The following is a 47,126-nucleotide window of genomic DNA, read 5'->3' as shown; positions in this document are numbered from 1 at the left end:
GGGCCCCGGGCCGCGGGCCCCCCCGTACACCGGCCGGGGCGGCCCGGGCCCCCCCCTTGGGGGCCCCCCCGCCGGTGGGCGGGGGGCGGGGGGGGGGCCCGTGGAACCACACGGGCCGCGCCCCTTCACTCCCAGTACACGGCGTACGAGATGCGCGGATCAGTCTTCGAAGCGGTCGCCGTGGACCTCACGGGCCTTGTGGGACTGGTCCTTCACGCCCTGCCGGTGCTGCGGGGGACGCTCGGAGACCTGGTCCTCGGTACCTGCCGCCTTGGCCTTGGCCTGCTCCGCGAGCTGCTTCGCCTTGTCCTGGAACTGGTCCTTGATACCCATGCTCTTCACTCCATGAGGGGTGTTGGTGGTGGGGCCTCGACCAGACTTGCACGAGGGGACAGAGCACGCATTTCGATCAGTCACTCCCCGCTACCGGGGGGAGGTGCCCCCGGTGCGCGCCTGTTCGTCCGCGGCCCCGCCCGCCCCCACAAGTCCCTTGGAAACACCGGCCAGTCGCGGCTCGAACCGCTTCATCTCGCGCTGTCCGACGGCTCCGATGATCCCCGGCAGGTAGCCGCGCACGCCCTGCATCCCGCGCAGCCACCACTGCGCGTACACGTGCGCGGAGCGCCGCTCGATGCCCGCGACGATCCGGTCGACGGCCGGGCCCAGCGGGTACGTGCGGTTCGACGGCCAGGGCAGCCGCTGGCGCAGCTCGCGCATGACCTCGTCCCGGTCGGCGCCGCGCACCATGTCGGTGTCGGTCCAGGAGAGGTAGCCGACGCCGACCTTGACGCCCTTGTGGCCGACCTCGGCGCGCAGGCAGTGGGCGAAGGCCTCGACGCCGGACTTGGAGGCGCAGTAGGCGGTCATCATCGGTGCCGGGGTGATCGCGGCGAGCGAGGCGATCTGCAGGAAGTAGCCGCGGCTCTCCGTCAAGGCGGGCAGGAAGGCCCGGGCGGTGACGGCCCCGCCGATGAGGTTGACCTCGATCACCCGGCGCCAGGCGTCGGGGTCGGAGTCGGCGAACGGCCCGCCGGAGGCCACGCCCGCGTTGGCGACGACGATGTCGACCTTGCCGAATCGCTGCTTGACCTCCTGCGCGACCCGGGCCATGGCCTCGTGGTCGGTGACGTCGGCGTACCAGTGTTCGCTGTCGGTGTGCAGCCGTTCGGAGACCTCCTTGAGGGCCTCCGGCTCCAGGCCGACGAGGGCGATCTTCGCGCCGCGCGCGGAGAGCTTGCGGGCGAGCAGTTCACCGACCCCGCGGGCGGCGCCGGTGACGACGGCGACCTGGCCTTCCAGACTGCTGCGAGCGCTCACGGCGTCTTCTCCTTCTCGGTGGGGTTCGGCGCGGGCAGGTACAGGGCGGCCAGCTCGCGCACGGCGTCGGTGACGGTCTCCGGGGCCTCGACCGGCGTCATGTGCCCCGCGCCGGTGATTTCGGTGAGCCCCACGCAGTGCGGGAGCGCGGCCGCGAGCCCGCGGGCGTGCACGACGGGTGTGAGCCGGTCGTCCTTGCCGCCGATGACGGCGGTGGGCACGCCGAGCCGGGCCACGTCGGCGTCCAGGTCCAGTCCGGCCAGTACCCGGGACCACGCGCGGCGGACCGCGGTCGGGCAGGCGTGCACGATGCGGGCACACGCCTCGACCTCGTCCGGCGCGGAACCGGCTCCCATGGTCACGTACTTGAGGACCTTCTTCGCGACGGGCGTGACGGGCCCGAGCGGAGCGCGGGAGCTGAGGACCGCGCCGGTGATGCGCGTCCGCACGCGCCCCGGGCGCAGGGGTACGACGCGCGCCTCCGCGACCAGCCGGGCGCTGCCGGTGCTGCACAGCAGCGCGGCCGCGACGTGTTCGGCGAACTCCGGGCGGGCGGCGGCCGCCATGATCGTCATGCCGCCCATGGAGTGCCCCGCGACGACGGCCCGCTCCCCCGGGGCGAGGGCCGCTTCGAGTACGGCGACCAGGTCGTCGGCGAGGGCGGTGGTGCTGTGCTCCCGGGCAGCGGGGCTGCGCCCGTGGCCGCGCTGGTCGTAGGCGATGACCCGGTGGTCCTTCGCCAGTTCCCGTATCTGGGCGGCCCAGAACGCGGTGGAGCAGGTCCAGCCGTGCGCCAGCACCACGGCCGGCGCGCCCTCGTCCCCGTGGACCTCGACGTGCAGGCGGGCGCCGTCGGCGGAGACGGCGGCGAACGCGCGGCGCGCGACCGGGGGCGCGTACCGGCCCGTGGTGACGTGCGGCGGGCGGCTCACGCGGCGCTCTCCTCGGCAGCGGCCTCGACGGCCGTCCCGGCGGCCGTCTCGGCGGTCGTACCGGCGGTCGTACCGGCCGCTGTCCCGGCCGCCGTCCCGGCCGTCGTCGTCACCGCAGTCTCGGCCGCCGTCTCGGACACCGCCTTCGCCGTGCCCTTGGCGCCCGCCGTCGCGGGGGCCGCCGCGGCGGCCGGAGCGGGCTCACGGTCCCGGACGCGCAGGACCTCGTACTCCGACAGGTCGACGGTCCGCGTCTCCTTGCGGAACTCGCCGGTCGTGCCGGGCCAGACGGTGGTGTTGCGGCCCTGGGCGTCCAGGTACCAGCTGGTGCAGCCGCCGGTGTTCCACACGGTGCGCTCCATCCGGGCCTGCACGTGCCGGTTCCATTGGTTCACGGCGGAGGGTCTGGCCGCGAGCGCGACCCGCCCGCCGGGGCCGCCTCCGTCGAGAAGGGCGAGCTGCCGCAGGTAGTCGGCCATGTAGTTGAGCTGCGACTCGATCATCAGGATCATCGAGCTGTTCCCGAGCCCGGTGTTCGGGCCGATGATCGTCATCCAGTTGGGGAAGCCCGCCGCGGTGGCCCCTCGCAGCGCCTGCATCCCGTCCTTCCACGCGTCCGCGAGGGTCCTGCCCTCCGCGCCCACCACCCGATCGGCGATCGGCATGTCCGTGACGTGGAAGCCGGTGCCGAAGACGATCGCGTCGGCCTCGGTCTCCGTCCCGTCGGCGGCGACCAGGACCGAGCCGCGGACCTCCTTCAGCCCGGAGGCGACCAGGTCCACATCGGGCCGGGCCAGGGCCGGGTAGTACTCGCTGGAGAGCAGGATCCGCTTGCAGCCGATCCGGTACGAGGGGGTCAGCTTGGCGCGCAGTGCCGGGTCCTTGATCGAGCGCGCCATGTTGGCCTTGGCGAGCGATTCGATGAGCCCGAGCTGGTTCGGCCGCTTGGTGAAGGCACTGACCTGGAGTTCCCGGATGCCCCACAGCAGCCCGCGCCGCGCCGCCCGGGTGAAGGGCAGCTGGCGGTGCAGCCAGCGCTCGACGGCGGTGATGGCCCGGTCGGTGCGGGGCATCACCCACGGCGGGGTCCGCTGGAAGAGCGTCAGGCGCTCCGTCTCGGGGGCGATGGCCGGCACGATCTGGATGGCGGAGGCACCCGTACCGATCATGGCGACGCGCTTGCCGCGGAGGTCGTAGTCGTGGTCCCAGCGTGCGGAGTGGAAGACCTTGCCGGGGAACTCGGCGAGCCCCGGGATCTCCGGCACCTTCGGGTCGGACAACGGCCCGGTCGCCGACACCACCACGTCGGCGGTGAGCCGACCGGCGGAGGTCTCGATCTCCCAGCGCAGCTCGTCCGCGTCCCAGCGCATCATCCGGACCTCGGAGCCGAGCCGGATGTGCGGGCGCAGGCCGAAGGTGTCGGCGACGTGCTCCAGGTAGGCGCGGATGGCGGGCTGCCCCGAGAAGGTCCGGGGCCAGTCCGGATTGGGCGCGAAGGAGAAGGAGTACAGGTGGGAGGGGACGTCGCACGCGCACCCGGGGTAGCTGTTGTCGCGCCAGGTCCCGCCGACCGAGTCGGCCCGCTCCAGTACGACGAAGTCGGTGATCCCCTCGCGCCGCAGCCGCACGGCCGCGCCGAGCCCGCCGAATCCGGACCCGATCACCGCCACGCGTACGTGCTCACGTTGTGCGATGTCCGTGCCGTTCATGCCACCCATGCCCCGCCGCCTTCCGCATCCGCGCCCGTAACACTGCCAGCAATCACTGGCACAATCGGGAGAGTAGAGCAGCCCCGTACTCATGGGTAGGGGTCGAGCCCGGAAAGTTACCGCCGGTACGCCATAGGCTGCGGCTGTGGCGAAGGAAGAGACGGAAGCGAAGACAGTGCGCGAGTACCGCACGGAGGAACTGGCCGAGGCGGCCGGCATCCCCGTCCGCACCCTGCGCTTCTACCGCGAGCGCAAGCTGCTCCCGCCACCGCGCCGGGAGGGCCGCATCGCCTGGTACGACGACCACCACCTGGCCCGGCTGCGCACCATCGCCGCCCTGCTGGAGCGCGGCCACACCCTCGGCGGCATCGCGGAGCTGACCGCAGCCTTCGAAAGCGGCCGCGACGTCAGCCAGCTCGGCGAGCTGCTCGGCATCGGCTGGTCGGAGGAGACCCCGGTCCGGCTGACCCCGGAGGCGCTGGCCGACTACTTCGAGGGCGAGGTCACCCCGGAGAACCTGGCGGCCTCGCTCGACCTCGGCTACCTCGCCACCGACGGCGACGAGATCGTGCACGTCAGCCGGCGCCTGCTGGACGTCTCGTCGGCCCTGGTCCGCGAGGGCGTACCGCTCTCGGCCGTCCTGGAGACGGGCCGCCGCGTCCGCGAGCACGCGGACGCGATGGCGGCCCTGTTCACCGAGCTGATCACGGTGCACATCTCGCCGGACGCCCTCCCGCGCCTGCGCCCGCTGGCCAAGAGCGTGGTCGAGGCCGAACTGGCGATGGCGATGGACCGCCTCCTGGCGTCCGGATCCGGTCACGCACCCAGCTCGTAGACGACGGTCACCGGCGCGTGGTCGGACCAGCGCTCGGGGTGCGTCTCGGCGCGCTCGACGAACGCCTTCACCGCCTTCGCCGCCAGCCCGGGCGTCGCGACCTGGAGGTCGATGCGCCAGCCGGCGTCGTTGTCGAAGGCCCGCCCGCGGTAGGACCACCAGGAGTACGGGCCCTCGGTGTCGGGGTGCAGCGCGCGCACCACGTCGACGTAGCCGGCGTCGCTGTACACCTTCCCCAGCCACTCCCGCTCCTCGGGGAGGAAGCCCGCGTTCTTCCGGTTGGTCTTCCAGTTCTTCAGGTCGGCTTCCCGGTGGCAGATGTTCCAGTCACCGCAGACCACGACCTCGCGCCCGTCCGCGGCGGACCGCGCCTTCAGCGCCTGGAGGTAGACGTGGAACTCCGCCATGAACCGGTACTTCTCGTCCTGCTTCCCGGTCCCGGCCTCACCGGAGGGCAGGTAGAGGCTGGCGACCGTGACACCGGGCAGATCGATCTCCAGGTACCGCCCGCCGGTGTCGAACTCCTCACTCCCGAATCCGACCTGCACCCGCTCGGGCGCGCGGCGCGTGTACAGCGCGACCCCGGCCCGTCCCTTGGCGGCGGCCGGCGCGAACACGGTGTGCCAGCCCGCGGGGGTCCGGACCTCCTCCGGAATCTGGCCCTCCTCGGCCCGTACCTCCTGAAGGCAGACCACGTCGGCGTCGGATCCCTGGAGCCACGCCCCGAAGCCCTTCTTGGCGGCGGCGCGGATCCCATTCACATTCACGGAGGTCACGGTGAGCATCCCTGCACCTTAGCGGGATGGTTCCGTACGCTATTCGAATGTCTCACGGTATAAACCTCCGCACGGTGCCGTACGACCACCCGGACGCGGTCAAGCTCGATGGCCAGGTCCAGCTGGAGTACCAGGCGCGCTACAACGACGGTGAGGGCGACGCCACCTTCCTCGACCCCGCCATGTTCGCCCCGCCGCAGGGCCTCTACCTGCTGGCGTACGACGTCGCGGGCACGCCGGTCGCCAGCGGCGGGTGGCGCAGCCAGGAGCGCAACGACGAGGGCTACTCGGACGGCGACGCCGAACTGAAGCGCATGTACGTCGTACCGGAGGCCCGCGGCCTGGGTCTGGCCCGCCGGATCCTGGCGATCCTGGAGGACGACGCCCGGGCGGCGGGTCGTACCCGGATGGTCCTGGAGACGGGCGACCAGCAGCCGGAGGCGATCGCCCTCTACCTGTCCAGCGGCTACTCCCTGTCCGCCAAGTTCGGCCACTACCGCTTCCACGACTCCAGCCGCTGCATGACCAAGCCGCTCCACGGCCAGAGCTAGTTCCCGTCGCCGAAGCGGCGCCCGCCCAGGCGCCACGGTGACACCAGGGCCCTGGCTGTACTGCCCCGGGAGCCAGGCGGCGCGGTCCGTGCCCCAGCGGGACGGACCCGTCGCCGGGAGGATCCCCCCGAAGGGCAGGTCCCTGATCCGGATGCAGTTCGACGATCCGTCAGAGGCCACCTCGGGCGACACCCTCGACAAGCTCTCCATCGGCATCGACGCCGAGCGGGCCTTCGGCCCGCGCGCCCATCCCCGGAACTCCGTTGCGGTGCAACGTATCCGGCGTCACCGGCATCGGGTCTCCGCAGCAAACCCCACAAACGCCGAGATCCCGCCCAGCCTTTCGGCTGAACGGGATCTCGTGACGATCCTTGAGAGCTACTCAAGAACTGTCGTCTGTGGACCTGTGGGGATTTGAACCCCAGACCCCCTCGATGCGAACGAGGTGCGCTACCAGACTGCGCCACAGGCCCTTGCGACGTGTGAAACATTAGCATCCCCGCGCGGGTGCTCCAAAACCGGTATCGGAGAGCGTCCGCGCAGGTCACCGATCACTCGTTCGCGGCCCGCGGCCGGCCGTCGCTCTCGTACTGGTCGAACAGCGGGGTACGGCCGCCCTCGCGGCCGCGCGGGCGCGGGGTGCTCGGGGTCTTCTGCTCCGGCTTGGGGCCCGCGGGCTGGGCGCGCAGGCGCGGCTCCGTCGGCTCGGCCGTGCTGGAACGGGTCGAGCTCCACGCGTCCGGCGCCGCCGGTCCCGTTGCGCGCGGGGCGACCGGGGCCGTCACGTACGTGGGCAGGGGGACCGGAACCGGTTCCCAGCTGTCACCGCGGGCGGGGCCGCGTTCGCGCTCGCGCTGCTGGTCCACCCACTCGGCGTGGTCGGTCTGCTCGACCAGCGCGCGCCGTCCGGCTTCCTGCGGGGAGACCGGTGGAGCGGGATCCGGTTCGGTGCCCGCGGCGGAGGTGTCCTCGGGGTGGCGGCGCTGGCGGTTCTCCCGCAGGTGCCGCGCGGCCGCCTCGGCGCGCCGCCGGTCCATCGTGAACTCGTAGCGCCGCCGCTCCTGCACCCGCAGGTGGACGATGTACGTGCTCAGCAGCAGGGCGGGCACGGCGGGGGCCCACAGGAAGCGCAGCCCGCCCACCGCGGCGACGACCGCCCCGAGGGTGAAGACGAGGAAGAGGAGCGCGGTCGTGCGCCGACGGCGCGCGAGGACCTGGAGGCGCTGTTCGCGCCGGGCCCGCTCCGCGCGCTGCTCCCGCTCGACGGCGGCCGGTCGCGGCTCCGCCCTGGTCGGGGGCACGCCGACGGCCCGGACGTCGGCGTCCACGGAATTCACCGTTTCCGTCGCGGCATCCGGGTCCGCGTGGGGCTGGGGCTGCGCCTGCTCGTCACCGCGCTCACGCAGCCCCTTGGCGTAACGGCGCTCCATTCCCGCCCGGCCGGAAAGCAGCCGAATGGCAGTGGAGAAGCGTTCCGTCGGACGGGCTTCGTTCAGCTCGTCCTGCCTCCGGAGCCACATGGGCACCAAGTAGGCGGCCCAGGCCCCGACAATGACTGCGTAGATGAGGCCGCTGCTGCTCACACCTCACACCGTAGAGGGACGCGGGCGAGGGGATCGGCCAATTGGGCCGGTGTGTCGCACGATCTCGCTGATATCACGGACTTTTTTTGTGATTCTTCGGATCAGGTTATGGGCGAATCGGTTCCGTGTGCGCACGAATTCGAACACATATTCGCCATGCCCGCGGTTTCGCGGGCACCGTCATTTCTGCGACTGCCGGGTCCGGTGCCAGCGGCGCAGCAGACCGTCCGGCACCTCCTCCACCGTGACCGCGTAGACGAGGTGGTCGCGCCAGGCCCCGTCGATGTGCAGGTAGCGGGGGCGCAGGCCCTCCTCGCGCAGGCCGAGCTTTTCCACGACCCGTCGGCTCGGTGTGTTCTCCGGGCGGATGCAGACCTCGATCCGGTGCAGCCCGACCTTCCCGAAGCAGTGGTCGATCGCGAGCGCGACCGCCGTCGGCATCACGCCGCGGCCCGCCACGTCGCGGTCCACCCAGTAGCCGATGTGGCCCGCACACATCGAGCCCCAGGTGATCCCGGCGACCGTCAGCTGTCCGACGAGGCGGCCGCGGTACTCGATGACGAAGGGCAGCATCCGGCCCGCGTTCGCCTCCGCCCGCAGGTGGCGGACCATCTGGCGGTACGTCGGCCGCTGGATCACCGGCCCCCACGGGGCGGGCGGCGGAATCGTCGCCTCCCACGGCCGGAGCCAGTCGCGGTTGCGCCGGTTGGCCTCACGCCAGGCCTTTTGGTCCCGCAGCTTTATCGGCCGGAGCGTGACGTCGCCGTCCGTCAGGACGGCCGGCCAGGAGGGGCCGTTCAGCTCGCGCTCCCGGAGGCGTCCGCCGGTCTGGGGTGGTCGCCCCCGCGGATCTGGTCCACGGCGTGCGGCAGGAGGCGGGACAGGACGGCCAGGCCGTCGCGCACCCCGCCCGTCGAACCCGGCAGGTTGACGATCAGCGTGCGTCCGGCCACGCCCGCCAGCCCCCGGGACAGGGCCGCGGTCGGCACCTTCGCGAGGCCCTCGGCGCGAATGGCCTGCGGGATGCCCGGGATCTCGTAGTCCAGCACCCGCGCGGTGGCCTCCGGGGTCCGGTCGGTCGGTGAGATGCCGGTCCCGCCCGTGGTCAGGATGACGTCGTACCCGGCGGCCACGCCCTCGCGCAGCGCCTGGCCGACGGGATCCCCGTCGGGGACGACCCGGGGGCCGTCCACGGCGAACCCGAGCTTCTCCAGCGCCTCGGCCAGCAGCGGGCCGCCCTTGTCCGCGTACACGCCCTGCGAGGCCCGGTTCGAGGCCGTCACCACCAGGCCGCGCGGCGCGGGGGCCGGGGAGGCCGGGGAACTCGCGGAGGCCGGGGAGCCCGGGGTCTCCGGAGGGACGTGGCTGTGCACCTCGCCGCCGCGCGGGGCGTTCACGAGCGCGTCCAGTCGCCGGACTTGCCGCCGGTCTTCTCCTCCACCCGGACGTCCGTGATGACCGCGCCCTTGTCGACGGCCTTCACCATGTCGATCACGGTGAGCCCGGCGACCGCGACGGCGGTCAGCGCCTCCATCTCGACGCCCGTCCGGTCGGTCGTCCTGACCGTGGCGAGGATCTCGACGGCGTCGTCGGCGACCGACAGGTCGACCTTCACGCCCGACACCGCCAGCGGGTGGCAGAGCGGGATCAGATCGGGGGTCTTCTTCGCGCCCATGATCCCGGCGATCCGCGCGGTGGCGAGGGCATCGCCCTTGGGAACGCCCTCGCCGCGCAGCAGCTCGATCACCCGGGGGGAGACGAGTACGCGGCCGCTGGCGCGGGCCGTCCGGGTGGTGACGTCCTTCTCCGAGACGTCGACCATCCGGGCCGCGCCGGCCTCGTCGATGTGGGTCAGCCTGCTCTGCGTACTCATACTCTGCGCGTCGCTTCCGTCCGGGCCCCCGAGGGGCCTGTGTGGTGCAACACGCTACCCGCACCCGCCGGTCCTCAGCCGAGCAGGACCACTTCCAGCTCGCTCCCGGGCTCCACCGAGGTGACGTCCTCCGGTACGACCATCAGCGAGTCCGCGTGGGCCAGCGCGGCGATCAGATGGGAGCCCGATCCGCCCACCGGGCTGACCGTGCCGCTCTCCGCGTCGTACGCGCCGCGCAGGAACTGGCGGCGGCCGGCCGGGGAGCCGAGCGCCTTGTCCGCCTTGAGCACCGCCCGTACGGTCGGCCGGCCCACCTCGGACTCCGGCAGGCCCATGAGGGCGCGGATCGCGGGCCGCACGAACAGCTCGAAGGAGACGTACGAGGACACCGGGTTGCCGGGCAGTGCCAGCAGCGGGGTGTGGTCCGGGCCGATGGTGCCGAAGCCCTGGGGCTTGCCGGGCTGCATGGCGAGCTTGCGGAAGTCGATCCCGCCGCCGTCGATGTCACCGGAGGCCGCGTCGCCCGCGGACACCGAGGTCAGCGCCTCCTTGACCACGTCGTACGCGCCGACGCTGACGCCGCCGGTGGTGACCAGCAGATCGGCGCGGATCAGCTGGTCCTCGATCGTGGCACGCAGGGTGTCGGCGTCGTCCGCGACGGCGCCGACCCGGTAGGCGATGGCCCCGGCGTCCCGGGCGGCCGCGGCCAGCGCGAAGCTGTTGGAGTCGTAGATCGTCCCGCCGGTCAGCGGTTCGCCCGGCTGGACCAGCTCGCTGCCGGTGGACAGCACGACCACGCGCGGGCGCGGCCGCACCCGTACGGCGGCGCGTCCGATGGCGGCCAGCAGGGCGATCTGCGGCGGCCCGAGGACCGTCCCGGCGGCCAGGGCCAGGTCCCCGGCCTGTACGTCGCTGCCCCGCGAGCGGACGTGCGCCCGCGCCTGGGCGGCACGGTGCACCCGCACCTCGCCGCCCGCGCCCTCGGGGGCGGAGCTGGCCGGGGTCATCCCCGAGGCCGCGCCGCCGCCCGTGCCGCCGTCGGTCCACTCGACCGGTACGACGGCTTCGGCGCCCGGCGGCAGCGGGGCGCCGGTCATGATGCGGGCGGCCTCGCCGGGGCCCACGGTGGGCAGCTCTCCGCTGCCCGCCGCGACGTCCCCGATGACCGTCAGCACCGCGGGGAACTCCTCGCTCGCACCCTGGACGTCGGCCGTACGGACGGCGTAGCCGTCCATGGAGCTGTTGTCGAAGGGCGGGAGGGCGACGGGCACGGTGACGTCCTCGACCAGGACACAACCCTGGGCGTCCAGCAGCTGGAGCTCGATGGGCTCCAGCGGCCGGACGGTGGCGAGGACGTCCGCGAGGTGCTCGTCCACGGACCACAGACGGTGGCCGGTGTCCTGCGGTGCGGAACTGGTCAAGGTGCTACATCTCCTCCGTGACGTAACGGTGAAGCCAGGTGCGGAACTCCGGGCCCAGGTCCTCGCGCTCACACGCGAGGCGGACGATGGCCCGCAGGTAGTCGCCGCGGTCGCCGGTGTCGTAGCGGCGGCCCCGGAAGACCACGCCGTGCACCGGACCGCCGACGGTCTCGTCGGCGGCCAGCTTCTGCAGGGCGTCGGTGAGCTGGATCTCCCCACCGCGGCCCGGCTCGGTCTCCCGCAGTATGTCGAAGATCGCGGGGTTGAGGACGTAACGTCCGATGACCGCGTAGTTGCTGGGGGCGTCCTCGGGCTCCGGCTTCTCGACGAGGCCGGTGATCCGGACCACGTCCTCCTCGTCCGTGGCCTCGACGGCGGCGCAGCCGTAGAGGTGGACGCTGGCCGGGTCCACCTCCATGAGGGCGATGACGGTGCCGCCGGTGCGGGCGTAGATGTCCGACATCTGACGCAGCAGCGGGTCGCGCGGGTCGATCAGGTCGTCGCCGAGCAGGACGGCGAAGGGCTCGCGGCCGACGTGCGGCTCGGCGCACAGCACGGCGTGGCCGAGGCCGCGCGGGTCGCCCTGGCGGACGTAGTGCATGGTGGCCAGGTCGCTGGATTCCTGGACCTTCTTCAGCCGGTCGTCGTCGCCCTTGGCGATGAGGGCCGACTCCAGCTCGTAGTTCCGGTCGAAGTGGTCTTCCAGCGCACGCTTGTTACGCCCAGTGATCATCAGTATGTCGTCGAGCCCGGCCGCCACGGCCTCCTCGACCACGTACTGGATGGCCGGCTTGTCCACAACGGGGAGCATTTCCTTCGGGGTCGCCTTGGTCGCCGGAAGGAAGCGAGTGCCGAGGCCCGCAGCCGGAATCACGGCCTTCTTGATCACGGGGTGCAACATAGTCATGCCCCGAACGATAGTGGGTCCCACCGAACGCAAGCCCAGATCCCAGCAGGTAGGTCCACTTATGTGCCGATTTCATGACGAGATTTGAATCCCCTGTGACAGAGAACCCGCACCCCACCTCAGCCAAGGCGGAGCTGCGCCGAGAACTCCTCGCCGCCCGCCGCGCCTTGTCCCCCGAAACCTGCCGTACGGCGGCCACCGCACTCGCCGCCACGGCACTGGAACTGCCCGAACTGCTCCACGCCCGCACGGTCGCGGCGTACGTCTCCGTCGGCACGGAGCCCGGCACCCGCGCCCTGCTCGACGCCCTGCGCGCGGCCGGCAAGCGGGTGCTGCTCCCCCTGCTGCTGCCCGACAACGACCTCGACTGGGCGGCGTACGAGGGTCCGGGCAGCCTCGCCGAGACCGCGCACCCGGGGAAGATGCGGCTGCTGGAGCCGACCGGACCGGCGCTCGGGCCGGACGCGGTGACGGCGGCCGGGGCCGTACTGCTGCCCGGTCTCGCGGTGGACGCGCGCGGGATGCGCCTGGGCCGCGGCGGGGGCTCGTACGACCGGGTCCTGGAGCGGCTGGAGCGCGCCGGGGCGGATCCCGCGCTGGTCGTGCTCCTCTACGACGACGAGGTGGTCGCGCGGGTCCCGGAGGAACCGCACGACCACCCCGTTCAGGCGGTGGCCACCCCGTCGGGGGTGGTCCGTTTCACGGCTTCAGCGTGAGGGTGTCGACCGTGGCCTTGTCGACCGCGTCCTTGCCGAAGGGCCAGTCGAGCAGTTCGCCCTTGGCCCACATCGTCGTCTGGTCCGTGTAGGTGCCGTTGTACGCGTGACCCGAGGCGCCCGTCAGGTTGATCCAGCGGGACTTGTCGAGGTCGTTGAGGTTGACGACCATCCGCATCGACGGCACCCAGGTGACCCCGTAGCCGCTGGAGGCGTTCCAGCCGGTCGCGTTGACGGTGGCCTCGCCGCCGCCCAGGTTCCACGGGCCGCGGTTGAGGAGCCACTGCATGAAGCCGGGGCCCTCGGTGCCGATGGTCTGGTTCTTCAGGGTCAGCTGGTGCAGCCGGCCCCAGCTCCAGGTGGACTGGTCCTTGCCGAGCTTGGCGGTCAGCTCCCACCGGGCGTCGTGCATGGCCCGGGCGAACAGCTCGTCACGGGTGGCGGTGGCCGGCTGGGTGAAGCCCTTCTTGGGCGAGGACCACCACGGCGACTTCTCGTCCTTGACCAGCCGGCGGACCACCTCGAACCAGCGGTCGCCGCCGTCCGGCTGCGCCGAGTCGGGGCCGCGGGTGCCGCATTCGCGGACCACCTCGGCGAGCTCGTCGGCCGGTCCCCTGCTGTCGGCGCGGACGTTCATGCAGCTGCCCTCGATCCGCAGCTCCTTGGGCATCTTGTCGCCGAAGGCCAGCTTGAGGATGTTGCGCCAGACCGCGTTGAAGTAGGCGGCGGCCGCCGAGTCGTTCTCCTGGGTGTAGTTCCAGCCCTCCAGGAGCTTCTGCGCGGAGCGCACGTCCGGGTCGGAGACCTCGATCTTGGACAGCATCGGGGTCAGCAGCGCGGCGATCTCGCTGCTGTTGTCCATCTGCATGGCGCGCATGTCGTCGGTCGAGATCTTGCCGCTGTCCTTGATCTTCGCCTCGATGAGGTCGTTGATCCGCTGGCTGCGGGCGCCGTAGCCCCAGTCGGTGGTCAGCATGTACGGGTACTTGCCCGCCCCGGTTCCGGACTCCACGACCGCCTGGTTGGCGGTGACGATGTAGCCGCGGGACGGGTTGAAGTCCCAGGGCATCTCGTTCTGCGGGATGTAGCCGGCGTTGCCGTCCTTGCCGCCCTTCCAGGCGTACTTGGAGTCCCAGCCGGGGGCCGGCATGCGGCCGTCGCCCTGGCTCCGGACCGGGATCCGGCCGGGGGCCTGGTAGCCGATGTTGCCCTTGCCGTCGGCGTAGATCAGGTTCTGGGAGGGGACCTCGAAGTCCGCGGCCGCCTCCCGGAAGGACTTGAAGTCCTTGGCCTTGTTCAGCTTGAAGACCGCGTCCATCGACTTGCCCGGGTCCAGGGCGGTCCAGCGCAGGGCGACGGCGTAGCCGTTGCCGCGGTCGGGGGCCGAGCTGGTGACCGGGGCGCGGGCGCCGACCGTGGCGAGGTCGTCGCTGCGGTCGGAGACGAGCGGGCCGTTGTTCGTGGTGCGGACGGTCATCTTCTTGCTGGCGCCGCCCGCGACCTTGATGACCTCTTCGCGGGTCTCGAAGGGGACGACCCTGTTGTCGTAGACGTAGCCCTCGGGCTTGACCTGCTCCAGGTAGAGGTCGGTGACGTCCGCGCCGAGATTCGTCATGCCCCAGGCGATCTCGGCGTTGTGGCCTATGACCACGCCGGGCATGCCGGAGAAGGTGTAGCCGGCCACGTCGTACTGGCACTGGGGCGAGGCCGTGCGGCAGTGCAGGCCCATCTGGTACCAGACCGAGGGCAGCTGCGGGGACAGGTGCGGGTCGTTCGCGAGCAGCGGCTTGCCGGTCGTCGTGTAGCGGCCGGAGATCACCCAGGAGTTCGATCCGATGCCGCTGCCGTTGGGGCCGAGGATCGCGGGGATCTCGTCCAGGGTCTTGGCGAGGGAGGTCAGCTGGGTGCGCAGGCCCACGGTCGCGCCCTGGGCGGTGGCGTTGTCGGTGAGGCCGGACGCGGTGCCGGTGCCGGTTCCCGTGGAGGTCCGGGAGCCCATGGCGGTGGCGCCGCCGCCCGTCGAACCGGAGCCGCCGGAGCCGCCGGCACCGCCGGAGCCCTGGGGTGCGTACTTGCCGCCCTCGACCTTGCCGCCCTCGACGATCGGCTTGTTCCGGTCGAAGGGGTACGGCGGGTAGAGCTCGTCGATCTGCGCCTGCGAGAGCTTGCTCGACATCAGCGCGCGGTCGATCTCGTCCTGCATGTTGCCGCGCAGGTCCCACGCCATCGCCTTGAGCCAGGCCACCGAGTCCACCGGCGACCACTGCTCGGGCCGGTAGTCGTCGCTGAGCGCCAGGGCGGCGTGCTCGACGGAGAGGTCCTTGCCGGACTTCCCCTTCAGGTACGCGTTGACCCCGTCGGCGTAGGCCTGGAGGTTCTTCTTGGTGTCGTCCGAGAGCTTCTTGTCGTACTCGGTCTGGGCGACCTGGCGCCAGCCCAGCGTGCGCAGGAAGGCGTCGGTCTCGACCTGGCCGGAGCCGAACATCTCCGAGAGTCGCCCCGACGTCATGTGACGGCGTACGTCCATCTCCCAGAACCGGTCCTGCGCGTGCACGAAGCCCTGCGCGCGGAAGAGGTCGTCGTCGTTGTCGGCGTAGAGCTGGGGAATTCCGTGGGCGTCGCGTTTGACCTCGACGGTCCCGGTGAGGCCCGGCACCTTGAGGGAGCCGGTGGTCTGGGGGAACGAGGCGCGCACGCTGTCGACGCCCCAGTACGCCCCGTAGCCGAGGCCCGCGAAGAGAGCCAGGACCAGGACGAGCACGATCAGACGGGCGCGTCGTCCCTTCTTCTTGACGGGAGGAGCGGTTTCGTTGGCGGGCATCGCTGTCCTTAGAGGGGCAGGGTGGTCCTGGGAGTGCTGGGAGCAACCATAGGCGCAGGACCGTACTCGTTGATCCGCCAGGGTGGAGAGCGGGATTCGGCGGGACGTGGACCGGCATCCGAGGACAGGGGCGAACACACGTTTCACAATGTGGTTATCACGTAAAGACTCCGTCAAATATTAGGTAAGGTAACGAAGTACTTGCCGCATATGCCGCCCGGTGGACGCCCCGCCCGCGCGCTTGAGGAAAGGACCGCCCGCTGACTGTCCACACGCTCAATGAGCTTCTGCTGGTCTGCTCGCTCGTGCTGCTCGTCGCGGTCGCGGCGGTACGCATCTCTTCACGCAGCGGCCTGCCCAGCCTGCTCATCTACCTCGGCATAGGCATCGCGATAGGCCAGGACGGCATCGGCAACGTCGTATTCGACAACGCGGAGCTGACACAGGTCATCGGTTATGCCGCACTCGTCGTGATCCTCGCCGAGGGTGGTCTGGGCACCAAGTGGAAAGAGATCAAACCGGCCCTGCCGGCCGCGATCGTACTGTCGCTGGTGGGCGTCGCGGTCAGTGTCGGCGTCACGGCCGCGGGGGCGCACTACCTCGTCGGCCTGGAATGGCGGCAGGCCCTGCTGATCGGCGCGGTCGTCTCCTCGACCGACGCGGCGGCCGTCTTCTCCGTCCTGCGCAAGGTCCCGCTCCCCTCCCGGATCACGGGTGTGCTGGAAGCGGAGTCCGGCTTCAACGACGCACCCGTCGTCATCCTCGTCGTGGCCTTCGCGTCCGTCGGACCGGCGGACGAGTGGTACGTCCTCCTCGGCAAGATCGCCCTTGAGCTGGCGATCGGCGTCGCGATCGGCCTGACCGTCGGCTTCCTCGGCGCGTACGGCCTGCGGCACGTGGCACTGCCCGCCTCCGGCCTCTACCCCATCGCCGTGATGGCGATCGCCGTGACCGCGTACGCGGCCGGTGCGCTGGCGCACGGCTCCGGCTTCCTCGCCGTGTACCTGGCGGCGATGGTGCTCGGGAACGCGAAACTCCCGCACTGGCCGGCCACCCGGGGGTTCGCGGACGGCCTCGGCTGGATCGCCCAGATCGGCATGTTCGTCCTGCTCGGCCTGCTGGTCACCCCGCACGAGCTGGTGCACGACTTCTGGCCCGCGGTGGTCATCGGGCTGGTCCTCACGATGCTGGCGCGGCCGCTGGAGGTCTTCGTCAGTCTGCTGCCCTTCCGCATTCCGTGGCGGGAGCAGGTCCTGATGTCGTGGGCGGGCCTGCGCGGCGCCGTGCCCATCATCCTGGCGACCATCCCGATGGTGTCCGGGATCGAGGGCAGCGACCGCGTCTTCAACATCGTCTTCGTGCTCGTCGTCGTCTACACCCTGGTACAGGGGCCGACGCTGCCCTGGCTGGCGCGCAAACTCAGGCTCGGGGAGTCGGAGGAGACCGCCTCCGACCTCGGCATCGAGTCGGCGCCGCTGGAGAAGCTGCGCGGGCACCTCCTCTCCTTCGCGATCCCCCCGGCCTCGCGCATGCACGGCGTCGAGGTCAGCGAGCTGCGACTGCCGCCAGGCGCCTCGGTCACGCTGGTGGTCCGGGACTCGAAGAGCTTCGTACCGATGCCGTCGACGGTGCTGCGGCGCGGCGACGAGCTGCTGGTGGTGGCCACGGATCCGGTACGGGACGCGGCCGAGGCGCGGCTGCGGGCGGTGGCCCGGGGCGGAAAGCTGGCCGGGTGGCTGGGGACCGGCGGGAACGGGTCTCCGCGGTCCCGGACCTGACGGGGTCCGGCGGAGAAAACGATTTAGAGCGGCGTTCTAATTCGGCCGCTTACGGTGGGCTTCGACCGGGTTTGCCCCTCATTCATGACGCCTCGCCTGTGAAGCTTCCATTAATCGCAGGTGAAGACACACGTTGTCACCGTAATCACAGGGCGTGGTACCACGCCCCCCTGTACGATGAAGGCACAACAGATCGAACCAACTCTGCCTGACGCAGAGCTGGCGCGACCGCAAAGCGGCCGTGGCACCCTCCCGCAGTGGGCGCCCAGGTATCACTCGGTTCTGCGCAAGAGGACAGCTCTCGGGGCTCCCACATGTACGGGTGCGGCCGCTCACAAGGCGAAGCACCGTCCGCAGACGGGGAGCTCTACCAGGCAGCGGAAAGGCAAGGCCGTGACATCCGCGGTCACGACCGACACGTCCGCCCGCCCCGGCTACGGGCAGCTCCTGCGCACACCCGGCGCCCTCGGCTTCGTACTCCCCGGCTTCGCCGCCCGGCTCCCCTTCGGCATGCTGACCATCGGCATCCTGCTGCTCATCCAGCACACCACCGGCTCCTACGGCAGCGCCGGCATCGTCGCGGCCGTCACCGGCATCTCGATGGCGCTGTCCGCCCCGCTGATGGGCATCTTCACCGACCGCTTCGGCCAGAGCGCCGTCCTGATCCCGGTCGTCCTCACGCACGCCGCCTCCGTCAGCGGCCTGGCGGCGCTCGCCCTGCTGGGCGCGCCGGTCTGGGCCCTGGCGCTCGCCGCCGTACCCGCCGGTGCCTCGGTGCCGCAGGTCGGACCGATGGTCCGGGCCCGCTGGGCCGCCAAGCTCGGTGGGGATGCCTCCCAGGCCGAAGGCTCTGGGGGAGGCTCGCCCCTGCTGCCGACGGCCGCCGCCTTCGAGTCCGTCACCGACGAGTTCACCTTCGTCGTCGGCCCCGTCCTCGCGACCGCGCTGTGCACCGGCGTCCACCCGGCCGCCGGCCTGGTCACCGAGGCCACGCTGACGCTCTTCGGCGGTCTGCTCTTCGCGGCCCGGCGGGCCACCCAGCCCAAGCCGCACGCCCCGTCGGTCACCGGTGAGAAGCGCGCCTTCGCGCTGTCCTTCCCGGGCCTGCGCGTCCTGATCTTCGCCTTCCTCGGGATCGGCGCCGTCTTCGGCGGCATGCAGGTCTCGCTGGCCGCCTTCTCCAACGAGATCGGCAACCCGGGCGCCAACGGCCTGCTCTACGGCGTCTTCGCGGCCGGCAACATGACCGCCGGCATCGCCATGGGCGCCGTCGCCTGGAAGATCGGCCCGCGCCGCCGTCTGATCCTCGGCTACATCGGCCTCACCGCCGCCGCGTCCGTGCTGTGGGCCGCCCACTCGATGATCCTGCTGGGCGCGCTCGGCCTGGTCGTCGGCCTGTTCATCGCCCCCGCCCTGATCACCGGCTACACGATGGTCGAGCAGCTGGTCCCGGCCAACGCCCGGACCGAGGCGTTCACCTGGCTGACCGGTTCCATCGCCTTCGGGCAGGCCATCGCGGTCACCCTGGCCGGCCGCCTGACGGACGCGCACGGTTCCTCGTACGGCTTCCTGGTGCCCATGGGTGCCACCGCGCTCGCCCTGGCCACCCTGCTGGCGCTGCGCGCGAAGCTGGCGCCGAAGGCTCCGAGCCGGGTCGTGAACGCCTCCGCACCGGCCGCTGACGCCGACGCTGCCGCTACGGCAGCCGCCGCCCCCGCAGCCGCCGCCCCCGCAGCCGCCGCCCCCGCATCCGCCGCCCCCGCCGAGGCGCCGGGCACCGCCGCGCGGACCGCCTCGCCGGCCGCCCGGAACCGGGTGAACGAGCGTGGGATGGGTCACCGCGTGCCGGTGACGGTGGACTGATCGACCGGAATACGTCACCATGGAGCGTCGTTAGCACTCATTGAGTCAGAGTGCCAGGAGGAAATTCGTGCCGACCTACCAGTACCAGTGCACCGAGTGCGGTGAGGGCCTTGAGGCCGTGCAGAAGTTCACCGATGACGCGCTGACCGTGTGCCCGAGCTGTGACGGACGCCTGAAGAAGGTGTTCTCCGCGGTCGGCATCGTCTTCAAGGGCTCCGGTTTCTACCGGAACGACAGCCGTGGCGCCTCGTCGAGCAGCACGCCCGCCTCGAAGCCCGCCTCGTCGTCCACGACGACGGCTGCCGCCGCCCCCGCCGCCGCGTCCTCCTCGACGTCGTCGAGCACGGGCAGCAGCTCCACCTCGGCCGCCTGACCGCTTCTTCCCGAGGCCCCGCCCGCCCTGACCGGCAGCGGGGCCTTCGGCGTGCCCGGTTAGGGTGGGCCGCATGGTGAACGCAGAGATCGGTGTCATTGGCGGCTCGGGCTTCTACTCCTTCCTGGAGGACGTCTCCGAAATCCAGGTGGAGACCCCGTACGGCCCGCCGAGCGACTCCCTGTACGTGGGTGAGCTGGCCGGCCGCCAGGTGGCCTTCCTGCCGCGGCACGGGCGCACCCACACCGTCCCGCCGCACAAGATCAACTATCGGGCCAACCTGTGGGCCCTGCGTTCCGTCGGCGTCCGCCAGATACTCGGCCCGTGCGCGGTCGGCGGCCTGCGCGCCGAGTACGGACCGGGCACCCTGCTCGTGCCCGACCAGCTGGTCGACCGTACGAAGTCCCGGGCGCAGACCTTCTTCGACGGGGAGCCGCTGCCCGACGGCAGCGTCCCCAACGTCGTGCACACCACCTTCGCGGACCCGTACTGCCCGGTGGGCCGCGAGGTGGCGCTGGCGGCGGCCCGGGGGCGGAACTGGGAGCCGGTGGACGGCGGCACCATGGTCGTCGTCGAGGGGCCGCGCTTCTCCACGCGCGCCGAGTCGCGCTGGCACGCGGCGGCGGGCTGGTCGGTGGTCGGCATGACGGGGCACCCCGAGGCGGTCCTCGCGCGCGAGCTGGGGCTCTGCTACACCTCGATGGCGCTGGTCACGGACCTGGACGCGGGCGCCGAAACCGGCGAAGGCGTGTCGCACACCGAGGTCCTGAAGGTCTTCGGCGAGAACGTCGGCCGCCTGCGCGAGGTGCTCTTCGACGCGGTGGCGGCCCTGCCGGCGACCGAGTCCCGCGCCTGCCTGTGCACCCACGCACACGACGGCTGGGACCTGGGCATCGAGCTGCCTTAGCCGGAGGGCTGTGTCAGTACCTGCGCCTAGCCTGCGCGCATGGGGAATTCAGGGGGGACGGCCGTGGCCCGTGCCACGGTGGAGGAGCTCAGGGAGTTCGCGGCCGGGGCCGGGTTCGGGAGGGCCCGGGGCGGTGATGCCGGGGGCGGTGGGGAGGCCGCGGAACTGGGCGACGGCTGGGCGGTGTTGCACTTCGCCGATCAGCCGGCCGGCGGGGCCGCGGCACTGTCGCGACGGACCGGGGCGCCGGTGATCACGGTCGCCTACCTCGACAGCGACGTCGGTCTCATCGAGGCCGCCACCTTCGCCGGCGGCCACTGGAAGGCCCTGCTGAACCGGGACACGGCACAGGAGTACGGGATACCGCTGGACCGGTTCCCCGTCCAGTCCGCCCTGGAGGGCGCGCTCGACTGGACGGCGGCCGCCGGGCTGACCGCCGATCCGGCGGGAATCCGGGCCGCCCTCACCGGCTCCGAGGCCTTCGCGGAGGACGTCGCCGACCGGCTGCTCACGGCCCTCGGCCTGGACCTCGCCTGAACGGAACCCCCGGGGCCGCGTGCTCGGGGCGGCGGGAGCGGTGGCCGCGCCGGAGCGGATCCGGGCGGGCGTCTGAACCCTCGCGGGTGACGCCGTTGTCCACAACGTGGGGATCGTCCACAGGGCGGAGCGGGATCCGGCGGGAAGCCGGATCGTGAGGTGTGTCCGGGCGAAGGGTCCGGGCGCAGCGACTCACTCCGTCTGGTGGTGGCCCTCATGTCCCGTACGTCCACGCCGTCTTCGGCATCTCCTTCGGCATCTCCTTCGGCGGCCTCTTCGGTCTTCCCTTCCGTGCGCTCGTCCGCGTGTCCGTCCGCGCGACCCGTCCCCCCGTTTCCGCCGCTGCGGGTCGGGCGGGGCGGGGACCGGCTGCGCAGGGCCCTGCGGCGCCGGCGCCGGGCCGTCTCGGCCGGGCTGGCGGTCGCGGCGGCGGCGCTGGCCGTGGGCGGGACGGAGGCTCAGGCCTTCCGTGGCCCTGCGCCCGCGGCGGTCCGGGCCTCCCCGGGAGCGGTGCAGCAGCCCGCGGCGGCGCGGATGGTGTCGGCCCCCGTGCGCATCGCGGACGCCGCGACGGTGCGGCTGCTGCGGCCCGGGGTCCGCGTCGACGTGGTGGCTGCGGAGCGCGCCGGACCGCCCAGGGTGGTGGCCGAAGGGGCCCGGGTTGCCGAAGTTCCCGATCCCGACCAGGGTGTCGGGGACGGTGGGGCGCTGGTGGTCCTGTCCGTGCCCCGGGACACCGCACGCGCTCTCGTGGGAGCGGGCACGTCGGCCCGACTGGCGGTGACGTTGTGCTGATTCGCACACACGGGCAGTCAAGTCACCTCGAGGTGGGGGCCGGTTGGGCACACCGTGCCCAAACTGCCGTAGCTTTCGGAACCGTTGGCTCCGTGTTCGGCACATGCGAAGAAAGGCTCAGTGGTGAGCGAGAAGAAGAAGGAGAGCGTCCTGGCGGGCTTCAAGGCCTTCCTGATGCGCGGCAACGTGGTCGACCTGGCGGTGGCCGTGGTCATCGGTGCCGCGTTCACGAACATCGTGAACTCGGTGGTCAAGGGGATCATCAGCCCCGTGGTGGGCGCGATCGGCACGCAGAGCCTGGACGGCTACAAGACGTGCATCAAGAACCCTTGCGTGATCGGCGCGGACGGCCAGCCGACGGGGGTCGAGATCCTCTGGGGCTCCGTGCTCAACGCCACGCTGACCTTCGTGATCACCGCCGCGGTCGTCTACTTCCTGATGGTGCTGCCGATGGCGAAGTACCTCGCCAAGCAGGAGGCGCGCCGCAGGGCCCGGGAGGGCGTCCAGGAGACCATGGAGATCACCGAGCTGGAGGTCCTCAAGGAGATCCGGGACACGCTCGTCGCGCAGCGCGCCAACGGTGGCGGGGCCGGTCCCGCCGGTTCGCGCGACGTGTTCTAGCCGCTCCCGCCGCCTCGGCCGGTCAGATGTGGTGCGGGGGCTTCTCGTCGAGGAAGCGGGCCAGGTCGGCCGCGCTTCCGCCGGCGGGCGGCCGCTCGCCCCAGCCCCGGTCGGTGTCGTCCGACGACTGCCGGTCCAGCGGGTCGTCGAAGACCAGCCTGGGCTTCGGCCGGGGCTTGTCGGCCTCGGGCACGGGCTGCGAGGGCTGCGGGTCGGAGGCGGGGGCGGTGCTCATGCCTCCAGGGTACGGCCGCCCCCGCGCGGGTTCCCGCCTCCGGCCCCGCTCAGCCGGGAGCCTCGGCGCCCTTGCGGGCGTGGAGCCACCAGCACGCCGCCGGGCGGGGCGAGGAGGCGGGGTTCGCGCCTCCGATGCCGCAGACCGCGGCGATCAGCGGCGGTTCCCCGCACGGGGTGCCGGTGTCCTGGAGCGCGAAGCCCGGCCACGGCACCGGCACCGGCACCGGCACCGGCACGGCGAGGACGAGCGTGCCGGCGGCGGTGAACCTCCGCTCGCCGAAGACCGGCCCGATGAAGGTGTACAGGATCCGGCCGGTGCCGCCGGTGATCCCGGGAATGGCCGTCAGCCAGAACAGCCGGGACTTGGGGAAGCCGAAACCGTCGTCCTCGGGCCGCCGGTCGCCGATGGCGGCCTCGGGCCCGTAGGTCTCCGCCCGGTGCGAACGCACCGGGGAAGCGCTGCTCGCGCGTATGGACGCGGTCACCGGTCCTTCGGGTCGAGGAGCCACAGCCCGATCACGACGAGGAAGGACAGGATCAGGAATCCCGCCCCCCACCAGGCTGTGCCGGTGTTGCCCTTCATCCACTCGTTGACGGTCACGGTCAGCGCCCAGAGCTGCCCGATGACGACCGTGAGGGCCAGGAGCAGACGGGCGTTGAGCTTCGAGGACCGCTCCGGCTCCTGTTCGGTGCCGGCTCCCGGTCCGGGGCCCGTGTGCCGGATCCGCGGGTCGCCGTAGCCGCTGGTGGAGCGGATCTGCGGATACCGCTCGCGCACCGGCCGGTTCAGCCGGGGCTGGACGCTCCCGGGGTGGTAGTCGGGGCGCGGTGGCAGTTGCGCGTCGCTCACGTCCGCCCGCTCTCGTTCGACCTGGCGCGATCGGCTCCCGGGCAGCCCAGTCGGCCGGCCGGCTCGGGGTGCGAATCGCCGAACTGCCGGCACAGGGCTTCCTTGGCCGACTCTCCCGACCGGGCGGTGGCGATGGCCCAGACACTGCCGTCGGCCTGCTCGGTCAGGAAGACCACGGGGAGGGGGCGAGGTGGTGGGCCCGCGGTCACTTCGCCGGTGCGGACGTCGAAGACGCCCTCGTGGCAAGGGCAGTACAACTCCCCGTCGACGCCCCGGTCCTCGCGCCAGAGCACGGCGCAGGCCAGGTGGGTGCAGACGGCCGAGTAGCCGACGAGGGTGCCGTCGGACAGCCGTACGGCGAGGGCCTGGTCCTCGTCGCCGGGGTAGCGGAAGGCCACGGACTGTCCCGGCGCCAGTCGGCCGGTGACCTTCTTGGGCGGGGGCAGGGTGTCACTGTCGCCGTGCCGGTGCAGGATGCCGGCGGCGACGCCGACGCCGCCGACGGCCAGGCCGCCGGAGACGGTGGCGACGATCCGCAGGTAGTCGCGGCGGGTGGTGAGGGAGTCGGCACTGATCCGGTCGCGGAGCTGCTCGGCGGCGGCGTCGCCGTCGGGGCCCGTGGCCGGGGGCGGAGGGGGCTGTTCGGTGACGCTCATCGGACGTCGACTCCGTTCACTTCGACGATGGGCAGTCCGCCCGGGACGGGCCACTGGACCTTGTCGGCGGGGACGACCATCGCCACGCCGGTGCCGACCATCACGTCGCCGAAGGCGAAGGAGTCGGCGACCTGGACTCCGGGGCGCTCGGCCTGGAGCTCTTCGAGGGTTCCGTAGAAGAGGGCGCCCGTCGGGCAGACGGTGGCGCACATGGGGGCCAGTCCGTAGGCGGTGCGGTCGTAGCAGAGGTTGCACTTCATCTGCAGCTTCGCCTCGAGGTCGATCTTCGGGACGCCGAAGGGGCAGGCGTTGACGCAGTTGGCGCAGCCGATGCAGCGGGTGGTGTCGGCCTGCTGGACCACACCGTCGGCGGTCACCAGGATCGCGTCGGCGGGGCAGACCTCGGCGCAGGGCGCGACCGGGTCCTCGCAGTGCATGCAGACGGTCGGAAGGGAGGCGACGGACATGCCGGGTTCGGTGTAGTCCAGGTGGATCATCGACTTGCCGCGATGGGAGTCGCATTCGCGGCAGGCGGAGACGCAGGCCTGACAGCCGATGCAGCGACCGGGGTCGATGAAGATCGTGCGGCCCATCATGGCGGGTCAGCTCCTCTCCGCCGTCCCGCGGCCCTGCGGGGCCGTGGGCGGCAGGGGGTCCGTGCGCGAGACCTGGGTCTCCGGATAGGCCTCGTGGCCGGGGGCGGTGGGCGGCGCGGGAACCTCGTCGATCCGCTCGGCGGCCTCGATCCGGGCGGCGCAGACCTTGTACTCGGGGATCTTCGAGCGGGGGTCGAGGGCATCGATGGTGAGGACGTTCGCGGCCGCCGGGACGGGCCAGTGGTACGGGACGAAGACGGTGTCGGGGCGGATGGCCTCGGTGACCAGGGCCGGGAAGACCGCGGTGCCGCGGCGGGTGACCACCCGGACCGGATCGCCGTTGCGGAAGCCGTGCGAGGGGTGGACCTCGACCCAGGGACGCGGGGTCTGTTCGACGAGGGCCCCCAGCCGGCGGGTCTGGTTGCCGGAGAGGAAGTGCGCGACGGTGCGGCCGGTGGTGAGGGAGAGGGGGAACTCCTCGGTGTAGGCGTCCATGGGCGGATGCCATTCGACGACCTGCATGTGGATCTTGCCGTCGGGGTGGTAGGTCCGGCCGTTCTCGAACAGCCGGGGGGTGCCCGGGTGCTCGGTGGAGGGGCAGGGCCAGGCGATCCCGCCGGTCTCCTCCAGCCGCTCGTAGGTGATGCCGTAGTAGTCGTTGACCGTGCCGGCCGAGGCGACGCGCAGTTCCTCGAAGACCTCGCGGGAGCCGGGGAAGTCGAAGTGGTGCCCGGCGCCGAGGCGCCTGGCGAGCTCGCAGATGACCCAGGTGTCGGTGCGCACTCCGGCGGGGGGTTCCTGGGCCTTGTTGTGCTTGACCACCCGGGCCTCGGCGTTGGCCATGACGCCTTCGTCCTCGGCCCAGGTGGTGACGGGGAAGACGACGTGGGCGTTGGCCGCGGTCTCGGAGAGGAAGAAGTCGAACTGGGCGTGGAACTCGGCGGTGTCGTAGCCGTCCTTGACCACCGCGTAATGGGGCAGCGAGACGAAGGGGTTGTTGCAGATGCCGATGAGGCCGCGGATCTCCTTCCGCTGCATCTGCCAGACCATCTCCATCATGGAGGTACCGGCGCCGGGGAGTTCGGACTCCTCGATGCCCCAGATCCGGCAGATCTGGGCCCGGTGCTCCGGGTTGGTGATCGAGCGGCCGCCGGGGAGGAGGTCGGACTTCTGGCCGTGTTCGCGGCCGCCCTGACCGTTGCCCTGGCCCGTGATGGTGCCGTAGCCGGCGCCGGGCTTGCCGATGTTGCCGGTGGCGACGCACAGGTTGATCACGGAGAGGCAGTTCTCGACGCCCTGGGAGTGGTGCTCGATGCCGCGGGCGTGCCAGGCCATGGCCTTGCCTGCCGCGGCGAAGACCCGGGCGACCTGGACGATCTGTTCGGCCGGGATCCCGCAGATCTCGGCGGAACGGGCGGGCGGGTAGTCGGCGACGGTCTGCTTGACCTGCTCCCAGCCGGTGGTGTGGGCGGCGAGGTAGGCCTCGTCGGTGAGGCCCTCGGCGACGATCACGTGCAGGAGGGCGTTGAAGAAGGCGGAGTCGGTGCCGGGTTTGAGGGCGACGTGGATGTCGGCGGTGCGGGCGATGGCCGTCTCACGCGGGTCGACGACGATCAGCGAGGCGCCGCGGTCCCGGGCGCCCCACAGGTACTGGGTCATCACGGGGAAGCACTCCCCCACGTTCGACCCGGCGATGAGCAGGCAGTCGGAGAGGAGGATGTCGGAGAAGGGGTTGCCGGCCCGGTCGATGCCGAAGGCGAGCTTGTTGGCTCCGGCGGCGCTGACCATGCACAGGCGGCCGTTGTAGTCGACGTGCTTGGTCTTCAGGGCGACCCGGGCGAACTTGCCGACCAGGTACGTCTTCTCGGTGAACAGGCTGGCGCCGCCGAGCAGCCCGAAGGCGTCGTTGCCGTAGGCCTGCTGGATGCGGCGGACCTCGGAGACGGTGAAGTCGAGGGCCTCGTCCCAGGAGACCTCCCGGAACTCCTCGTCCCGGGAGCGGCGCATCAGCGGGGCCGTCAGCCGGTCGGGGTGGTTGACCTGCTGGTAGGCGTTGATGCCCTTGGGGCACAGCCGCATCCGGTTGATGTCGTGGTTGCGGGGCTCCACGCCGAAGACCTTGCCGCGCTTGTCCACGCGCAGGTACATCCCGCACTGCACGCCGCAGAAGCAGCAGTGGGTGGGGACGAGGGTCTCGCCGTTCTGGTCGGCGTGCCACCGGTCGGCGGGGATGCCGCCCGCGTCGCGGAAGTTGCGGGTGCCGGGCGGGGCGATGGACGGGTCGATGGAGACGGGCACGGGTCGGGACGCGGCCTCGACGGGGTCGGCCTCGGTCACTTGAAGCCCCTCTTGACGTGGGTCAGGTAGGCGTTGCCGCGCAACACCCGCTTGCAGCGCGGGCAGTATTCGGCCCAGGCGTCGAAGTCGAGCTTCAGGTCCTTCATCGTGCCGCGCAGGTTCTCCACGTACGGGGCGGTGTCGATGGGCTCCTCGCAGCGCTTGCAGGCGAAGACCTGATCGTCCTGGCGGGCCGTGTACTTGAAGAGCTGCATGCCGACGGCGGCCGGGCGCTGGACGATGTGGAAGAACTTGCCGAACGGGATGTAGATGAGGGTGAACACCACCGACACCATGTGCAGGATCGCGAGGAACTCGTAGCCGCCGCCGTGCAGGAAGATCGACGAGAAGGTCAGCAGGAGCCCGGTCACGGAGATCACGATCAGGCAGATCAGCGGCAGCAGGTCGTAGGCGAAGCGCTGGCCGGTGATGGCGCCGCGGTCCTTCATCCGGCGCCACAGGAAGTACGAGGCCCCGGGGATGACCAGTACGGCGGCGACGTCCAACCCGTGGAACATCAGCCAGCCGAAGAAGCTCAGCGAGTCGAAGCCGAGGACCTTGAAGCCCCAGATCCGCATCTCGTAGCCGGGGCCGGAGCCGCTGCCGGAGGTGAAGGTGAACCAGCCCCAGGTCAGCGGGAAGGTGATGAGCGCGGCCAGGATGCAGCCCCAGAAGATGAGCTGGTGGGCGGCCCAGCGGGCGTGGGAGCGGGCGCCGAGGAACTTCTGGAAGCCGAGGTAGGTGGCGATCATCCTCGGCAGTGCGGTGGGCGCCCTCTTGAAGTTCTCGGCCGAGAAGAAGCTGCCGAAGCCCTGTCTGAGCAGGCGGCGGGCGCCGGGCGCGGAGACCCAGACCGTGTACCGGTAGGCCACGCCGAAAGCCAGGAAGACGGTGGCGACGGCGTACGGCAGCAGGGCCGAGTCGAAGTCGCGCAGCAGCCGGCTGCCCAGCACGATCGCCGCGATGAGCACGAGCGATACGACGGCGCCGGCCAGGGTGGCCCGGGCGGTGACGGGCCGTCGTGCCGCGGGCGCGGTTCCCGGGTCCGACGGGGTCCCGGCGGTTCCGGCGGCGCCGGGGGCCTCGGCGCCGCCGGGGGGCCCGGGGGGCCCGGGGGGCGGGGGCGGGGCGTCAAGGGCTTCTGGGGGCTCGGGCACAGCACCACGCTAGGTGGTCTGCACCGATTCAGCCCGTTATGCCGTATCGGTGGCTACGCCGAACGGAGTCAGCCGGCCCGCGGCCCCCGTGACGGGAAGACCGGATCCGCGGGCCGGCGTTGACCCTCGACCAGGTACAGGGCCCAGAGTGCGGGGTGTGGAGAGCGAGATGCGCAGTATCGGGGAAATGGCCCGGGACAGCGGGCTGAGCGTGAGTGCCCTGCGGTTCTACGACGGTGCCGGCGTGCTGGTCCCGGCCCGGGTGGATCCGGTGAGCGGCTATCGCTGGTACGCCCCCGGGCAGCTCGACGAGTCCCGGTTGCTGGCGCGGCTGCGCCGGGCGGGCATGCCGTTGGCGGACATCAGGCTCGTGCTGGCCGGCTGGTCCCGTGCGGACACCGACCTCGTGCGGAACCTGCTCCAGGGGCATCTGCGCCGCCTGGAACTGGGGCTGTCCGACGCCCGGGCCGAGTTCTCCACGATCCGAGCGCTACTCGAACACAGGGAGAACCCCATGGCTTTGCCCCGTACCGCCACCATCCGGTCGGCTGTCTCGGCACCCGAGCTGGCCGCCGCGCTGGACGCGGTCCGTTTCGCGGCCAGTACCGATCCCGAGCTGCCGGTGCTCGGCGGTGTCCTGTTCGACATCGAGGGCGAGGCACTCCACGTCGTGGCCACCGACCGGTACCGGATGGCCGTCGCCCGAGCCGGTGTCGACGGGCACGGTGGTCCCCGCGTGCAGGTCGTGGTGCCGTCCCCGCTCGCCGACGCGATGCGGGCGCTGTTGAGTGACGACGGGTCCGTCCGGCTCACCGTGGACGGTGACCGCGTGGTCCTGGAGACGGGCGACCGCCAGGCCGCCGGCCGGTGCCTCGATCACGACTTCCCCGATTACCGCCGTCTCCTGCGCCTGCCCGCGGACCGGCGCCGTGCCCTCGTCGACGTCCCGGCCCTCCGGGAGGCGGTGGCAACCGGTCCCGTCCGCGCGAGCGAGGAGTGCGAGCAGGGCCTCAGCGTCCTCAAGGTGACGGCCGACGGCGCCGTCACCGTCTGCGAAGACGGCGACGACGGCCCGGACGACGTCGCCGTCAACCGGGACTTCCTGCTGGATGCCCTCACCGCGGGAGCCTCGGACCAGCTGGTTCTGGAGTTCGGCGCCCCCGACGCCCCCCTGGCGATCCGCCGCACCGACACCGAGGACACGTTTTCGCTCCTGATGCCCGTCCGCCTGGGGAACTAGTGCGGTGACCGGCAAGGTGTGCCGGCCCGCCCCGCCGGCCATGCCCCGTCCGCGCCGCCCGCGCCGCCTCGATGGTGCGGCCGGGCCGGACTGCGCCGGATGCCGTGCGGTCGGCAGGACCAGGTCCTGCCTCCCGCACGACGTCCGTCCAGCGCGTCCGGCCCGCCGAGGGCGCGTCCTCTGGTGTGCTGGCCTGCATGGCCTACACCCCCATGACCGCCCGCAGCCGCGACGAGGACCACCGCGCGGCCACCCCGCTGGAGCTGTTCTTCGACCTCTGCTTCGTCGTCGCGGTCGCGCAGGCCGGTGCCCGGCTGGTGCACGCGCTGGCGGAGGGCCATCCCGGCACCGGAGTGATCGGGTACTTCTTCGTCTTCTTCGGCGTGTGGTGGGCGTGGATGAACTTCACCTGGTTCGCCTCCGCCTACGACGTCGACGACGTGCCGTACCGGATCGCGACCCTCGTACAGATCGCCGGTGTGCTCGTCTACGCGGCCGGGGTGTCCCAGGCCTTCGACGAGAACGACTGGACGATCGCCGTCATCGGCTACGTCATCATGCGCGTGGCCCTGACGGCGCAGTGGCTGCGGGCCGCCGCCGGGGAGAGCGGCGAGGCGCGGACGGCGGCGCTGAAGTACGCGGCCGGGCTGGTGATCTGCCAGGTCGGATGGGTGGCGCTGCTGTTCGTCCCGGACGACGCCAAGCGCTGGCTGTTCCTGGTCCTGGCAGCCGCCGAGCTGCTCGTCCCGGTGGTCGCCGAGCGCGGGCACCAGACGCCCTGGCACGCCCACCACATCGTGGAGCGGTACGGCCTGTTCACCATCATCGTGCTGGGCGAGACGATCGCCGCGAGCACGGTGGCGGTGCAGTCGGCGATCAACGAGCACGAGGCGCTGGGGCATCTGCTGCCCATCGCCGCCGGCGGACTGCTGATCGTCTTCGCCGCGTGGTGGATCTACTTCGCGGTGCCGATGCACGAGCGCCTGACCTCCAACCGCGAAGCCATCCCCTGGGGTTACGGCCACCTGCTGGTCTTCGCCTCGGGTGCGGCGATCGGTGCGGGCATCGAGGTCGCGGTCGAGCACACGGTCGGCACGGCGCACATCTCACAGCTGTCCGCCAACGCCGCCGTCACCGTCCCGGCGGCACTCTTCCTGTTCATGGTCTGGCTGCTGCACTCCCGCCACTTCAAGCGGGGGCCCGCCCAGCAGCTGACCATCCCGCTCTCCGCCACCGCGATCCTCGCCTGCACCTGGACGGGCCCGTACGCGGTCCTCTACGCGGGCCTGGTCGCGACGGCCACGGTGGCCATCGGCGTGACCCTGGCCACCAGGTCCGCCCCGGCATGAGGCGCCGGGCCCCGGGGGCGGCGCCCCCGGCAACGGCGCCGCACCGAACCGTCACTCCCGCACCGCCGCCGCCGTTCTCCAGCGCAGGACGACGCCCAGCAACTGGAGGCATGCCATGACACTCCCCGCACAACGCCAAGGCACCGGCCCCGGAAGGGAACTGGCCGAGCCGGGCTTCTGGCAGCAACCGCCCTCGCACCGCCTGGCGGCCTTCGCCCGCCTGCGCGCCCTGGACTCCCCCGTCTTCGTCCCCGAGGGGAGCGGCCACTGGGCCCTGGTCCGCCACGCCCAGGTACAGGAGGCGAGCCGGCTGCCCAAGGTCTTCGCCAGCGCGCCCGGCGTGACCACCCCCGAACCCGCCCGCTGGGTCCGCGCCCTGTTCGGGGACTCGATGGTCAACCTGGACGGCCCCGACCACGCCCAGCTGCGCAAGATCGTGCAGCGGGCCTTCACGCCCCGCCTGCTGGCGGCCGCCGAGGAGGACATCCACGCGGTGGCGGCCCGCATCGTGGACGACGTACTCGCGGACGAGCCGGACGAGTTCGTCTCGGCGGTGGCCTCCCGGCTGCCCCTGGAGGTCATCTGCAACATGATGGGCATCCCGGAGCACTACCGGGCGGAGATCGCCGACCGCGTCAACCACGCCTCCGAGAACATCGGCGTGGAGCGCGGTCTGGCGGCCCGGCTGCGGATGCCCGGACGCGGCCTGAGGGCGCTCGCCAGGATGCAGCGGATGGTGGCCGGCATCGGACGGGAGCGGCGCAGGAATCCCACGGACGATCTGATCTCGGCCCTGGTGTGCGCGAACGTCGACGGCCAGGCCCTCGGCGCCCGGCAGCTCGGCGCCTTCTTCTCGCTCCTGATGGTGGCCGGAGTGGAGACGACCCGCAATGCGATCACGCACGGGCTGACCCTGCTGACCGACAACCCCGACCAACGGGACCTGCTGCTCGCGGACTTCGAGAAGTACGCGGACGGCGCGGTGGACGAGATGATCCGCCACTCGACGCCGATCATCCAGTTCCGCCGGACGGTGGCCGCCGAACACACCCTGGACGGGCACCTGTTCGAGCCGGGGGACAAGGTGGTCCTGTACTACGCCTCCGCCAACCGCGACGAGACGGTCTTCCCGGACCCCGACGCCTTCGACATCACCCGCTCGCCCAACCCGCACCTGGGGTTCGGCGGCGGCGGTCCGCACTTCTGCCTGGGCGCGCACCTGGCCCGGGTGGAGATGAAGGCCCTCTTCCGCGAGCTGCTGACCCGCCCGGTGGGTCTGCGCGCGGTGGGGCTGCCGGATCTGGCCGGGTCGAACTTCGACAACCGGGTCCGCTCGCTCAGGTTCGCCTTCGAGCGGCCCTGAACACGAGGTCCCCGCACCGGGGGCCCGCACCGGGGGCCCGCACCCGGGACCCGGGGGCCCGGACACACGGGACCGGCCGCCGGGCAGGCTGGGAGCCCGGCGGCCGGAGCGGGGGGCGGCGGGCCCGGTACGCGGCTACTGCTGCAGGCTCTGCACCGTGATGACGCAGTGGGCGCTGCTGGTCAGCACTTCCTCGTCACCCGCGAACGCCTGGAGGACCTCGGCGGACACCGGCCGGCCCGGGACGGCCTCGGCCCAGGGCCGCGTGGCGAAGAGGAAGTACGCCTGACCGCTCTCACCGGCCGCGGCGACCCACTCGTCCGGGGCGGTGCAGGTCGCGTTCAGCCCGGGCAGGGTCAGCGCGATCTGGTTGCCCGCGAGCAGGATCTGCACCGCGAAGGTGCGCGGGCTGCGGGTGCCGTCCATGACCACGTCGCCGATGGGCAGGCCGATCTCCTCCAGGAGCCCGCGGGCGGCCTCCTCGCTGGCCTTCTCGCCCTTCGGCCCGTCCCCGAGGGTGTAGGCGAGGAGGTACGGGATGTCGTGGCCTTCGGAGGGGTCGCCGATCCAGGCGAGCACCGACAGGGTGCCCAGCACGGACCGGTCGATTTCGGCTTGAGTAGAAGTCATGCGCCGCACCCTAGCCGTCTGCCGCCCGGCCTTTTCACGGCCTTTCACCCGGGCGGGCTAGACGGCCCAGAATCCCGTTCCGGAATTCGCCTGCATGTTCGCGTCCTGGTACTGGAGGCGCACAATGCGCGCGTTTTCCGGGATTTCGAACACCACCCATCCTTCGGCCCGCTCACCGACCGCGAGGGAATCGAAGACGAGTGGTTTGCCGGTCGTCAGTTCACCGGTGGGCACCACCGGGTGGCGCTGCCCCGCGCTGTCGTGCGCCCACATGCGTCCGAGCGCCCCGTACGAGGCCCCGCCCACGTTGACGAACGACATCGAGGCGGCCACCCAGCGCTTGCCGGCCGGCGGGGCGAAGTTCTTCTCCACGCTGACCGCCGGGTCCACGTACGCACCCAGCACGGCCTGCAGGTGCCGGCCGATCTGGCCGCCGTGTACCCGTACGGCTTCACCTACGTGGGCATCCTTCGCCGCGGTCCGGGCGGGGGCCCCCTCCGCGCCGGGCGCCCCGTCGTCCACCGCACCGCCGTCCACCGGGACGGCGGGCGCCGCGGCGGGGGCGAGCGCAGCTCCCTCGGACGCGCTCTGGCAGGCCGTGGCGCCCAGCAGGAGGAGCGGGAGGAGGGCGGCGGCGAGGACGGGGCGGCGGAGCGGGAAGCGGACCGGGGGGCGGGCGGAAAAACGGGCGGGAACGGCGGACTGGCGCATGCGGGATCCCTTCGGGGGATGTATTGCGGCCAGTCTCACGCGCCCGAGCGGGCAATTGCACACACCGACACGAGTGTGGGAAGACAGTTGCCGCCCATATGCCAGCACAATGCGTTCCGACGGATTACCGCCACCGCTTCCACCAGGAGGAACAATGCGCACCATCGGTCGCCGACTGGCCCTGACCGCCTTCTCCGCACTGACCGCCGCCACGGTGTTCACGGGCTCGGCACAGGCCACCGTTTTCGACCAGGGAATTTCCGTACAGCCGTACGGTCACATTTCCAAGGACGGTACGGTCACCCTTTTCGGCACCTACCACTGCACCGCCCCGTCACCCATGGGGGCGAAGCTGCAGATCGCGGCCGCCGTCGTCCAGGACGGCACGCGGCTCGCCTTCGGCGGCGGCGAGGCGGACTGCGACGGGCGGGAGCACGAGTGGCGGGCCTCCGGCTCGCTCCGGTTCACCCCGGCCGTGCACCCCGGCCCGGCGCTCGCCGAGGCCCAGCTCAACGAGATCCACTTCTCGGGCCTGATGCCGCGCTCCATCGACACGGTCGCGGAGGACCGCCAGGAGATCCGCCTGACCGCCCGCCCCTAGGGCCAGGGCCAGGGCCGCAACAAGGGGCCGGTGGGGCCGCAAGGGGCCGGTGGGGCCGCGGCGGCCGAGGGGACGTCCGGCCGGTAGCCGCCGCTACCGGCACTCGGGCGCGACGCCGGTCATCGACATGAACGCTACCGCCTGGCAGCCGGGGTCCGCGTGCGGCCGCCCCGTCGTCCGGTCCACGACCGCATGCACTCCGGCGGCCAGCAGGAGCACGGCCAGGACGCCCGTCACGGCGCCCCTGCTCAGCCTGCGCACAGCACGTTCCGTTCCATGGTTCGCATCATCCCCCCGCCCCCCGCACCCCACAACTCGACGTGACGGCGCGCTCACCCCGCGCTCCGGGGGCTGCCCGCCGCGTCGAACTCGCACCACACGGCCTTGCCGTCGCCCCGGGACTCCACGCCCCAGTGCGTGGCCAGCGCGTCCACCAGCAGGAGCCCCCGCCCCGTGGTCGCGGACTCGCCCGGAGTGCGCCGGCGCGGCCACACGCTGGAACGGTCCTTGACCCACAGCCGGATCCGCCGGACCGGCTCGGGCAGCACCTCCATGGTCAGCACCGCCCCGCCGTCGGTGTGCAGGAGGGCGTTGACCAGCAGTTCCCCGGCCGCCAGCTCCACGTCGTCGGCGAGGTCCGGCATGCCCCAGTCGCGCAGGGCCTGGCGCAGCGCGTAACGGGCCTCCGAGAGCCCTTCCGGATCGGCCTGGTGGACGTACTGGTGGATGCGCGGCGCCCGGTGGGTGCCCGGGTCGGGGGCCCGGCGCAGCACCAGCAGGGCCACGTCGTCACCGGAGCCCCAGCGCTCCCAGAGGCGGTCCAGGAGGTGGTCGGCGAGCGCCCCGGCCTCCTGCGGGCCGCTGCGCACCACGTGGGCGAGGGCCTCCATGCCCCGACTGATGGCCGTGCCCGGCTCCTCCACCAGGCCGTCCGTGCACAGCACCAGCGTCTCCCCGGGTACCAGGTCTAGGCGGGTCTCGGGGAACTCCTCCTGCTCGAAGACGGAGGCCAGCCCGAGCGGCAGGCCGCCGCGCACGTTGGGCCAGCCCGTACGTCCGTCGGTGTGCCGGATCAGCGGGCCGAGGTGGCCCGCGCGGACGGCCCGTACGCCGCCGCTCTCCAGGTCCACCTGGGCGTACATGCAGGTCGCGAAGCGCTCGGTGTCCAGCTCGGCGAGGAAGCGCGAGGCCCGCGCCAGCACGGTGGACGGGGGATGGCCCTCCCCCGCGTAGGCCCGCAGCGCGATCCGCAGCTGGCCCATGATGGCCGCCGCGTGCGTGTCGTGGCCCTGTACGTCGCCCACCACGATGCCGACCCGGTCGCGGGGCAGCGAGATCACGTCGTACCAGTCCCCGCCGACCTCCCGCCCGCTCCAGGCGGAGTGGTAGCGGACCGCGATCTCCCCGCCCGTGATCTCGGGGATCCGGCGCGGCAGCATGGCGGCCTGCAGGCCGGTCGCGAACTCCCGCTCCTGGTCGAAGAGGAGCGCCCGCTGAAGCGACTGGGCCACGATGCCCGCCAGACCCAGGCAGAGGTTCTTCTCCTCCGGGCTGAACTCGGTGCGCCGCCGGTAGAAGAGGACCAGCCCGCCGATGGCCTTGGCCTGGGCGATCAGCGGCAGATAGGCGGCCGCGTCGTACTGGATCCGGTCCAGATAGTCCCCGAGCAGCGGGAACTCCTCGCCGAGTGACGTGAGCGAGGTGACGAAGCGTGCCTGCCGGGTGACCACCGCGTGCGACAGCGGCAGTGTTCCGTCCAGCCGGGTGAGGTTGCGCTCGCTGAGGATCTCCAGCGTCTCCCCGCTCATCGCGATCATCTTGATCGCGCCGCCCTCGACGAGCCCCAGGGCCAGCCCGTCCGCGCCGAGCCGCTCCAGGGCGCCCGCCCCGGTCAGCGCGGCCGTGACGTCGTCGACGGTCACCGCCCGCGAGAGGGCCTCGGTGGTCCGCTGGACGATCGTCGCCTGCTGGGCCCGGGCCGTCTCCAGTTTGCGCAGGAGCGTGGCCTGCGCCAGCTCCGCCGTCGCGTCCCGCACGATCCCCAGGATCCGCCGCGGCCGCCCCTCCTCGTCCCGGATCACCCGGCCCTGGGTGTGCGTCCACTGGTCGCGGCCGTCGCGCCGCTGCACCGTGAAGTAGGCGCCGTACGTCTCCCCGCCGCTCTCCAGGACGGCCGCGACGCCGTCGCGCAGCCGGACGCCGTCCTTCGGCGAGATCCGCCGCCCGAGCCCTTCCGGGGTGCCGTCGTACTCCTGCGGATCCAGGTCGAAGACGACCGTCCCGGCCTCGTCCAGAATGAGCGTGCCGGCGTCCAGGTCCCACTCGAAACTGCCCATGCCGTTGAGCGCGAGCCGTTCCCCGGGCCCGGTCACGGGGGACTGCCGGCCCTGCTCGGGGCTTTCGCGTTCCACCGCTGCCAAGAGACTCACACCACCTAACGGCCGGGCCAGTACGGCTGGGAGACCAGCCGCTCCCACTCCTCGTCAGGATGACCGGGAAGGGTGCGTCCGGCCTCCCTCCAGCGCTTGACGAGGGAGAGGTAGATCGGGGGCTGGGCGGCGGGGGAGGCCGCCGCGTAGGGGGCACGGTCGTACCCGGTGGGCCTGGCCGCGGCGGGCCTGGCCGCGGCGGGCTGTTCCCCGCGGCTGGCGGGAATGCGTACCCAGCCGCGGCCCTGTGCTCGCTCCGCGCTCATCGCGGACCCCTCTCACCGCGTCTCACCGCGGATCTCACCGCGGATGCCTCCTCGGATGCCCGGCCGCGGCCCCCGGCGGTCCCCCGGACCGGGTCCGGGGGAGTACCGGACCTCACCGGTGGAACCCGACAGCGGGCCCCGGGCGCCGAGGCGCCTTCGGACTCCTCCCACCAGTCTCCCCGCCGTGAACCCCGCACCGTGCACGAATCGCATGGAAGGGCCGAATGAGGGAGCCGTCAGCAGCCCCGCGAAGAACAGTCCGGGCCACGAGGACTCGAAGCCGGGGCTCAGCTCCGGCGTCCCGCTCTCCCCCACGGTCTCCAGGGCGGCCCGCAGCCCCGCGTCGAGCAGCTCCAGCCGGTCCAGGTCCGGGGTGAAGCCGGTGGCCGCGATGACGTGCGAGGTGTCCAGGACCACGGACTCCCCCGCCCTGGTGGTCAGTCCGAGCCGGGTCCGCCCGCCCACCGCCACGGCCCGGTGCAGGTGGTGCCCGAGCAGTACGGGAACGCGCCGCTCGAAGCGGTCCCGCAGCCACCAGGCGCCGGCGGGGCCCAGCGCGGTCTCCGCGATCCGCTCCCGGGTGGCCGCGGGCAGCCGCCGGACCGCCCAGGGCAGCTCCGACCAGACCCAGCTGCGCCAGCCGGTGCCGAGTCCGCTGTGCGGATCGCGCAGGGCCTGCAGCCGGGGCCTGGCCAGGGGCTGCGGCACGGTGTTCCAGGTCAGCCGGGAGCGCCGGGCGACCAGGCACGGCCGGGCCCCCTGCTCGGCCAGCAGGGCGGCGGTCTCCAGGGCCGCCTGCCCGGCGCCGAGCACGGCGACCTCGCGGCCCGCGAAACGGGTCAGGTCCCGGTGGCCGCTGCTGTGCGAGGAGTGGCCGGGCGGCAGCTCCCGCAGCGCCGGGGGAAGGCGGACGAACGGCATCACCCCGACCGCGAGGGCGACCGTGCGGGTGAGCAGCGGCGGTCCCTCGGCGGTGCGGACGAGGAAGCCGTCGCCCTGCGGGGTCACCTCCGTGACGGTCACCTCCTCCACCTCGGGCGCGGCATGGCGGGCGAACCACATCCCGTACGCACTGAACGTGCCGATGGGCAGCGGAGTGCCGTGTTCCGCGACCAGTCCGCGCGTGGCGCAGTAGTCGGCCAGCGTGTACCGTCCGCCCGGCGCGGACAGGTTGGAGGACCAGGGCTCCGACTTCAGGTACATGCCCTCGGGCATGTGGTCGCGCCAGGACGCCATGGGCCGCCCCAGCAGCCGTACGTCCAGCCCCGCGCCCGCCGCGTGCGCGGCGATCGACAGCCCGTACGGGCCCGCGCCGACCACCACGAGATCGTCCATCCGCGTCACGGCCGTTCCTCCAGCTCCATGGTCATCGGCCCGGACCGGGCGGGGTCAACGGGTCACCAGCTCGTCCGGCTCCGCGGAAGCCTCCGGCGGCACGGGCCGGGCGAGCGCCGGAGCGGGCTCCGGCTGCTCGCGGCCCCGCTGGCGGGGTGCCCGGACCACCGCACGTGCCGTGCGCCGCCCCTGCGCGGGAACGCCCCGCAGGGCGCGCGCGCCCTTGCCGAAACCGCGGCCGAGGAAGGCGCCGAGCATCGCGAGGAAGGGCAGCGGGTCGTCGGAGGCGAACCAGGCCGTCTCGACCCGCCCCCGCTCGGCCTTCGGCAGCGGCCGCGCCGTCCGGGCCCACCCGCGCCCGCCCGGATGCGCCGCCGCGGACGCCGTCCCCGGGCCGGCCGGCGAAGGCGCCGCGCCCGGCTCCGGCGCGCCCGGCTCCGGCGGACCAGGATCCGGCGTGCCCGCCCGGCCCGCCCGCTCCGTCCGGCTCACCGCTTGACGGTGCGGCAGGGAGCGGCCGCGTACCGCCGCCAGCAGCGCGTAGTTCTCCGCGACGAACACCCGGCCCGGCCCGCCCGAGGGCGCCGGGACCTGCTGGCCCGTCAGATCCAGGTACATCGCCTGTACGACGTCCAGCCCGGCGGCGTCCGTGAACAGCCGGAACTGCGCCCCCGGGCGGGGGTTGAAGTCCACGAGCCGGAAGGTGCCCCGCTCGTCCCGGCGGAAGTCCAGGTCCAGGATCCCCTGGTAGCCGAGGCGTTCGGCGAGCCTCAGCCCCGCCTCCTCCACCGCCGGATCCGGCAGCCAGCGCCCCACCGCCGTCAGCCCCGTGCGCACCGGCCAGGACAGCTCCTTGCGGCCCGACCCCACGAGCAGCGGATGCCCGCCGCGGGCGAAGGCGCCGTGGAGGAACCAGTCGGTGTCCGGCCCGGCCGGCAGGAACCGCTGGAGCAGCAGCCGGCTCCCGGCCTCGGCGGAGCGCTCGTACAGCCGCCGCGCCTCGGCGGCGGTGTGCAGCAGCGTGGTGCTCCGCAGCCCGCCGGACCCGGCCGGCAGCAGCCAGGGCCGGCTCCACTTGGCGACCACCGGCAGGCCGAGCCGCCAGGCCGCCTCCGCCGCCTCGGCACCGCTCGCCGGGACGACGGTCTCCGGGTGCGGGATCCCCCACCGCGCGCACAGCCGCGCCAGCTCCGCCTTGTCGGCCACCCGGGCGGGCAGGTTGTCGGGCTGATGGGGGATCCGGAAACGGTCCGTCAGCATCGGCGCCACCCGGGACACGGCGATGGCGCTCAGATCGTCCATGGCGACGAGAACGGCCGGCCGGCCGATCCGCTCCGACACCCCGGTCAGGCACTCCAGCAACGCCTCGGGCGCCTCGGGGTCCAGTCCGCCGGTCGGCCCCGGGTGCACGGCGCGCAGATACCTCGACCGAGCCATCGGTCCTCCCCCGGCCTCGACGACGGCATGTACCTCCACGCCTTCGCGGCCAAGGGATCTGACGGCGCCAAGGGTTCCGTGGTGGAAGGGATTGCGATCGAGTCTGAGCAGAACTGCGGGCACATGGTTGAGATACGCGTGCATGGCAACGGTGTCTTTCACCTAGTCGGACCAAGCGGGGATGGTGCGCAGCTGCGAATGGCCTATGCAGCCCTCACCGGACAGGCCATTCGTCAGATCTGATGTCTAACGTCTTCTGCAAGCACACCGATTCAGGAAAGCCCGGGAGACGCCATGCCCACACCACGCCGCCGACTGGCGAGCACCTGCATCGGTACGGTCACGGCCGGACTGCTCGCCACCGGGGCCGCCCTCGCGGAACCCGAGAGGGACCGGGCCCAGGGTTCGGACATCGCCATGGGCGCCTACCTCGACTACGGCCCGAACGGCGTGGCCCGGATCCCCCACCTGTCGCGCTGGCTGGGCGGCAAGGAGATCCGGGTCGGACACACCTACCTGCCCGGCGACCGGTGGGCGGGCATCGAGGGCGGCGTCTCCTTCCTGGAGAGCTGGGCGCAGTGGCGCCGGGCCCGTGACGACCGGATGTTCGTCCTCAACGTGCCCATGCAGGAGCGGAACGAGGAGCGGCTGTCCGACCGCCAGGTGGCCCGGCTGATCGGGGCGGGCGCGTCGGGGCAGTACGACCTGCACTTCAAGAGGCTCGCCGCGCGGCTCGTGGACCTGGGCGTCCCGGACACGGTGATCGTGCTCGGCTGGGAGATGAACGGCACCACCTACTCCCACCGCTGTGGGCCGGACCCGGAGAACTGGAAGGCGTACTGGAGGCGCGTCGTCGCCTCGATGCGCTCGGTACCCGGTCAGGAGTTCCTGTTCGACTTCGCCCCGAACAGGGGTAAGGACGCCATCGGCTGGACCTCCTGCTACCCCGGCGACGACGTGGTCGACATCATCGGAATGGACTCGTACGACCAGGGGCCCGGCCGTGACTTCGACGAGCAGATCACCCAGCCGTACGGACTCCAGCATCAGGTCGACTTCGCGAAAGCACACGGCAAGGAGATCTCCTACCCGGAGTGGGGGTTGTACCGGCGCGGGGACAACGCGGAGTACGTCCGGCGCATGCTGAAGTGGATCGGGGAACACAAGCCGCTGTACCACACCATCACCGACTACTGCCCGCACGGCGTGTGGCAGTGCAAGCAGAACCCGCAGTCCGCCAAGGTCTTCCGCAAGACGCTGAGGGAGGAGAAGCCCGGCCCGGTGATCCCGACCCCGGTGGTGCCCACGCCCGTGGTGCCGACCCCGGTCGTCCCGACCCCCGTGGTGCCCACGCCCGTGGTGCCGAGCCCCACGGTCCCGACCCCGCAGGTCCCGACGCCCGAGGTCCCCAAGCCCTCGCCCGAGGTCCCCGAGCCGACACCGACGCCCGTGCCCTCGCCGGTGGTTCCGACCCCGGTGGTTCCGACCCCGGTGGTTCCGACCCCCGAGCTCCCGACACCGACGCCGTCCCGGGTGCCGACCCCCGTGCCGTCCCCCGTCGTCCCGAGCCCGGTCGTCCCGAGCCCGGTCGTGCCGAAGCCCGAGCCCGCGACCCCCGCACCGACCCGGACCCCGACCGCGCCGCCCCAGCCGCTGCCGGACCCGCCGACGCCGCCGGTCAACAGCACGCAGTGGTGCATCCCGCTCAACTTCGGCGAGTGGCTCTCCAAGCTGGTCGGGAAGCAGTCGGTCTGCGTCACGGTCGACTGGGGCGAGGGCTCGGGCTTCTGGCCCTTCTAGCCGGGTCATCGCACCCGCAGTTCGTTGAGCCGCGCCCGCCAGTCCCGGGCGGCCGGCAGCGCCTCCCGCAGCGCGTCCACCGCCCGCTCGCGCCCCGTCACCTGCGACTCGTGCAGCCGCAGCAGGGGCGCGAGCGCGCTCGTGGCCAGCAGGAACCGCTGGTTGACCACCGTCTCGGGCCGCCAGTGGTTCTTGTACGGCTCGTTGCCGCGCAGGAAGCTCACCACCGGCCGGCCGTCGGCGAGCGCCCGCCCGGCCTCGTAGCGCAGCAGCAGCGTCGACACGTCCACCTTGCGCGCGCGCAGGTCCGGATCGGCGCCGTACAGGTAGCCGCCGCTCAGCCGTGCCGACAGCAGCGTGACGTTGGCCGCGACCACCTTCCCGTCCAGCCGGAACTCCGTCAGCCGGCCCTCCCCCGCCCGCACCATCCGCCGGGTGGCGCGGGTCAGGTGCTCGGCGAAGCGGGGCCGCAGGTGCTCCGGGGTCACCCCGCGGCCGCGCCACTGCTTCTCGTGCAGCCGCAGCAGGGTCCGTACGGCGCGCGGCACTTCCTGCTCCGTGACCTCGTGCTCCTCGATCCCGGCCGCGTCCGTCTTGCGGAGCTTGGCCCGCACCCGCTGGGCGCCCGAGGCCGGCATGCGCTTGACCAGCTCGTCGAAGGGAAGCGTGGGCAGCTCCATGCAGGTGGAGTCGGTGAGCTTGGCGCGGGCGCCGGTCCACGCCTCGTACACCGCCTCGGCGGCGGCCCCGGGGCGCACCTCGCGCAGGTCGACGACGGCGCCCCGGGCGGCCCGGTGCAGCCCCCGGGCCAGGGCCGGAACGACCTGGTCGGCGTACTCGGCGGCCACGAGCACGTCGGAGTAGTCGGTGATGGGGCCGCCGAGCGGCACCAGCAGCGGCAGCGGCCGGTGGACGAGCATCAGCGCGGCCGCGCCGACCAGCTGCTCGCCGCGCCGCACGAGGACGATCCGGAGCCGGCCCTCCTTGCCGTACGACAGCCACCAGGAGTGCAGCCAGGCGTGGCTCTGGAATGGGGTGGCGGTGGGGCAGGCGCGCAGGAGCCGGTTCCACGGCTCCTCCAGCGCGGCGAACTGCCGGGGGTCGCGGCACAGCGTCACCGACAGAGCCCCGGCGGAGCCCGGAGTCATCGCACGGACTCCTTCTCCTTGGCCGAGTTCGGCTCACTCTGCGCGGGGAGCGAGGCGTACTCCTCGACGACCGGCTGACCGCTCTCCCGGCGGCTCTCCGAACCGCCCTGCGAACCGCTCTGGGAACCGCTCTGGGGACCGCTCTCGGGACCGCCCTCCTGCTCCTCCCTGCGGCGGCCGGGCCGGGCGAGCAGCCACAGCCCGCCGAGCAGGCCACCGGCGCACATGCCGACGGCGCCGCTGATGGGGGCGGACGGGGAGGCCGGGTCGCCCGGTGCGACGGCCTGGTTGAAGAGGAGCAGCTGCACACCGGTGTTCTTGGCGGCCTGATTGCTGCTCAGCGACAGCGCGTCGGCGACCGCGTTGGCGATGTCGGCGGCCTCGGCGGGGCTGGTCGACGTACCGGTGATGGCGATCATCGGGGACTCGGGCGAGGTCTCGGCCCGCACCTGGGTCCGCAGCTTCCGGGCGCCGATGCCGGCGCGGGGCTGGGCGTAGGCGAGGGTGGAGCTGCTGGTGGCGATGCGGGCATAGGCCTGGGCGAAGCCGAGGGCGGTGGCCGGCTCGGTGGTGTCGTCCGGCACGGCGACGACGTAGCTGGTCGCGGCGTACTCGGGCGCCTTCAGCACCCCGTACGCCCCGCCCGCGGCCAGCCCGAGCAGAGCGCACGCGGGCAGCGGCCACCACACGGGGGGACGCCTGAACCGCCGCCGCTGCCGCTTCCCGGGCTGCCGCTTCCCCGAGCGGTGGTCGGACTTCTTCTCGGGCCTGTCCTCGGCGTACTTCTCTGCGTGCTTCTCAGCGTGCTTCTCGGCGTGCTTCTCGGCGTGCTTCTCGGACTGCTTCTCGGACTGCTTCTCGGACTTCTTGTGCTCGGCGGTGTCGGCCATGTTCGTACTCGCTTCCTGAATGAGGTGCGGGGTCCTTCGGGCGGGGGTGGGGATCAACGGGCGTCGGCGCCGCGCCTCCCGGCGGCGGCGGCCGGGGGAACGTGCGGCGCGGGGTCCGGGGCGCGGTCCCGGGGGGGCCGGGCGGAGCCCCGCGGCGGCGCGGCCGAAAGGGCCAGGTCGTAGACGTCCAGCAGCTGCCGTGCGCTGCGCGCGATGTCGTAGCGCCGGACCACCGGCGGCGGCGGCAGCCGGCGCGCGCCCGCCTCCATGTGCCCGCGCAGCGCCGCGAGCAGCTCCTCCGTGCCGGTTCCGATCCGCCGGGCCCCGGGGGCCTGCGCGGCGGGCAGGTCGTCGATGGCGGGGCAGGTCACGTGCAGCACCGGGAGCCCGGCTGCCAGCGCCTCCACCACCGCCAGGCCGAAGGCCTCCTCCCGCGACGGCGAGACGAAGACGTCCATGGCGGCCAGCAGTGCCGGGATCCCCGGGGTGCGGCCGTCCGCGCTGTCGCCGAGCGGGTCCCGCTCCCCCAGCAGGTGGATCCGGCTCTGCGCGCCGAGCTCGGCGGCGAGCAGGCGCAGGGCGGCGCGCTCGGGCCCGTCCCCGGCCAGCAGCAGGTGCGCCCCCGGCAGCGCGGCCACGGCCCGCACCAGGACGTCGAACCGTTTGCCCGGCACCAGCCGGCCGACCCCGCCGACCACGAAGGCCCGCTCGGGCAGCCCGGTCCGGGCCCGGGTGGCCCGCCGTACGCCGTCGTCGAAGCGGAAACGGACGGCCTCGATCCCGTTCGGTACGACGTGCACCCGCTCGGCCGGCACCCCCCACGCCTCCAGCCGGGCGGCTACGGTGTCCGAGACCGCCACGGTCGCGGCGCCCAGCCGCTCACTGGCCAGGTACAGGGCGCGCACCCCTCCCGACAGCGGCCGGCCCTCGATCTCGCCCTCGCCGAGGGAGTGTTCGGTGGCCACGGTCGCCCCGGCGCCCGCCAGCCGGGCCGCGAGGCGCCCGTACACGCAGGCCCGGTACAGGTGGGTGTGCACGAGGTCGTACCGGCCGCGCCGGATGAACTTCACCAGGCGCGGCAGCGCCCGCAGGTCCCGGTTGCCCGTCATCCCGAGGTGCACGACCCGGACCCCGTCGGCGCGCAGCCCCTCGGCCACCGGCCCGGGGTTGGTCAGCGTCAGCACGTCGCAGCGCATCGGCATGTGCCGCAGCAGCAGCCGCAGTTGCTGCTCGGCTCCGCCGACCCCGAGCCCGGTGATGACGTGGAGGGCCTTGACGTCCTTCACCGCAGCACCGCCCGCCGCAGCTCCCGCGCCTGGTGGCGCAGTCGCTTGACCCGCAGCCGCGCGCCTCCGTCGGCCTGGCTGACGTGCGTACGGGGCAGGGCGTACGGGCCTTCGAGCCGCCCGGGGTCGATGGCGCAGGCGTACCCGTACCCGGCGGCGCGCGTCGCGGCGACGACCCGGGCGTCGAGGTGCCCGTACGGGTAGCAGAACCCCTCGGGCAGGGACCCGGTCAGCTCGCGCAGCAGGTCGCGGCTGCCCCGCAGCTCCTGCTGGAGCACGTCGTCGGGGGCCGCGGTGAGGTCCTGGTGGAGCAGCCCGTGGGAGCCGACCTCCTGGCCGGCCTCGGCGACCTCGCGGATGCCCTCGGCGGTGAGCAGGGACTTGCGCGGCCCCAGCGGGTCCCACACGTTGTCCACGCCGAGCCGCCCGGGCAGCACGAACAGGGTGGAGGTGCAGTCGTAGCGGCGCAGCAGCGGGAGCGCCCGGGTCAGGAAGTCGGTGTAGCCGTCGTCGAAGGTCAGTCCGACCAGCCCGGCCGCCGTCCCGGCCGCCCGGGCCCGGAGCAGCTCGCCGACCGACACGCCCCGCAGGCCGCGGTCGCGCAGCCACTGCAGCTGGGCCTCCAGGGCGTGGGGCGTGACGGTGATCCCGTACGGATCCTCGGCGGGGTCGGTGAATTCGGCGACCGAGTGGTACATCAGGACCCACGGCGAAGCGGTCCGGCGGGCGGGGACCACCACGGCGGCGGGCGCCGTGTCGGTGTCAGCGGTCATTGCGGAACCTCTGCGTGAACTGGGAGGAGAACTGGGCGATCTGACCGGGCAGGGCGGTGACTTCGAGGGCGCGTATGGCCACGCCGGTGGCTCCGAACATGGCGGGGACCAGCAGGCAGCCGAGGGCGGCGCTGAGCATCGGGTCGGGAACCATGGGCCCGGCGATCCAGCCCGTGGCGCAGGCGCCGGCTGCCGCCACCCCGAGCCGGGCGATGCTGACGGCGACCCGGCGGACGTGGATCGCGATGATCCGCGAGCCGAGGCCGGTGAGCAGCAGGACGGCGGTCGTGGTGATGCCGGCCGCGTTCGCGGCGGCGATGCCGTAGGTGCCCCACCAGCCGACGGCGAAGGCTCCGGCCACGATGTTGACGAGCAGTCCGGCGCCCATCGCGAGCGCCGGGAACCAGGTGGGCCGGGCGGTCGAGAAGAAGGGCCGGGACAGTGCCCCGACGAGGCAGTGGCCGAGGAGTCCGAGTCCGTAGACCCGCATGACGGAGGCGGTGGCGAGGGTGTCGCGGTGGGTGAAGGCGCCGCGTTCGAAGAGGACCTCGATGATCTGGGGGGCGTAGCCGATGACGAGTGCGCTGCCCAGGAGGACGGCGAGGGCGGCGAGGGCGAGGTCCTGCTCGACCCTGCGCCGGGCCTTCTCGCGTTCCCCGCCGGCCATCGCCTGGGCGACGACGGGGAAGGTGACGGTGCAGATCATCAGGGAGAGCACCATCGGCATCTGCGCGACCTTCTGCGCGTAGTTGAGGTGTGAGATCGCCCCGGGCGGCAGGGAGGCGGCGAGGAACCGCTCGACGAGCACCTGCGACTGCCGGAAGACGGCGAAGAAGATCACCGGGGCGATGAGGCCGAAGGCGAGGAGGGTGGGGCGGTCGCGGTCGCGCTGGCTGCGCGGGGCCCCCTTGGCCCGGGGCGGGCCGAAGCCCACGTCGCGCAGGAAGGCGGGCAGCTGGACGAGGACCATCAGCAGTCCGCCGGCCGCGACCCCTGCGGCGGCCGCCCGCACGCCCCACAGGGCGTGCAGCGCGACCATCGTGCCGATGATGCCGATGTTGTACGAGACGTAGATCGCGGCGGGCGGCACGAAGGAACGGTGCGCGCGCAGCGCCGCGCTGAAGTATCCGGCGAGGCCGAAGGAGATCACGGTCAGGGCCGTCATGCGGGTGCACTGGACGGCCAGTTCGGGATCGGGCAGACCGGGTGCGAGCACGGCGACGACGAGCGGCGCGGCCACGATCAGTACGGAGGCCACGGCGGCCAGGAACACGGCGAGCCGCGGCAGGGTCGCCGCCACGAGCAGCCGTACGGGGTCCTGCGCGCGGGCCTCCCTGCGGGTGAGCCCGGCCCGGATGACCGCCCGCCGGGCCAGGGCCTGGCTGAAGGCGGGCACCATCAGCAGCGCCATGGCGTCCTCGATGAGCAGCGTCGAGGCCATCTCGGGGACGGTCCAGGCGATCAGGAAGGCGTCGCTGTCGTGCCCGGCCCCGAAGAGGTGCGCGATGGTCTGGTCGCGCACCAGCCCGAACACCGCCCCGGCGGCGGTCAGCCCGGCGGTGACGGCGGCGGCCCTGGCCAGGAACCGCCCCAGTGGTGCCGGTCCGCCGTTCCCGGGGGCGGCGGGCGCGGCGGGCGCGGCGGGCGCTCCGCCCGCGCGGTGGGCCCCGCCGCGGGACGCGCCGGCCCGTCGGCGCGTCCCGGCGGATCCGGGGGACCC

The 47,126-nt window shown here is 72.6% G+C and carries 47 protein-coding genes and 1 tRNA gene (1 of these 48 running past the window's edge); 16 read left to right on the top strand and 32 right to left on the bottom strand.

Annotated elements, in window-relative coordinates:
• Nucleotides 1–159 precede the first annotated feature (159 nt).
• The 4 genes from ACFCZ1_RS11945 to ACFCZ1_RS11930 all read right to left on the bottom strand — a co-directional run bounded on the left by ACFCZ1_RS11945 (nucleotide 160) and on the right by ACFCZ1_RS11930 (nucleotide 3,943).
• Nucleotides 160–333 carry a hypothetical protein gene (locus ACFCZ1_RS11945; protein WP_376678242.1) on the bottom strand — a complete coding sequence of 58 codons (174 nt, stop codon included), beginning with the start codon at nucleotides 331–333 and terminating at the stop codon, nucleotides 160–162.
• A 90-nt stretch (nucleotides 334–423) separates the two neighbouring features.
• Entirely contained in the window at nucleotides 424–1,317 is an 894-nt protein-coding gene (locus ACFCZ1_RS11940; protein ID WP_376678241.1) for an SDR family oxidoreductase, read from the bottom strand.
• Entirely contained in the window at nucleotides 1,314–2,249 is a 936-nt protein-coding gene (locus tag ACFCZ1_RS11935) for an alpha/beta fold hydrolase (RefSeq protein ID WP_376678240.1), read from the bottom strand. The genes ACFCZ1_RS11940 and ACFCZ1_RS11935 overlap by 4 nt, the downstream gene beginning before the upstream one ends.
• Entirely contained in the window at nucleotides 2,246–3,943 is a 1,698-nt protein-coding gene (locus tag ACFCZ1_RS11930) for a flavin-containing monooxygenase (RefSeq protein WP_376678261.1), read from the bottom strand. Before ACFCZ1_RS11930 ends, ACFCZ1_RS11935 begins: the two co-directional genes overlap by 4 nt.
• Nucleotides 3,944–4,103: 160 nt before the next feature.
• Between ACFCZ1_RS11930 and ACFCZ1_RS11925 the strand changes: the two genes are divergently transcribed.
• Nucleotides 4,104–4,793, top strand: a complete 690-nt coding sequence (locus ACFCZ1_RS11925) for a MerR family transcriptional regulator (protein WP_376678239.1) — start codon at nucleotides 4,104–4,106, stop codon at nucleotides 4,791–4,793.
• On the opposite strand, the gene ACFCZ1_RS11920 is transcribed toward ACFCZ1_RS11925, so the two are convergent.
• Entirely contained in the window at nucleotides 4,775–5,578 is an 804-nt protein-coding gene (locus ACFCZ1_RS11920) for an exodeoxyribonuclease III (RefSeq protein WP_376678238.1), read from the bottom strand. The two genes, ACFCZ1_RS11925 and ACFCZ1_RS11920, sit on opposite strands and share 19 nt — an antisense overlap.
• Nucleotides 5,579–5,616: 38 nt before the next feature.
• On the opposite strand from ACFCZ1_RS11920, the gene ACFCZ1_RS11915 reads away from it, so the two are divergent.
• Together ACFCZ1_RS11915 and ACFCZ1_RS11910 are read left to right on the top strand one after the other, a co-directional pair.
• Complete coding sequence (locus ACFCZ1_RS11915; protein WP_376678237.1) at nucleotides 5,617–6,120, top strand: GNAT family N-acetyltransferase; 504 nt, start codon at nucleotides 5,617–5,619, stop codon at nucleotides 6,118–6,120.
• 151 nt (nucleotides 6,121–6,271) lie between these two features.
• Nucleotides 6,272–6,538, top strand: a complete 267-nt coding sequence (locus ACFCZ1_RS11910; RefSeq protein WP_376678236.1) for a hypothetical protein — start codon at nucleotides 6,272–6,274, stop codon at nucleotides 6,536–6,538.
• On the opposite strand, the gene ACFCZ1_RS11905 is transcribed toward ACFCZ1_RS11910, so the two are convergent.
• The 7 genes from ACFCZ1_RS11905 to galU all read right to left on the bottom strand — a co-directional run bounded on the left by ACFCZ1_RS11905 (nucleotide 6,520) and on the right by galU (nucleotide 11,904).
• Nucleotides 6,520–6,593, bottom strand: a tRNA-Ala gene (locus tag ACFCZ1_RS11905). The genes ACFCZ1_RS11910 and ACFCZ1_RS11905 overlap by 19 nt on opposite strands.
• A 78-nt stretch (nucleotides 6,594–6,671) precedes the next feature.
• Nucleotides 6,672–7,703: a hypothetical protein gene (locus ACFCZ1_RS11900; protein ID WP_376678235.1), complete on the bottom strand. Its 1,032-nt coding sequence runs from the start codon at nucleotides 7,701–7,703 to the stop codon at nucleotides 6,672–6,674.
• 180 nt (nucleotides 7,704–7,883) lie between these two features.
• Nucleotides 7,884–8,504 carry a GNAT family N-acetyltransferase gene (locus ACFCZ1_RS11895; protein WP_376678260.1) on the bottom strand — a complete coding sequence of 207 codons (621 nt, stop codon included), beginning with the start codon at nucleotides 8,502–8,504 and terminating at the stop codon, nucleotides 7,884–7,886.
• On the bottom strand, nucleotides 8,501–8,992 hold the full coding sequence (locus ACFCZ1_RS11890; RefSeq protein ID WP_376678259.1) for a molybdenum cofactor biosynthesis protein B: 492 nt from the start codon (nucleotides 8,990–8,992) through the stop codon (nucleotides 8,501–8,503). Before ACFCZ1_RS11890 ends, ACFCZ1_RS11895 begins: the two co-directional genes overlap by 4 nt.
• A 104-nt stretch (nucleotides 8,993–9,096) precedes the next feature.
• Nucleotides 9,097–9,576 (bottom strand): cyclic pyranopterin monophosphate synthase MoaC, encoded by a 480-nt coding sequence (moaC, locus tag ACFCZ1_RS11885; protein WP_376678234.1) that lies wholly within the window; start codon nucleotides 9,574–9,576, stop codon nucleotides 9,097–9,099.
• 74 nt (nucleotides 9,577–9,650) lie between these two features.
• Entirely contained in the window at nucleotides 9,651–10,997 is a 1,347-nt protein-coding gene (gene glp / locus ACFCZ1_RS11880; protein ID WP_376678233.1) for a gephyrin-like molybdotransferase Glp, read from the bottom strand.
• Nucleotides 10,998–11,001: 4 nt separating this feature from the next.
• Entirely contained in the window at nucleotides 11,002–11,904 is a 903-nt protein-coding gene (gene galU / locus ACFCZ1_RS11875) for a UTP--glucose-1-phosphate uridylyltransferase GalU (RefSeq protein ID WP_376678232.1), read from the bottom strand.
• A 74-nt stretch (nucleotides 11,905–11,978) separates the two neighbouring features.
• On the opposite strand from galU, the gene ACFCZ1_RS11870 reads away from it, so the two are divergent.
• A complete protein-coding gene (locus ACFCZ1_RS11870; RefSeq protein WP_376678231.1) occupies nucleotides 11,979–12,620 on the top strand; it encodes a 5-formyltetrahydrofolate cyclo-ligase in 642 nt (213 codons plus the stop codon).
• On the opposite strand, the gene ACFCZ1_RS11865 is transcribed toward ACFCZ1_RS11870, so the two are convergent.
• Nucleotides 12,604–15,441 carry a penicillin acylase family protein gene (locus ACFCZ1_RS11865; protein WP_376678230.1) on the bottom strand — a complete coding sequence of 946 codons (2,838 nt, stop codon included), beginning with the start codon at nucleotides 15,439–15,441 and terminating at the stop codon, nucleotides 12,604–12,606. The two genes, ACFCZ1_RS11870 and ACFCZ1_RS11865, sit on opposite strands and share 17 nt — an antisense overlap.
• A 305-nt stretch (nucleotides 15,442–15,746) precedes the next feature.
• Here ACFCZ1_RS11865 and ACFCZ1_RS11860 point away from each other — a divergent pair, with 305 nt between their 5' ends.
• From ACFCZ1_RS11860 to mscL, 7 genes are all read left to right on the top strand, one after another.
• Nucleotides 15,747–17,219: a potassium/proton antiporter gene (locus ACFCZ1_RS11860; protein ID WP_376678229.1), complete on the top strand. Its 1,473-nt coding sequence runs from the start codon at nucleotides 15,747–15,749 to the stop codon at nucleotides 17,217–17,219.
• Between the two features lie 393 nt (nucleotides 17,220–17,612).
• Nucleotides 17,613–19,082, top strand: coding sequence for an MFS transporter (locus ACFCZ1_RS11855; protein ID WP_376678228.1), 1,470 nt, complete (start codon nucleotides 17,613–17,615; stop codon nucleotides 19,080–19,082).
• A 67-nt stretch (nucleotides 19,083–19,149) separates the two neighbouring features.
• Nucleotides 19,150–19,455: an FmdB family zinc ribbon protein gene (locus ACFCZ1_RS11850; protein WP_328926118.1), complete on the top strand. Its 306-nt coding sequence runs from the start codon at nucleotides 19,150–19,152 to the stop codon at nucleotides 19,453–19,455.
• 73 nt (nucleotides 19,456–19,528) lie between these two features.
• The gene (locus ACFCZ1_RS11845; RefSeq protein WP_376678227.1) at nucleotides 19,529–20,362 is read left to right on the top strand and encodes an S-methyl-5'-thioadenosine phosphorylase; all 834 of its coding nucleotides are present in this window, start codon (nucleotides 19,529–19,531) and stop codon (nucleotides 20,360–20,362) included.
• Between the two features lie 39 nt (nucleotides 20,363–20,401).
• Complete coding sequence (locus ACFCZ1_RS11840; RefSeq protein WP_376678226.1) at nucleotides 20,402–20,899, top strand: hypothetical protein; 498 nt, start codon at nucleotides 20,402–20,404, stop codon at nucleotides 20,897–20,899.
• A 216-nt stretch (nucleotides 20,900–21,115) separates the two neighbouring features.
• The gene (locus tag ACFCZ1_RS11835) at nucleotides 21,116–21,694 is read left to right on the top strand and encodes a hypothetical protein (protein WP_376678225.1); all 579 of its coding nucleotides are present in this window, start codon (nucleotides 21,116–21,118) and stop codon (nucleotides 21,692–21,694) included.
• Nucleotides 21,695–21,814: 120 nt separating this feature from the next.
• Nucleotides 21,815–22,315, top strand: coding sequence for a large conductance mechanosensitive channel protein MscL (mscL, locus tag ACFCZ1_RS11830; RefSeq protein WP_376678224.1), 501 nt, complete (start codon nucleotides 21,815–21,817; stop codon nucleotides 22,313–22,315).
• Nucleotides 22,316–22,337: 22 nt separating this feature from the next.
• Here the strand turns inward: mscL and ACFCZ1_RS11825 are convergent, their stop codons facing one another.
• Genes ACFCZ1_RS11825 through ACFCZ1_RS11795 form a run of 7 tightly spaced genes read right to left on the bottom strand, consistent with a single transcriptional unit; the run spans nucleotide 22,338 to nucleotide 28,148 of the window.
• Nucleotides 22,338–22,550, bottom strand: coding sequence for a hypothetical protein (locus ACFCZ1_RS11825; RefSeq protein ID WP_376678223.1), 213 nt, complete (start codon nucleotides 22,548–22,550; stop codon nucleotides 22,338–22,340).
• Between the two features lie 49 nt (nucleotides 22,551–22,599).
• Nucleotides 22,600–23,037, bottom strand: a complete 438-nt coding sequence (locus ACFCZ1_RS11820; RefSeq protein ID WP_376678222.1) for a hypothetical protein — start codon at nucleotides 23,035–23,037, stop codon at nucleotides 22,600–22,602.
• Entirely contained in the window at nucleotides 23,034–23,402 is a 369-nt protein-coding gene (locus tag ACFCZ1_RS11815) for a hypothetical protein (RefSeq protein ID WP_376678221.1), read from the bottom strand. The genes ACFCZ1_RS11820 and ACFCZ1_RS11815 overlap by 4 nt, the downstream gene beginning before the upstream one ends.
• Complete coding sequence (locus ACFCZ1_RS11810) at nucleotides 23,399–24,058, bottom strand: ubiquinol-cytochrome c reductase iron-sulfur subunit (protein ID WP_376678220.1); 660 nt, start codon at nucleotides 24,056–24,058, stop codon at nucleotides 23,399–23,401. The genes ACFCZ1_RS11815 and ACFCZ1_RS11810 overlap by 4 nt, the downstream gene beginning before the upstream one ends.
• Nucleotides 24,055–24,654 carry a 4Fe-4S dicluster domain-containing protein gene (locus ACFCZ1_RS11805; RefSeq protein ID WP_376678219.1) on the bottom strand — a complete coding sequence of 200 codons (600 nt, stop codon included), beginning with the start codon at nucleotides 24,652–24,654 and terminating at the stop codon, nucleotides 24,055–24,057. The genes ACFCZ1_RS11810 and ACFCZ1_RS11805 overlap by 4 nt, the downstream gene beginning before the upstream one ends.
• Nucleotides 24,655–24,660: 6 nt before the next feature.
• Complete coding sequence (locus tag ACFCZ1_RS11800; protein ID WP_376678218.1) at nucleotides 24,661–26,991, bottom strand: molybdopterin oxidoreductase family protein; 2,331 nt, start codon at nucleotides 26,989–26,991, stop codon at nucleotides 24,661–24,663.
• Nucleotides 26,988–28,148 (bottom strand): MFS transporter, encoded by a 1,161-nt coding sequence (locus ACFCZ1_RS11795; RefSeq protein ID WP_376678217.1) that lies wholly within the window; start codon nucleotides 28,146–28,148, stop codon nucleotides 26,988–26,990. Before ACFCZ1_RS11795 ends, ACFCZ1_RS11800 begins: the two co-directional genes overlap by 4 nt.
• Before the next feature lie 169 nt (nucleotides 28,149–28,317).
• Here ACFCZ1_RS11795 and ACFCZ1_RS11790 point away from each other — a divergent pair, with 169 nt between their 5' ends.
• The 3 genes from ACFCZ1_RS11790 (at nucleotide 28,318) to ACFCZ1_RS11780 (ending at nucleotide 32,100) form a co-directional block, all read left to right on the top strand.
• Nucleotides 28,318–29,388 (top strand): MerR family transcriptional regulator, encoded by a 1,071-nt coding sequence (locus ACFCZ1_RS11790; protein ID WP_376678216.1) that lies wholly within the window; start codon nucleotides 28,318–28,320, stop codon nucleotides 29,386–29,388.
• 197 nt (nucleotides 29,389–29,585) lie between these two features.
• Nucleotides 29,586–30,737, top strand: a complete 1,152-nt coding sequence (locus ACFCZ1_RS11785) for a low temperature requirement protein A (protein WP_376678215.1) — start codon at nucleotides 29,586–29,588, stop codon at nucleotides 30,735–30,737.
• A gap of 115 nt (nucleotides 30,738–30,852) precedes the next feature.
• A complete protein-coding gene (locus ACFCZ1_RS11780) occupies nucleotides 30,853–32,100 on the top strand; it encodes a cytochrome P450 (RefSeq protein WP_376678214.1) in 1,248 nt (415 codons plus the stop codon).
• 135 nt (nucleotides 32,101–32,235) lie between these two features.
• On the opposite strand, the gene ACFCZ1_RS11775 is transcribed toward ACFCZ1_RS11780, so the two are convergent.
• Both ACFCZ1_RS11775 and ACFCZ1_RS11770 read right to left on the bottom strand, forming a co-directional pair.
• Nucleotides 32,236–32,730: a DUF5949 family protein gene (locus ACFCZ1_RS11775; protein ID WP_376678213.1), complete on the bottom strand. Its 495-nt coding sequence runs from the start codon at nucleotides 32,728–32,730 to the stop codon at nucleotides 32,236–32,238.
• Nucleotides 32,731–32,787: 57 nt separating this feature from the next.
• Nucleotides 32,788–33,441, bottom strand: a complete 654-nt coding sequence (locus ACFCZ1_RS11770; RefSeq protein WP_376678212.1) for a hypothetical protein — start codon at nucleotides 33,439–33,441, stop codon at nucleotides 32,788–32,790.
• A 154-nt stretch (nucleotides 33,442–33,595) separates the two neighbouring features.
• Here ACFCZ1_RS11770 and ACFCZ1_RS11765 point away from each other — a divergent pair, with 154 nt between their 5' ends.
• Nucleotides 33,596–34,042: a DUF6299 family protein gene (locus ACFCZ1_RS11765; protein ID WP_376678211.1), complete on the top strand. Its 447-nt coding sequence runs from the start codon at nucleotides 33,596–33,598 to the stop codon at nucleotides 34,040–34,042.
• 93 nt (nucleotides 34,043–34,135) lie between these two features.
• Here ACFCZ1_RS11765 and ACFCZ1_RS11760 read toward each other — a convergent pair whose 3' ends face one another.
• The 5 genes from ACFCZ1_RS11760 to ACFCZ1_RS11740 form a co-directional block, all read right to left on the bottom strand.
• On the bottom strand, nucleotides 34,136–34,303 hold the full coding sequence (locus ACFCZ1_RS11760; RefSeq protein ID WP_376678210.1) for a hypothetical protein: 168 nt from the start codon (nucleotides 34,301–34,303) through the stop codon (nucleotides 34,136–34,138).
• A gap of 71 nt (nucleotides 34,304–34,374) precedes the next feature.
• Nucleotides 34,375–36,453 (bottom strand): SpoIIE family protein phosphatase, encoded by a 2,079-nt coding sequence (locus ACFCZ1_RS11755; RefSeq protein ID WP_376678209.1) that lies wholly within the window; start codon nucleotides 36,451–36,453, stop codon nucleotides 34,375–34,377.
• Nucleotides 36,454–36,476: 23 nt separating this feature from the next.
• Nucleotides 36,477–36,737, bottom strand: coding sequence for a hypothetical protein (locus ACFCZ1_RS11750; protein WP_376678208.1), 261 nt, complete (start codon nucleotides 36,735–36,737; stop codon nucleotides 36,477–36,479).
• 12 nt (nucleotides 36,738–36,749) lie between these two features.
• Nucleotides 36,750–38,072 carry an NAD(P)-binding domain-containing protein gene (locus ACFCZ1_RS11745; RefSeq protein ID WP_376678258.1) on the bottom strand — a complete coding sequence of 441 codons (1,323 nt, stop codon included), beginning with the start codon at nucleotides 38,070–38,072 and terminating at the stop codon, nucleotides 36,750–36,752.
• 54 nt (nucleotides 38,073–38,126) lie between these two features.
• On the bottom strand, nucleotides 38,127–39,509 hold the full coding sequence (locus tag ACFCZ1_RS11740; protein ID WP_376678207.1) for an ATP-grasp domain-containing protein: 1,383 nt from the start codon (nucleotides 39,507–39,509) through the stop codon (nucleotides 38,127–38,129).
• A 294-nt stretch (nucleotides 39,510–39,803) separates the two neighbouring features.
• On the opposite strand from ACFCZ1_RS11740, the gene ACFCZ1_RS11735 reads away from it, so the two are divergent.
• Nucleotides 39,804–41,309, top strand: coding sequence for a glycoside hydrolase family 26 protein (locus tag ACFCZ1_RS11735; RefSeq protein ID WP_376678206.1), 1,506 nt, complete (start codon nucleotides 39,804–39,806; stop codon nucleotides 41,307–41,309).
• Nucleotides 41,310–41,314: 5 nt separating this feature from the next.
• Here ACFCZ1_RS11735 and ACFCZ1_RS11730 read toward each other — a convergent pair whose 3' ends face one another.
• The 5 genes in view from ACFCZ1_RS11730 to ACFCZ1_RS11710 are tightly spaced (at most 53 nt apart) and all read right to left on the bottom strand, a layout consistent with a single transcriptional unit that may run on beyond the window.
• Nucleotides 41,315–42,457, bottom strand: a complete 1,143-nt coding sequence (locus tag ACFCZ1_RS11730) for a GNAT family N-acetyltransferase (protein WP_376678205.1) — start codon at nucleotides 42,455–42,457, stop codon at nucleotides 41,315–41,317.
• Nucleotides 42,454–43,347 (bottom strand): lipopolysaccharide biosynthesis protein, encoded by an 894-nt coding sequence (locus tag ACFCZ1_RS11725; RefSeq protein ID WP_376678204.1) that lies wholly within the window; start codon nucleotides 43,345–43,347, stop codon nucleotides 42,454–42,456. Before ACFCZ1_RS11725 ends, ACFCZ1_RS11730 begins: the two co-directional genes overlap by 4 nt.
• A 53-nt stretch (nucleotides 43,348–43,400) precedes the next feature.
• On the bottom strand, nucleotides 43,401–44,633 hold the full coding sequence (locus ACFCZ1_RS11720; RefSeq protein WP_376678203.1) for a glycosyltransferase: 1,233 nt from the start codon (nucleotides 44,631–44,633) through the stop codon (nucleotides 43,401–43,403).
• Complete coding sequence (locus tag ACFCZ1_RS11715) at nucleotides 44,630–45,406, bottom strand: polysaccharide deacetylase family protein (protein ID WP_376678202.1); 777 nt, start codon at nucleotides 45,404–45,406, stop codon at nucleotides 44,630–44,632. The genes ACFCZ1_RS11720 and ACFCZ1_RS11715 overlap by 4 nt, the downstream gene beginning before the upstream one ends.
• On the bottom strand, nucleotides 45,396–47,126 hold the 3' portion of the coding sequence (locus ACFCZ1_RS11710; RefSeq protein WP_376678201.1) for a lipid II flippase MurJ. 351 nt of this gene lie beyond the right edge of the window; the window shows 1,731 of its 2,082 coding nt (coding positions 352–2,082); its start codon lies off the right edge, out of view; its stop codon occupies nucleotides 45,396–45,398. The genes ACFCZ1_RS11715 and ACFCZ1_RS11710 overlap by 11 nt, the downstream gene beginning before the upstream one ends.

Source organism: Streptomyces sp. NPDC056224 (assembly GCF_042267665.1).
Taxonomy (GTDB): domain Bacteria; phylum Actinomycetota; class Actinomycetes; order Streptomycetales; family Streptomycetaceae; genus Streptomyces.
Note: the sequence above shows the minus strand (reverse complement) of the source record. Positions and strands in the feature narration are given on the sequence as shown.

What these genes read in the sequence shown, in the direction of transcription:
- ACFCZ1_RS11770 (WP_376678212.1), bottom strand. Translation starts at nt 33,441, where the DNA reads ATGCGCCAGTCCGCCGTTCCCGCCCGTTTTTCCGCCCGCCCCCCGGTC.
- ACFCZ1_RS11785 (WP_376678215.1), top strand. Translation starts at nt 29,586, where the DNA reads ATGGCCTACACCCCCATGACCGCCCGCAGCCGCGACGAGGACCACCGC.
- ACFCZ1_RS11745 (WP_376678258.1), bottom strand. Translation starts at nt 38,072, where the DNA reads ATGGACGATCTCGTGGTGGTCGGCGCGGGCCCGTACGGGCTGTCGATC.
- galU (WP_376678232.1), bottom strand. Translation starts at nt 11,904, where the DNA reads ATGACTATGTTGCACCCCGTGATCAAGAAGGCCGTGATTCCGGCTGCG.
- ACFCZ1_RS11730 (WP_376678205.1), bottom strand. Translation starts at nt 42,457, where the DNA reads ATGACTCCGGGCTCCGCCGGGGCTCTGTCGGTGACGCTGTGCCGCGAC.
- ACFCZ1_RS11780 (WP_376678214.1), top strand. Translation starts at nt 30,853, where the DNA reads ATGACACTCCCCGCACAACGCCAAGGCACCGGCCCCGGAAGGGAACTG.
- ACFCZ1_RS11735 (WP_376678206.1), top strand. Translation starts at nt 39,804, where the DNA reads ATGCCCACACCACGCCGCCGACTGGCGAGCACCTGCATCGGTACGGTC.
- ACFCZ1_RS11825 (WP_376678223.1), bottom strand. Translation starts at nt 22,550, where the DNA reads ATGAGCACCGCCCCCGCCTCCGACCCGCAGCCCTCGCAGCCCGTGCCC.
- ACFCZ1_RS11805 (WP_376678219.1), bottom strand. Translation starts at nt 24,654, where the DNA reads ATGATGGGCCGCACGATCTTCATCGACCCCGGTCGCTGCATCGGCTGT.
- ACFCZ1_RS11870 (WP_376678231.1), top strand. Translation starts at nt 11,979, where the DNA reads ATGACGAGATTTGAATCCCCTGTGACAGAGAACCCGCACCCCACCTCA.
- ACFCZ1_RS11910 (WP_376678236.1), top strand. Translation starts at nt 6,272, where the DNA reads ATGCAGTTCGACGATCCGTCAGAGGCCACCTCGGGCGACACCCTCGAC.
- ACFCZ1_RS11790 (WP_376678216.1), top strand. Translation starts at nt 28,318, where the DNA reads ATGCGCAGTATCGGGGAAATGGCCCGGGACAGCGGGCTGAGCGTGAGT.
- ACFCZ1_RS11765 (WP_376678211.1), top strand. Translation starts at nt 33,596, where the DNA reads ATGCGCACCATCGGTCGCCGACTGGCCCTGACCGCCTTCTCCGCACTG.
- ACFCZ1_RS11750 (WP_376678208.1), bottom strand. Translation starts at nt 36,737, where the DNA reads ATGAGCGCGGAGCGAGCACAGGGCCGCGGCTGGGTACGCATTCCCGCC.
- ACFCZ1_RS11945 (WP_376678242.1), bottom strand. Translation starts at nt 333, where the DNA reads ATGGGTATCAAGGACCAGTTCCAGGACAAGGCGAAGCAGCTCGCGGAG.
- moaC (WP_376678234.1), bottom strand. Translation starts at nt 9,576, where the DNA reads ATGAGTACGCAGAGCAGGCTGACCCACATCGACGAGGCCGGCGCGGCC.
- ACFCZ1_RS11715 (WP_376678202.1), bottom strand. Translation starts at nt 45,406, where the DNA reads ATGACCGCTGACACCGACACGGCGCCCGCCGCCGTGGTGGTCCCCGCC.
- ACFCZ1_RS11920 (WP_376678238.1), bottom strand. Translation starts at nt 5,578, where the DNA reads ATGCTCACCGTGACCTCCGTGAATGTGAATGGGATCCGCGCCGCCGCC.
- ACFCZ1_RS11840 (WP_376678226.1), top strand. Translation starts at nt 20,402, where the DNA reads ATGGGGAATTCAGGGGGGACGGCCGTGGCCCGTGCCACGGTGGAGGAG.
- ACFCZ1_RS11725 (WP_376678204.1), bottom strand. Translation starts at nt 43,347, where the DNA reads ATGGCCGACACCGCCGAGCACAAGAAGTCCGAGAAGCAGTCCGAGAAG.
- ACFCZ1_RS11775 (WP_376678213.1), bottom strand. Translation starts at nt 32,730, where the DNA reads ATGACTTCTACTCAAGCCGAAATCGACCGGTCCGTGCTGGGCACCCTG.
- ACFCZ1_RS11915 (WP_376678237.1), top strand. Translation starts at nt 5,617, where the DNA reads ATGTCTCACGGTATAAACCTCCGCACGGTGCCGTACGACCACCCGGAC.
- ACFCZ1_RS11845 (WP_376678227.1), top strand. Translation starts at nt 19,529, where the DNA reads ATGGTGAACGCAGAGATCGGTGTCATTGGCGGCTCGGGCTTCTACTCC.
- ACFCZ1_RS11810 (WP_376678220.1), bottom strand. Translation starts at nt 24,058, where the DNA reads ATGAGCGTCACCGAACAGCCCCCTCCGCCCCCGGCCACGGGCCCCGAC.
- ACFCZ1_RS11835 (WP_376678225.1), top strand. Translation starts at nt 21,116, where the DNA reads ATGTCCCGTACGTCCACGCCGTCTTCGGCATCTCCTTCGGCATCTCCT.
- ACFCZ1_RS11740 (WP_376678207.1), bottom strand. Translation starts at nt 39,509, where the DNA reads ATGGCTCGGTCGAGGTATCTGCGCGCCGTGCACCCGGGGCCGACCGGC.
- ACFCZ1_RS11865 (WP_376678230.1), bottom strand. Translation starts at nt 15,441, where the DNA reads ATGCCCGCCAACGAAACCGCTCCTCCCGTCAAGAAGAAGGGACGACGC.